Genomic DNA, 55,992 nt, shown 5'->3' on the forward strand with positions numbered 1-55,992 from the left:
CCGATGGGCAGCCTCGACCTTGTACTCGGCCGTGAACGACCGACGCTTACCAGGAGGCATGTGAACATCCTTCCATCAGGACCGTTAGTCCTGCGAATCAGGTGTCCACTATCCGGGGGGAGCCTCAGGCCGGTCTTCTTGGCTGACTATCTGGACGACATCTTCGACATCGTGCCGGGGGTCGCATCCAGGCACTACGTGGTGTTGAGTGGCACGTTCAAGATGCTCACCCTCGCTGGACTCTTCGACGTAAGCCCTATGGCTCCGGTGCCGCGACCCGAACGCTGTGGCGGTGGTCAGCGTGCGCTGTTTCCACACGAGCGCGACCAGTTGTATGAACTGATTTGTGAAAGGGTCACCCGCACACGCTACTTCCGGCTCCTGTTCCTCACTATCCTCGGAACAGGTATACGTCCAGGTGAAGCATTTCCGCTGTGGTGGTCCGACGTCTGCGGTCTGGACGATATTACGGTCGAGAAGGCCGTCCTTCGAGTGGGAGCTACTGCGGTTAAGCCTATGTCCGGTGGACCGGTGTTCAGACAGAACAAGCGGAAGCACGGTAAAGAGGGAGCCGCCTACTACATCACTCTGCCGAGGTGGCTCACCGCGGAACTCCGGGAATACAAGCGTTTGTGCGCGCCCGAATCGGAGGACACACCGGTATTCCTCTCCCGGCTGAAGAGGATGGTCGAGCCGATGGGAGCCGATCAGAATCTCATGCGAGCCAGGGTCGGTTCGGCAGTCGACTGGGTGACTTGGGGCAACCTGCGAGACACCGTGGCAACGCATGTCGTAGGGAGGACTGGAGACCGGCAACGGGCAAGTGCGCAATTGGGACATTCGGAGGGGGCCAGTGTGGCCGCCTCGCACTACATCGATCAGGCCGGTTACGTGCATGTTGTGGTGGACAACTCCGAGGTGCTGGAGGAGCTCGCGCCGTCCAAAGTTGGAGCAAAACTGGAGTTTGGAGGTTCTGTGAACCCATCAGAATGAAACATCGGTAGGTCAACGGTATCGTGACCTGCGGCAGTCCGAGGGTTATCGGGTTGCGTATCAATCATATTGGGAGATCCATGAAGTACAGGAAGTTCGCTGTTACCGCGCTTATCGCCGTCGCCGCGACCGGTATTGCCGCCGGTACCGGTTACGCCGCTCCGGCTGCTCCGGCCGACCAGGCGCCGGCTGTCGTGCAGTTGGTTCCGGCGAGCCAGTCGCAGGGGCAGGACCACGGGATTGACTACTCGGTGCAGTTGACCGATGCCAAGAACACTGTTGTCACCCAGGTGACCGGGGGCGCTTTCAGCCTCGATGCCGATGGTAAGGCTGTCACGCTGAAGGATAAGAACGGGCAGGTTGTTGCCCAGATGCCGTTGACCGGCAAGGTGGGGCAGCAGGAGATCGCTATGACCGCGGCGATCGACAATGACGGGCGTCAGCTTTCGCTGACCTCGCCGAAGGCCGACGACGTGTCGGTGAAGTTCATCGGTTCGCAGGAATGGTTCTTCTCCGAGTTGCAGCATGCGGCGCTCGGCGGCGTGATCGGCGCGATTGTCGGTGCGTTCTTCTTCGGTATCGGTCTGCCGTTCGGTGCGGTTATCGGGCTGCTGCTCGCGGGTGGTCAGCCGCTGATCGATTCGGGTATTGCCTACTTCAGCGGGCAGCCCTGAGGATTCTGATCCTCGGCGGGACCCGGGAAGCCCGGGAACTCGCCGACATCGCTTCCGGCGAGCGCGGATACGAGATCGTGTCCTCGCTCGCCGGTCGCGTGCGTGCACCCGTGCTGCCGGTGGGGGCCGTGCGGGTAGGGGGATTCGGGGGAGTGGCCGGGCTGCGGAAGTGGCTGGCCGACAATGGGATCGACGCCGTCGTTGATGCCACGCATCCGTTCGCCGGGGGTATTACCGCCAATGCCGCGCAGGCCGCCGCGGACACCGGACTGCCGGTGCTGCATGTGCGCCGCCCGGGCTGGCGGGAAGAACCGGGGGACCGGTGGATTCGTGTACCGGACCTCGCGGGGGCGGCCGAAGCCGTTACCGGACTGGGGGATCGGGTGTTCCTGACCATCGGACGGCAAGGGGTGGCGGCGTTCGCGGACCTACCGCAGTGGTTTCTGATCCGCGCCATCGACCCGCCCGAGGGCGCTATGCCCGCGCGACATGAATTGCTGTTGGCGCGTGGGCCTTTCGCCCTGGACGACGAGATCGCATTGCTGCGCGCGCACCGGATCGATGCCATGGTGACCAAGGACAGCGGGGGAGCGTTGACCGAGGCCAAGCTCGCCGCCGCGCGCGTCCTTGCTATTCCGGTGGTGGTGATCGAACGCCCGGCGCTGCCCGCGGGCGCACGCCGGGTGGAAACCGTTGCCGCGGCCTGGGATTGGCTGCGGCGGCTCGGGTCAGGAGAGTCGGCTGGTGGGCTCGAGTAGTTCGGGCAGTCGGTCGAACCAGGCCAGTACCGCGCGTTCGTAGCGAATGCCGAAGTCGAGGGTGGCGCGCTCGAAGGGTGACATCTGCTGTTCGTCATGGCTGCCGAGGTATCCGGACAGCCGCTGTTCGTGAACAGCGCGATTGGCCGTGATGATCCGGTCCAGGTGGGTGCGATCCACGAATTCGCCGAACGAGAGCGTGAGTAGCAGTGGCACCCGGATGGTTTCGGCCCCGGGATCGCGAGCGATCCACTCCGCGAAGGCTTCTCGCCCGTCCTCGGTAATGCGGTACGGGGTGCGATCGCGCGCACCCGCCTCGCCCTTCTCGACCAGGCCGTTCTGATGCATGGTCGCCAGTTCGCGGTAGACCTGGCTCTGGGTGATGGTCCAGAAATCGCCGATGCGGTCCTGCGCCTGGGCGACCAGATCCCAGCCGGACATATCGCCCTGGTGCAGGAAGCCCAATAGGGAAGCGGCCGTCGAATTGAGCGGGCGCCGGGTCTTTTCCTCTGCCACTGCACTCCTTCCAGCCTGTATTCCACTATGGAAAATTAGTCGCCGTATCGGCGGGAGGTGAACACCCTCGGTCCTGCGGCCGTGTCGAACACCGTGGTGGTGGAGGCGCCGATAATGAGCAGCGTGCGCATATCCACCTCGTCCGGGTCGAGTTCACCGAGGGTGACCACGCGCACGGTCTCGGTCGGCCCGCCCACATCGCGCCCGATCACCACCGGCGTCGCCGGCTTGCGATGCTCGAGAACGAGCTCGCGCATCGCCTCGACCTGCCATTTGCGCTGCGAGGAGGCCGGGTTGTAGACGGCGAAGGCCATATCGGCGGCGGCCACCGCGGCGATCCGCCCGGCCACCACCTCCCACGGCTTGAGCCGATCCGATAGCGAGATCATGGCGAAGTCATGTCCCAGCGGCGCACCGATCCGGCTCGCCACCGCGCTGGCCGCGGTCACCCCGGGCAGTACCCGCACGGGCACATCGCGCCACTGCGGATCGGCCGACTCCTCGACCACCGCGGCCGCCATGGCGAATACGCCGGGATCGCCGCCGGAGACGACGACGACCTTGTGCCCGTTCTTGGCGAGGTCCAAAGCCATTGCGGCGCGCTCGGATTCGACCTTGTTGTCACTGGAATGCCGTCGCTGCCCCGCCCGCTCCGGCACCCGGTTCACGTAGGTGGCGTACCCGACGATGTCGGTCGCCTCCGCCAGGGCCTGGGACACCTCCGGCGTGGTCCACTCGGCCGCACCGGGCCCGAGCCCGACCACAACGACTTCTCCGCCCGATATCCGCTGGCCGACAGCGGATTCGGCGTTCGGGGGGAGATCCGCGGTGCGCCCGGCGGACTCGGAGGGGATGGGTGAAAGATGCTGCGCCACAGTGGAGTCGGCGTTCGCGGAGGTGCCGACTGCGGTGGCTTCGCCCTCCTGGCCGACGGAGTCCGGTGTGGTCAACGCGATGCGTGTCTCCGGTTTCGGGCCGGGGACGATGGTGATGGCGAAGTACGGGACGCTGGCCTCGTCGACGTCGGCAGCGCGCAGCACCCGCTGGCGGGTGGAGCTGGCACGTTCCACGTAGTACGCGTCGTCCAGGCGCCCGGAGTCCGAAAGTGCCTGGCGCACATTGGGGTACGTGCGGCCGAGCTTCATGATGGCGGCGGCATCGGCCGAGCGCAGGCGCTCGGTGAGCTCCTCGACGGGCATGGTGCCGGGCAGCACGGACAGCACCTGTTCGCCTTCGACCAGGGGTGTGCCCAGGGCGGCGGAGGCGGCGCTGACCGAGGTGACGCCGGGAATGATCTCGGAGTCGAAGCGGTCGGCCAGGCGGCGGTGCATGTGCTGGAAAGAGCTGTAGAAGAACGGATCTCCGGCGGCCAGCAGCGCGACCGAGCGTCCGGCGGTCAGATGTTCGGCCAGGCGCGCGGCGGCGCTCTCGTAGAACTCGTCGATCGCGCCCTGATAGCCACCCGGGTGATCGGTGGTCTCGGTGGTCACCGGGTAGACCAGATGTTCTTCGAGCTGTCCCGCCCGCATATACGGTGCGGCGATGGCGCGCGAGATGCTGCGCCCGTGCTTGGCGCTGTGGAAGGCGATCACATCGGCCGCGCCGATGATCCGCGCGGCCTTGACCGTCACCAATTCCGGATCGCCCGGACCGAGGCCGACACCCCAGAGCTTGCCGCTCATTCTTGTTCGCTCGCAATCGCATTGAGGGCGGCGGCGGTCATGGCGCTACCGCCGCGCCGGCCACGCACGGTCAGGAATTCGATATCCCCATATTCGGCCAGGGCCTGCTTGGATTCGGCGGCTCCGATGAAGCCGACCGGAATACCGATCACCGCAGCGGGTTTCGGTGCACCCGCGTCGATCATGTCGAGCAGGTGGAACAGCGCGGTCGGTGCGTTCCCGATCGCCACCACCGCTCCGCCCATGCGATCACGCAGGAGCTCCAGTGCCGCAACGGATCTGGTATTGCCCATCTCGGCCGCCAGCCCCGGTACTCGCGGATCACCGAGCAGGCACAGCACCTCGTTATCGGCGGGCAGCCGCTTGCGGGTCACCCCGGAGGCCACCATGTTCGCATCGCACAGGATCGGTGCCCCGGCCTGCATGGCCGCGCGCGCCGAGTTCACCACACCATTGCTGAAGTCGACCTCCGCCGCCAGATCCACCTGCCCGCAGGCGTGGATCATCCGCACCACCACCTGCGACACATCCGCCGGGAAGCGGGCCAGATCCGCTTCGGCGCGAATCGTGGCGAACGAGCGCCGATAGATCTCGGCCCCGTCGGTGAGGTAGCTGGTACGCACGTCGGACATGGGCTCCACCCTAGATTTCGCCCCCGCGCCGACGTGGAGCGGGTGGCCCGGGCCACTGCGGTGTGGCCGGATCAAGTGCGCGGCCGTTCGAGTAGCCGGGACATGACAATGCTGCTGCGGGTGCGGCCGACCCGCATGTTCTCGCGAATCCGTTCCACGGTGACCTCGATCTCGGCCATATCGGTGGCCATGACGTGCACGAGCGCGTCCGCCTCGCCGGCGATGGTCCATACGCCGACGACCTGCGGGATCGGTTCCAGGCTCTTGCGGAGTTCGGCGGGGGAGATGTTGTCCCGGTAGTAGACCTCGACATACGCCTCGGTGCGCCAGCCCAGCGCGGCCGGATTGACCATGGCGGTGAATCCGGTGATCTGCCCGCCGACGACCATCTTGTCGACCCGGCGCTTCACCGCGGGTGCGGACAGTCCCACGACCGCGCCGATTTCCTGGAATGACGCGCGTGCCTGTTTGAGCAGGTGGGCCAGAATTCGCCGATCGATCTCATCCACGGGTCCACCTTTCGCCGTGACGCAATGATTCGCCGCCAAAGCTCGAATCTGCGCAACGATTCGCTATTTCAGGCGCAACGGTACGCCACTTAACTTCGTGAACAAGCCGTATACGCACAATTCCAGAAGGAGTCTCGTTGACCTCCGTCGCCACGATCCGCGTTCCGGAACCGGCAGGCGCTCGGCGCCCCACTCCGCGCCGGTTTCTCATGTGCCGCCCCGATCATTTCGACGTGTACTACGCGATCAATCCGTGGATGGATACCTCGGCCCCGGTTGATCGGGCCCTCGCACTGGCGCAATGGGAGAATCTGCGCGCCACCTTCGAACGGCACGGCCACACCGTGGATGTGGTCGATGGCGAGCCCGCGCTGCCGGATATGGTCTTCGCCGCCAATGGTGGCCTGGTGATCGGGGATCGGGCGCTCTCGGCCCGGTTCGCCAATCCCGAACGCGCCGCCGAGGGCCCCGCGTATCACAATTGGCTTGCGGCGCAATGCTTCACCCAGGTGGCCGCCGCTCGTGAAACCAATGAGGGGGAGGGCGATTTCGCCATCGCGCACGATCGCATTCTGGCGGGCACCGGCTTCCGCAGCTCTCGTGCGGCGCACGAGGAGGTGCAGGAGTTCTTCGAATTGCCAGTCATCTCACTGGAATTGATCGATCCCCGCTTCTATCACCTCGATACCGCGCTCATGGTGCTGGACGACACCATCGCCTACTATCCGGCGGCGTTCAGTGGCGAGAGCGCGCGACTGCTGGCGACCATGTATCCGGACGCCGTCATCGCCACCGAGGAGGACGCGAATGTCCTTGGACTCAACGGTGTTTGCGACGGCTACCACGTATTCCTCAGCGACAAGGCCGTCGCCATCGCCGAACAGCTCCGCGCGCGCGGCTACGAACCGGTGGGCATCGACCTGTCCGAACTGCTGAAGGCGGGTGGCAGCGTGAAATGCTGCACCCTGGAACAGCATTCGGTCAAAATGGCATCGGTGCCCGCCATGGACTGATCGCGGGATCGTAGAGCGGGTGCGCCAAGATCAGGAAGCGCAGCAGCATGAGCGCCCCGCTGATCTGCAATATCGCCAAGGGAATCTCGCCGATGAGTGCCGTGCCCACCGACACCCACACGTCACCGGGTTCGGCGGTGACGATATCGAACCAGGCGTCGACCAATAGCAGCATGCCGGTGGCGAAGGCGGGCAGGAGCAGGAACACCCGTTTTCGCCAGCCCAGGTAGGCGGTGGCGCCCATCATGAGCACCAGCAGAACATCGAATCCGATCCAGGTGAGTGACCAGTTGCGCGCGTGATAGTCGGCGGGCAGCGTCATACCGAGGTACACGATCCACGGGATGAGTACGAGCGAACCGCCGACCATGAGCGTCAACCTGATTCGCCGATGGATCTTCACCACCTGGGGTGGTGGCAGTACCCGCTCGGCGGGCTGTAATCGTGCGATGAGTTCGCGGCGGTCCTGATCGGACATCGCCGCGATCTCGTCATCGCTGAGTTTCGAAATGGTCATACCGGCCTCCGTATGCCAACCCTTTGCGCCGATCAACAATCCAGGCTCCCCGAACAATCCATTGTTCGCCGGATCCGGCTCGGCGGTGGGTCAGTCGGCGGGGTTCAGCCGGTAGCCGTCCGTGGTGGCGATGACGTCGGTGACCGCGCCGCGCGGGCGCCCGCACCGGCGGTCGCACCCGGACCAATGCTGTCGGCCCGAGGCCACGATCTCGGCGGCCTCGAGGCCCTCGCGCGCGAATTGCGGTGCGCCCGAAGGCACTACGCGACCGGATTCGACGGCCTCGGCGACATCGCCACGCACATCGGTCAGGGATTTCCCGCAGCCGGGCATCCCGGCGCAGGCGCTCACCAGCAGCCACGGCGAGTTCGCGTCGAAGATCAAACCCATCGGGGCGAGCACCCGCACCACCTGTTCGGCGGCCCACTCGTCCAGGTCGGCAATGACCAGACTGCGCCACGGCGTCACCAGGATCGGCCGCTCGACCGCCGCGATGAACTCCGCGGTGCGCGCGGTCAGCGAACCCAGTCGCACACCCGCGCCGAGGGCGACGCGATCGTCGGCCTGGTTCAGCCAGCCGATCGGAATGTCGTGGCGCACAGCCACTTCCACGGCCTCCCCGGTGGTTTCCAGGCCGGGGCGAGCGGTCACCAGCCGATCGGTGAGCCGGGTGGTCGCCTCCGGAATCTCATGCAGCCGCCACTGCCCGTCACGCAGGTCCAGGAATCCGTGTGCGGCGGCGAGCATCAGATCGACCGCCTCGGTGGCGGGCACCCGTACTCCACTGTCCGCGCCCGCGAGCAGCAGCGCGTAGCTGTCGGCGTCGACGGCGTGCACCCCGATATCCCCGCCGAGTCCGCTCACATCGCCGCGTCCGTCATCGAGGGTGAACAGCACGCGCCCAGGCAATTCCGCGAGCCGCGCATCGCCCCGCAATCCGGTATCGAGCGCGGGCACCAGCGGATGCACATTTGCCCGGCCGCCGACCCGCCCCGCCAGCGGCGAGGCGATGATATTGCGAATCCGCTCATGCGAGGCGCTGGGCAGCAGCCCGGCCGCAGTCAGTTGTTCCTCGAGCGCGGCGGCGTCGCGTACTTGCCGCAACTGCACATTGCCGCGCGAGGTGAGTTCGATATGGCCGTCGGCCAATTCGCGTGCGGCCGTGGCGAGCGCCTGCAACTGCTCCGGGGTGAGCTGTCCGCCGGGTACGCGAATGCGGGCGAGGGGCCCGTCGGCGGCGTCGTGCAGACGCAGCACGCCCGGGCAGGAGTCGGGATCTGTTCGGGTCATGACCACACCAGAGTACGGCGGGCGGCGGTGTCCGGCGCCGGCGCCCGCCGGAGCGGCCGTGGTCAGCCGGCCTGGTGCGGTTCGATCGAGCTGGGTGCGCCGCGGCGGCGGGCGAAGGCGGGCGAGAGTTCCCAGGTGTCCTGCAGAAGATTCGGGGTGTTGTGATGGTCCTGATGATCGCGGCGCACCGTCGTCGCGATGACGGTGAGCCCGAAGAGAATGGTCCCGGCGCAGATGATGCCCGAGAGCATCGCGTACTGGGTGTGACCACTGCCGGCGGCGGTCAAAGCCATAGCCAGCGTCGCGAAGGCAACCAATACGCAAAAGTAACCTGACCAGGCCGTGAATCGATTCCGCCTGACCCATCCCGGAGTATTCGGCATACCGGCAGCGTACGCGCGCGAGCCATAGCGGAACAGCATCGCCGACCAGCCTTTGCCGCACCGTGATGCGGGCGCGATAGCATCGGCGGGCTCGTCGGACGGAGCAGCCGGTGCAATTCCGGTGCGGTCGCGCCACTGTGACAGTCAGACCTCCCCGTCGAGCGCCACACCGTGCTGGGCGCGTCACCCGAGGAAGGCTGAAACCCTGTGATTCTGCTGCTGTCCACCTCCGATACCGATCTGCTGAGCGCGCGCGCCAGTGGCGCCGAGTATCGGCTCGCCAATCCGGCGCGCATCCTGCCCGAGGATCTGCCGGGCCTGCTGGAAGGCGCGGATCTGGTGATCGTGCGCATTCTCGGCGGTAAGCGGGCCTGGGAGGAGGGCCTGGAGACGGTGCGCGCCAGCGGGATTCCCATGGTCGCGCTCGGCGGTGAGATTGCACCCGATGCCGAGCTCATGGAGTGCTCCACCGTGCCGGGCGGTGTCGCCGCGGACGCGCACAACTATCTCGCGGCGGGTGGGTCCGCGAATCTGCTGCAGCTGCACAACTTCCTGTCCGACACCGTGCTGCTCACCGGGCACGGGTTCGAACCGCCGGTGGAGTTGCCCGGCTGGGGTGCGCTGGAACGGGATTCGCGGCCGGTTGCCGAGGGTGCGCCGACGGTCGCCGTCGTCTACTACCGGGCACAGCATCTGGCCGGGAACACCGGCTATATCGATGCGCTGTGCACCGCCATCGAGGACAAGGGCGCGCGGGCGCTGCCGGTGTACTGCGCCTCGCTGCGTACTGCCGAGCCGGAGCTGCTCGCCGAATTGCGCAAGGCCGACGCGCTGATCGTGACCGTGCTCGCGGCGGGCGGCACCAAGCCCGCGACCGCCTCGGCCGGCGGCGATGACGAAGCCTGGGATGTGGGCGCGCTCGCCGACCTGGATGTGCCCATCCTGCAGGGGCTTTGCCTCACCAGCGGACGCGCGCAGTGGGAGGCCAATGACGACGGGCTCTCACCACTGGATGTCGCGACACAGGTGGCGGTGCCGGAGTTCGACGGCCGCATCATCACCGTGCCGTTCTCGTTCAAGGAGTTCGACGCTGACGGGCTCTCCACCTATGTGCCCGATCCCGAGCGCGCCGCACGCGTGGCCGGGATCGCGGTGCGGTACGCGCGACTGCGTCATATTCCCAACTCCGACAAGCATATTGCGATCGTGCTGTCGGCGTACCCGACCAAGCACGCGCGTATCGGTAATGCCGTCGGCCTGGACACCCCGGCCAGCGCTGTTCGACTGCTGAGCGAATTGCGTTCGGCCGGTTACCATCTCGGCGAGCCGGGGGAGATCCCGGGTCTGGAGGAGGGTGACGGCGATGCGCTGATCCACGCGCTCATCGCCGCCGGTGGTCAGGATCCGGACTGGCTGACCGCGGAACAGTTGGAGGGCAACCCGATTCGCATCGGGGCCGACACCTACGGCACCTGGTTCGCGCAGCTGCCGCGGGATCTGCGCGAGGGTGTCGAACAGGCGTGGGGGACCGCGCCGGGCGAACTCTATGTGGATCGCTCCGCCGACCCCAAGGGCGAAATCGTCATTGCCGCACTGCGATTCGGCAATGTGGTGCTGATCGTGCAGCCGCCGCGCGGATTCGGGGAGAACCCGGTCGCCATCTACCACGACCCGGATCTGCCGCCGAGCCATCACTATCTGGCCGCCTACCGTTGGCTGGCCGCCCCGGACGGGTTCGCCGCCGATGCCATGGTGCACCTGGGTAAGCACGGCAATCTGGAGTGGCTGCCGGGTAAGACGCTCGGCATGTCCGCCTCCTGTGGCACCGATGCCGCGCTCGGCGATCTGCCGCTCATCTACCCGTTCCTGGTGAACGATCCGGGCGAGGGCACCCAGGCCAAGCGGCGGGCCCACGCCACCCTGGTCGACCACCTGATTCCGCCCATGGCGCGGGCCGAAACCTACGGCGATATCTCACGTTTGGAGCAGTTGCTCGACGAGCACGCCAATATCTCCACCCTCGATCCGGCCAAACTGCCCGCGATTCGCCAGCAGATCTGGACGCTCATGCGCGCGGCCAAGATGGACCACGACCTCGGGCTGGCCGAACGGCCGGACGAGGATGTCTTCGACGATATGCTGCTGCATGTCGACGGCTGGCTGTGCGAGATCAAGGATGTGCAGATCCGTGACGGTCTGCATATTCTCGGGCAGGCACCGGCAGGGGAGGCCGAGGTCGATCTGGTGCTCGCCATGCTGCGCGCCCGCCAGCTCTGGGGTGGCGAGGTGAATGTCCCCGGTCTGCGGGAAGCCTTGGGGCTCAGCGAAAGTGGGGACGAATCCCGCGAGCGGGTGGACACCTTCGAGACGCGGGCCCGCGAATTGGTCTCGGCCATGCAAGAAGTCGACTGGGATGTGCAGGCCATCGACGCGATTACCGAGGACCTGGTCGGCGCCGACGGTGCGGCCATCGTCGTGGGTCCGGGCGCGGAGCCGGAGTCGAGCCTGTCGGCGGTGCGCCGGGTACTGGGATTCGCTGCGACAGAGGTGGTTCCGCGACTGCGGCAGACCGGAGTCGAGATCGCGCGGATTCTGCACGCGCTGAACGGCGGCTTCATTCCGGCGGGACCGAGTGGGTCGCCGCTGCGCGGACTCATCAACGTACTGCCCACCGGACGCAACTTCTACTCGGTCGATCCCAAGGCCGTACCGTCCCGGTTGGCCTGGGAGACCGGACAGGCCATGGCGGATTCGCTGCTGGCGCGGTACCTCGCCGATCACGGCGAATACCCACGCTCGGTGGGACTTTCGGTGTGGGGCACCTCGGCCATGCGGACCTCCGGTGATGACATCGCCGAGGTGTTCGCGCTGCTCGGCGTGCGGCCGGTATGGGATGAGGCCAGCCGTCGCGTCACCAAACTGGAGGCCATCGACCTCGAGGAACTGGGTCGCCCGCGCATCGATGTGACCGTGCGCATCAGCGGTTTCTTCCGGGACGCGTTCCCGCATGTGCTCGCTCTCCTGGACGACGCGGTGTGCCTGGTGGCCGGACTCGATGAGCCCGCCGAGTCGAATTACGTTCGCGCACATGCCCAGTCGGATCTGGCCGAGCACGGCGACGAGCGCCGCGCCACCACCCGCATCTTCGGCTCCAAGCCGGGCACCTACGGTGCGGGCCTGCTGCAGCTCATCGACTCCAAGAGCTGGCGTACCGATGACGATCTGGCCCAGGTGTACACGGCTTGGGGCGGTTTCGCGTACGGCCGGCAACTCGACGGCGTCCCCGCCGCTGATGACATGCGCACCGCGTATCGCCGAATCGCGGTGGCGGCCAAGAACACTGACACCCGCGAACACGATATCGCCGACTCCGATGACTATTTCCAGTATCACGGCGGAATGGTCGCCGCGGTGCGCGCGCTGACCGGAAAGAATCCCGAAGCCTATATCGGTGACAGCACCCGTCCCGATGCCGTGCGCACCCGCACGCTGTCGGAGGAGACCGCGCGGGTATTCCGTGCGCGCGTGGTGAATCCGCGATGGCTCGAGGCCATGCGCCGGCACGGCTACAAGGGTGCCTTCGAAATGGCCGCGACAGTGGACTATCTGTTCGGTTATGACGCCACCACCAATGTGGTCGCGGACTGGATGTACGAAAAGCTCGCGGAATCCTATGTATTCGACGAAGTGAATCGCAAGTTCATGGAGCAGTCGAATCCGTGGGCGCTGCACGGCATTGCGGAGCGTTTGCTGGAAGCTGCCGAGCGAAAGCTCTGGGAGCGGCCGGAAGACGATACCCTGGACCGACTCCGCCAGGTGTACCTCGAAACCGAAGGCGAACTGGAATAAGGGAATTCCGCATTCAGCGGTATGCCGGGGTGGGACGCACAGGACAACGGCGGACAACCCCGGCACCTGCTCTACCCTCGTGGCAAGTCTGAGGGGACGATAAGAATCGTTCCGGTGTCAGACTCGGGGAGGCGTCCGGAACTCCAATCGCACTGATGCGATTGATAATTGGATGTGAATTCCCCCGATTCGCTGAATGTGCCATCTCGACCATGCGGCGAATCGGCTCTTCGAATACGGGTAATCATCATGAGAATAGCCAAATTCGCCGCAACAACACTCTTCTCCATTGCCGCGCTCTGCGTCGCCACCGTCACCGCACATGGTGAACCGGCGGTGGCGCAACCGGGCATCAGTGGTGTCGATCGAGGGGTCGAGTACACCACCAGCCTGGCGCCGGATCACTCCGCGGTCACCACCACGCTCGCCGGTGGCCGGTTCGAAATGGCCGGTGGCACCGTCAATGTGCTCGGACCGAGCGGTGAGACCATTGCCGCGCTACCGCTGGCCTATGAGGTGGCCGACCGGTCCGTCGAGGTCGTCCCCGAAATCGACGCCGTCGGAACGACATTGACCATGCGGCCGGCGAATGCCGCCGAAATCGCCACGCCCGCCGCCGATCCGGTGGCATTACAGAATGTCGCCAATGCGGGATCGATCGTCGCCGGAGCCCTGATCGGATGTGTGGTCGGCGCCGTCATCGGTATCTGGTTATTCCTGGTCGGCGCGATTATCGGCTGCGGAGTCGGCGGCCTGCTCGGGGCGGTTATCGCCGGGCAACAACCATGAGGTGAGCACGGCTGTGCGCGGGGCAGCACTCGGCCGTGCGTATGGCGACCGCCGGACCGGTTATCCGGCCCGGCGGTCCGACCGTGGTGTGTACGCCCGTGGTCGTAGCCGCGTTTGCGCGCCTGGGTGGATGTGCGCGCCACCCGGCTCGGCCTACCGTTCAATCATGACGTGGAACGATGTGGCTCAGGCCAAATACGCCCTGCTCACCACCTATAAGAAGGACGGCACCCCGGCGAGTACGCCGGTCTGGATCGCCCCCGATGGTGACCGCCTGCTGGTGTGGACGAATCCGAAGACCTGGAAGGTCAAGCGCATTCGCCGCAATCCGGAGGTCACCGTGCAGATCTGCGACAACCGCGGCCGCCCGCGCGCCGAGGAGGTACTGGCGGGTAGCGCGCGGGTTCTCGATGCCGCGGGAACCGAGCACGTCCGCGCCGTGGTCGCCGCCAAATACGGTCTCATCGGCAAGTTCGCCATTCGCGGGCACAAACTGATTCGCGGCGCGGACGCCTCGGTAGGTCTTGCGATCACACCGCGGGTTTAGCCGGCGGCGGTGATCTCGATGCCGACGGTCCCGGTCTTCCCACGCCGCAGCGTGCTGCCGGTGACGATGAGGTGACCCTGTAGCCCGTAGCGCCGCTTGACCAGGCCGCGCACCCGATCGCCGCCCGCATCATCGAGGATGACGGCGGTGCCCTTGACGATCTCGCCGTGCGCCTTCCCGCGCACATCGCACGCCTGCACGGTGACCTCCGGATTGCGGCGAATCCGCTTGACCTTCCAACTGTCCGTCACGGTCCAGATATAGAGGCGGCCATTGTCGAGGGCGGCCCAGAGCGGCGTCCCGACCGGGGTGCCATCCTTCTTGAAAGTGGTCAACAGAACGTACTTGGCGGTCCCCACAGGGCCGAACGGGTTATCCACGCCCGCAGCCTATCCGGTGGTCGCGATGGCGGCAGGGAAGACGCCCGCGCCGAACTAGTCGATTCGCGCGCCGACCATGCGCAGTGCCAGGGCGGCGTAGTCCCGGCCCAGTTGCGGTGGCGTGCGGCGGTAGTCGGGGCGATACCAGCGGGCGGTGTCCACGCACAGGGAGAGCAGGGCGAGGGTGGTGACGCCGGGGTCCGGAACATCGAACTCGCCCGCGGTGACGCCCTCGCCGACCAGGTCGCGGATGAGGCGGTGGATGGCGAGTTGGACGTCGAGGACCTCGGTGTGATGTTCGGGGGTCAGGTCGGTGAGGTGATAGAGGACCACTCGGACCGATGCGCTGTGTTCGGCGTGCCAGGCGGTGAGGTCGCGCACGGTCGCGGCCAAACGGGCCGTGGGGGTGCCTCGGGTGCCGGCGGCCGTTTCGGCGACCTGTTTGGTCAGTTGCATTGCCGAGAGTGAAATGCGGTGCAGCACTTCTTCTTTGGATCCGAAGTGGACGTAGAGTCCGGCGGGGCTGAGACCTGCTCGGGCGGCGATATCGCGGGTGGTGGTGGCGCGGAAGCCGCGCTCGGCGAAGGCGTCGATGGCGGCCAGGAATATCCGGCGCTGTCCTTCGGGGAATCGGTGGCGACTGCGTTCGAAACCGGCGAGCGCGCCGGCCAGCACCGCATTGCCCGAGTCCGCGGTGGCAGGTGGTGCGGTGCGGGCCGACCGGCCTCGGCCCTCGGCCCGGGTGACCGGAGTGGGGCCGGGGGGAGTGTCGTCGTCGGTGCTCATCGAAACAGTATCGCGCAGAGGCGATTTCGTGTGTGCGACCGGGCGGGGGTCAGCACCGGACCTGTTGTCCACGATGCTGATTCGCGCTCGGTCGTCGATCGGCTGGAGACTTGGGCAGAGCGGTTCGATTGGTCTATACCTATCGTCCAATAAATATGTGGTTCCGATCACATTCGGCGCGGGCGCGAGGTTGCTCGTGGGGCGGTTGTGTCGTGAGGGGTCGGCGTTCGGAGTCGGGAGATCATCGGCGAGTGGATCTGTACTACGCGACGTTCTCGGGGTATCGGCACACTCGGCGCGAGCCGACTGGAGATGTCCAATATCGCTGGCCTGCAACGGGGTTGGCGACGCGATCGGCCGGTATCGAATCGACTGGGCGGACCTGTCCCGGCGGCATTTTGCCTGCTGATTCGACTTATGTTGGTGCACAACATGTTTCGGCATCACGCCAGCTCACGGAAGCCTCCATCCCACTCGCCATGGCCGACCTACTCGAACAACATCCCCGACTGCACGGCGGCCCCGCCCTCCTGGTCGGATTCGGCGCGGGCCTCGCCTTCGGCGCCCAGGTCGTCCGACTACCCGATCAGCCGGGGATCGTGCCCTGTGGTGGTTGAGGCAACCTTCTACCAACCTTCCGTGAAGGTTAAGCTCGCGTTGTGGCTGCACCGCTTATGACCATTGGAACCGTCGCGCGCCGGAGCGGGGTGCCGATGTGGCGCCTACGGGCCTGGGACGCGAGTGGCGTGCTTCGGGCTCAGCGCAGCCAGGCGGGCTACCGGCTCTATACGGCTGAACAGATCACGCAGGCAGAGGCTCTCGGACGGGAGGTGGAGTCGGGTGGGCGGCTCGGTGTGGCACTGCCGGTGGGAATGGAGATCGGGTACGACGGCCGGCATGCCGCGACGGCCGAACGACGCGCCTCGCAGGTCGACCGGCGGCTGCATTTGGTTCGGCAGTTGCAGTTCGTCAGTGACCACACCGGTCAACTCGAGGTGCTGGCCGCTGCCGCGGTTCGCCACGCGCTGGAGCTGACGGGAGCCACGGCCGGGTCTATCTGCCTGGCTGATCTGACCCGGCAGGAGTATTCGTTGCTCGCCGGCGAGGGTATCGACCAGTCCTTCCTCGCCGATGGGCCCGCCTGGCGACTGCATGACGGGCTGGCCGGTCAGGTGTTCGGGCTGCGGGAGCCGGTCAATGTCGACGACCTCTTCGAACGGGCGACGTTCCGGCGCGAATCGCTTGTGCGCCACGGTCTTCGGGCATATGTCTGCGTGCCGTTGATCCGCGACAATCGCCGGTTCGGGATTTTCGAGATCTTCTCGCATCAACCCGGCGTGTTCGGTTCGGAGGATATCGCGACTCTGGAGTTGATCGCCGGGGTTATCACGCCGTCGATCGAGATAGCCGAGTTGAAGCGCGGCAGTCGCCTGCTGGAACAAGAGCGCACCAAGTACTTCCGGGCCGTCACCAAGCAGCTCGCCGAATCGACGCGCTTGCTCCGCGCCGATGTGGTGGCGCGGCTTCGTGAGACGGTCGCCTCCCATACGGACGATGCCGGGCCGGATCAACCGACTGGGCTGGCGGGCGCGATCGCGGCGATCGCGAATGATCTCGAGCGGCACGCTCGCGGGGGAATCGACCTGGCTGCCCTGCTCCGGCAAGGCGTCATCGATCAGGTCTCGCGAGCGGGTGGACTCACCGCGAGCCTGGATGCGGCGGGATGGCCTGAGGCGCTCGATGCCGAATTCGGTTCCAGCCTTTACGTGGTCGTTCTCGCGCTGGCCGAGGAGTTCGCGCGTCGTGCTCGCAGGTCGCTGTCGATGAGACTGCGATTGAGTGAGGATTCGGATTACATCGTCGAGATCGATGGCGACTGCGCCGACGAGGACGGCGATCCTCGCCACTGGTCGGTCGAGGCGAACAATCAGCTCCACCGGCTCGGTGGCGTCATGGATCATGCTCGGCGCGGGGATCGAACTCGGCTGACACTGCGCATACCTCGAAGCGAACGCGAGGAACTGCTGGGCCTGCTCACCGGTCGGGAACGGGCAACGCTCGACGTGCTCGGGAACGGCATGCCCAATCGAGACCTCGCCGCGCTCCTGGGGATCACACCCAAGACGCTCCAGAACCATCTGACCTCGATCTACCGCAAATTGAGAGTCTCGAGCCGCGGCGAAGCGGTCGCCCTACTGCACAGCGGTAACCAGGCGGAAATCCAGTAGGAGGGGTCCTAGACGCGCATCGGGAAAAGCGCCCATTTCCGCAGCGCTGGAGCGTTGTTATCGTCGATCCAAACCTGGCCACGCTGAGTCTTACCGACACCGGGAACCGTATCGACGCGGCGTTCTCATTGCGCCACACCACAAAAGGAGCTGTGATGCCGGGTATCGACGTGATCGTGATCGGCGCCGGTTTCGCCGGTCTCGCTGCGGCGCGACGACTCATGGACGACGGTTTCGATGTCCTGGTTCTGGAGGCGCAGGATCGTATCGGCGGGCGGGTATTCACGCTGCGGCGGGACAACGATCCCGCCATAGAACTGGGTGCGGAGTTGCTGCACACGGATGAGAATCCGTTGATCGAGTGGTGCCGGGCAAATGATATCGACACCCATGCGGTCGGCGGCTCCCGCCGGATCGAGGAAGGCTTCGAAAAGGAGCTCGCGGCGACCCTCGACTCGCTCACCGCCCCCACCAGCGCGGAGTCGGTCTCCGACTACCTGCGGAACATCTCGGACGAAGGTGCCCGCCGAGTATTGCTGGAGGCTTTCCAGACCCAGACAGGGCGTGAATCGTTGCGACGCACGAGTGCCCTGGACGCGTGCAATGAACTCCGTCTCGAGCTCGAGCACGGAGAGTTCATGGGCGTCAACAACACTCGCGTGGTCGACGGCAACGATCGGATCGCCGAGGCGCTCGGCGCCGGTCTCGAAATCGTGCGCCGCGCGCCCGTGGAACGAATCTCGTGGACGGCGGAGGGCGTCGAAGTGTCGGTCTCGATCGACGACTCACACGTTACGTATTCCGCTGAGCGTGTGGTGATTACAGTCCCTCTCGGGGTACTGAAGAATAACGATATCCAGTTCGATCCGGCATTGCCCGTCGAGAAGCAGCGGGCGATCCTCGACATCATCTCGCTGGATATCGTGAAGATCTTATATGTGTTCGACGGCAAGGTGTGGAATGCCGATCAGAATGCTGTTCTCCTCGAAAACGCTGCGCTGCAAGCGATCTGGGAATCGACCTACCCTGGACGGTCGGACGATCGGACCGTGATCGCGGGGTGGGCGCTGGGCCACCGAGCGCGACGTCTACTCGCCGTGTCGGCTGACGACGCCATTGCCGGCGGTCTCGCCGCGATCCGGAATGCGTTGCAGGAGCAGAGCATCGAGCCCCGCAGCACCTCCTTCCATTCCTGGACCGCAGACCCGTTCACGCGTGGCGCGTATAGCCATCTGCCCCCGGGCGCACATCCGGAGTCTCGGCGCCGTCTCGCCGAGCCAACCGGCAATGTCCTGTTCTGGGCTGGTGAGGCCACCGCGGCATATCGGCCGCGAACAATGAGTGGGGCATATACGAGTGGCCTTCGGGCCGCAGCCGAGGTGACCGCGTCATTGGCCGCCCCCCGTTCGATACTCCCCGAGAAAGTGACCAACCGATGATCCATGGCACGTTTGTCAACGGACGCCTCATCGCCGGCAGCGGCGAATCGGCCAAGATGACCGATCCCGCCACCGCAGAGATCTACGACGAGATCTCCCAATCCGGGCTCGACCAGGTCGAAGCCGCGGCGGCCGCCGCCGATGCGGCCGGCCGAGGGTGGGCGGCGGCGACGCCGCGCGAGCGCGCGCAGGTGCTGCTGAAATTCGCGGACGCACTCGAAGCGGACACGGCGGAGCTGTCTCGCCTCGAGGTTCAGGAGACCGGTCGCCCGCATCACTTCATGCAGCACATCGAGGTTCCGATGGCGACCGACAATGTGCGGTATTTCGCCGGTATGGCGCGGTCGGATCACGGCACTGCCGCAGGGGAATTCAGCGCGGGCTTCACCTCCATGCTGCGGCGGCGTCCCATCGGCACGGTCGCCGGTATCGCGCCGTGGAATTTTCCGCTGATTATCGGCCTGTGGAAGGTCGTGCCCGCGTTGGCCGCCGGAAACGCGGTGATCCTGAAGCCGGCAATGGAGTCGCCGGGTTCCTCGCTCCGCGCCGCGCAGCTGGCCATCGACGCCGGCCTGCCCGCCGGCCTGTTCAATGTCGTGACCGGCGGTGCGGAAATCGGTGCGGCACTGGTGCGTAACCCCTCGGTCGAGATGGTGAGCGTGACCGGTTCCACCGAGACCGGAAAGTCCGTCATGCGGACGGCAGCGGAGGCGCCCAAGAAGGTGCACCTCGAACTCGGCGGAAAAGGCGCTGCCATCGTTTTCGACGATGCCGATATTTCGGCGATGGCGGCATCGATCGCCTTTGCGGCCTGTTACAACACCGGCCAGGACTGCACCGCCGCCACCCGCGTGTACATTCACCGCTCGATCTTCGAAGACGCAGTCGAGGCGATCCGGGCGAATATGCGTTCGTTCCCCGTGGGTGACCCCTATGACCCTGCCAGCTTGATCGGCCCGCTCATCTCCGAGCGGCATCGTGAACGAGTCGAAGGGTTCGTCTTCCGCGCGCAGACAGCGGGGGCACAGCTCGTCACCGGCGGCAAGCGAATCGCGGGCCCGGGCTTCTACTTCGAACCCACGCTCATTACCGGGGCAGACCAGCAGTCCGAGATCGTGCAGCGGGAGGTCTTCGGCCCCGTCCTGGTCGCGCTGCCCTTCGACGACGAGGATCAGGCGGTCGCGCTGGCGAACGGGACCGACTACGGGTTGGCCTCCTCGGTGTGGACCCTCGATGGTTCCCGCGGGCACCGAATCGCCCAGCACTTGGATGTGGGCGTCACCTGGATCAACGATCATCTCCCGCTCACCAGCGAAATGCCGCACGGCGGCGTGAAACGCTCCGGATTCGGCAAGGACATGGGATCGGAGGCCCTGCTGGAGTACAGCACCGCGCACCATGTAATGACGAGGAACATGCCGTCGACCACCTTCACCGAATCCTCCTGACAATCCCTCGGCCCGCTCGAATCAGTAAGGATGCCAATGCAACCCACCAGTGAGCCGACCGCTGACCAGGTGATGATCTTCACAGGCGCTACTCATTTCGACGGTATTTCCCTGAGCGACAACGGGTCTGGAGTTGTCGTCCGCGGGGACGCCATCGAAGCGATCTGCGGCGGTTCGGAGCTGGCGGCGTACGTGGATGCGGGAGGCGAGGTCGTCGACCTGGCCGGCAAGACCCTGATGCCGGGGTTCGTCGACGCACACGCGCATCCCCTCCTGGGTGGACTCGAACGCCTCCGATGCGATCTGACCGGCGGCCGGACCATCGCCGACTACGGTCGGCTGATCGCGGAATACTCCGCCCGCGAGCCCACTGTGCCGTGGATCCTGGGCGGGGGATGGGGGATGGACGCCTTCCCGGGCGGCCGCCCCACCAGCGCGCACCTCGATGCGGTCGAGTCCGGCAGGCCCGTGTATCTCCCCAACCGTGATCATCACTCGGCGTGGGTCAATACCAAGGCCCTGCAGCTCGCGGGAATCGATGCGCGGACCCCTGATCCGGCCGGCGGCAGGATCGAGCGCGACACCTCAGGGGAACCGACAGGTCTGCTGCATGAGAGCGCGATGCATCTCGTCGAACACCTCACGCCGGTGGCCGATCAGGATGATTACGATGCCGCGTTGCGCGAGGCTCAGCGGTTCATGCACTCGCTCGGTATCACCGGATGGCAGGACGCGATGGTCGAGGTCGTCGCGGGCAAGCCGTCCCCACACCATTCCTACCTGCGGGCACAGCAGGGCGGATGGCTCACCGCGCGGGTCTCTGCCGCCCTCTGGTGGGACAGGAGTATGACCGTGGCGGCGGTCGAGGCCGAAGTCGCGCGAATGGTGGAGCTGCGCGCACAGGCGCGGTCGAGCGGCGATCTCTATCAGGCGGAGATGGTGAAGATCATGCAGGACGGTGTGATGGAGACGTACACCGCCGCGTTGCTCGAGCCGTACCTCGACGCCTGCGGATGCGCCACGCCGAACTCGGGCATGTCCTTCTTCGACGAGGACGTGCTGCGCTCATCGGTGCTGAAGCTGGACGCGGCCGGCTTCGGACTGCACTTTCATGCCTTGGGGGACAGGGCTATTCGAGGGGTGCTCGATGCGATCGAGCTGGCGCAGGCGACCAATGGGCCCAATGATCGAGCGCATCAGCTCGCGCACCTGCAGCTCGTCGACCCGGCCGACATCCCGCGTTTCGAGAAGTTGGGGGCGGTAGCCAACCTCCAGCCCTACTGGGCCAAACGGGCGGCTCAGGTGGATGAGCTCACCACTCCCTTCCTGGGAACCGGGCGTGGAGCACGGCAGTATCCCTTCGGCGACCTGTACCGCAGTGGTGCGCCCCTCGCCATGGGCAGCGACTGGCCGGTCTCGTCCGCGGATCCGCTGGACGGGGTCCACGTGGCCGTGACCAGGCGGGCCGTGGGCTCCGCGGCCGGGCAAGCACCGCTCGGTGTCGATCAGGAACTCGATCTCTCGATTGCCTTGGGCGCGTACACCTTCGGCTCGTCCGCCGCGGCGGGGTTTCCTGCGAGCGGTCGACTTCGTGTCGGTGCCAAGGCGGACCTCGCCGTACTCGATCGAAGGCTCACCGACTTGCCCGTCGATGAAATCAGGAGCGCGCGCGTGGTGAACACCTATGTCGGCGGTGCGCTCGTCTACGCCGAGTCCTAGCTCGAAGATCTCGCGAATGCCATGCGGGCGTTCGCCGCACCGGAGAGTCGTCGCTGTCAGCCGTAAGGTGCGGGTGCCCGGACACCCCAGCGGGCAGATCCGGGCCTGGTCACGATCCGAATTTCGTGCTCGAAGTGCACAAGCTCGCCTACGGCTGGGGCGTCCCCGGCCTCGAATTCTGTTGCATGTGAGTGTGTTTGCGGTTGTATTGGAACGTGTGCATGTAGGCGATGAGGCCGTCCGCCGCGATGTGCATGGCCGAGGCGGAGGGCAGGCCCGCGGAGTCGATGGTGGCCAGGGTGGCGAGTTGCTCGGTGCGAAGCAGATCGGTGATCGCTTGCTGGATTTGCGGCAGGGTCGGTTCCGGCGTGGGCATGTGGTGATTCCTTCGTCGTGCCGGGCTCAGCCTCGGGCGGGGAAGCTCAGGCCGAGATCCGCCAGGACGGCCAGGGCGGCGGCGCGCGCGCCGCCGGTGACGCCCTGACCGGGATGGGTGGAGGGGCCGACGAGGTAGAAGCCCTCGGCCGGTAGGCGATAGCCCATATTCGGGAGCGGGCGGAAACCCATGAATTGGAAGAGCTGGCAGCCGAAGTGGCCGGCATCGCCGTCCACCCAGGCCTCGTTGTACCGAGCCATATCGAGGGGACTGTGCACGACGCGGGAAAGCACCTGGGCGGGGCCGATATTCGTGGTCAGCTCGGCGAACGTCGCGAAGACGCGGTCGAAGATCTCCTCCTTGCGAGTATCCCAATCCCCGTCGGCGAGCTCCATGGGCGCGTAGCCCAGCAGGTAGAGGGTGTGGTGCCCGTCGGGTGCGCGACTGGAGTCCCAGCGGGTGGCGGTGGAGACCGTGGGGATGGTGTGCACCGGCTCACCGTATTTCAGCTGGTCGAAGGTGCGGAGCAGGTCGGGCAGCGGGAGCGTGATCTCCTGGAATCCGGCCTCGGTGACCTCCGGCCCGGCACGGAACTCGGGCAGTTCGCTCAGCACGATATGGCCCGCCACCAGTCGGAAGCTCGCCGCCTTGATCCGGTTGACCTGGCGTTCCCATTCGGGGCCGAAGCGGTGCTCGACCATGACGGGCAGCTGTTTGATATTGAGATCGGCCAATACCGCACGGCGGGCGGCGAATTCGGTGCCGTCGGCGCAGCGCACGCCGGTGACCCGGTCGCCGTCGAAGCGGAATCGCTCGACCTTCATTCCGGTGCGAATGTTGCCGCCGCGTGCGGCCAGCGCCGCGGCGAGCGCATCGGACAGCGATTGCGATCCGCCCACGGCCAGACCCATACCGTAACGGTGAATGAACGGCACCATCAGCAGCAGGAACGCGCCGGTACCGCCCTCGTCCGGTGCGATCAACAGCTCCGATACCCAACGCACCAGGGCGGCTTTGACTTTCGGGTGCTCGAACCATTCGTTGCAGACATCGAGGTAGCTCATCATGAGCACCCGCATTGTCTCCCTGCCGATTTCGGACTGCTCCAGCTGCGCGAAGAGCGCGCCCAGCGGCGCCGGCGGGACGAACAGCGAGGGGAGTAGCTGATCCAGCAGCGGACTGGCGAATTCGTAGAAGCGCAAGTAGTTCTCGGCATCCGCCGGGGAGATCCGCGCAATGGTCTCGGCGGTCTTGTGCACATCGGAGTAGAAGGCGATGAAGTCGCCATCGGGGAAGACCACCGACATGCTCGGGTCGGGGAACACATAGCTGAGCCCGTGCTCGGAGAGCAGGCCGAGTTCGTCATCGCGAATCATGGGATTGCCCTGAATGAAGATATGCGCCGCCGCGTGCAGGTCGTGCTGGTGACCGGGCAGGGTCACCTGCTCGCTGACCACGCCGCCGCCGATCTCCGACTTCGCTTCCAGCACAAGCACATCCAGGCCCGCCGCGGCTAGATAGGCCGCCGCCGTGAGCCCATTGTGGCCCGCACCCACCACGATCACATCGTGCTCATCCATGCTGTCCTCCGAGTCCGTAACCGCCGTCGATATCCCAGACCGAACCGGTGACGAACCCGCCACTGCCCGAGTCCAACAGGGTGAGCACCGGCCCGGCCACCTCCTCGGCGGTCGCGATGCGTTTGATGAGATTGGTGGCCAGCACCCCCTCTTCGAGCCCGGGGATCGCCGCGGCGCCCGCCCGGAACCCGGGCGTCTCGGTAATGCCGGCGCACACCCCGTTGACCCGAATGCCCATGGGCCCCAGCTCACTTGCCCAGGTCGGCACCAGATAGTGCAGTGCGGCCTTGGTCGCGCCGTAGATACCGGTGCCCGGTCCGGGCTTACGGCCGATCGACGAGGAGATCACCACGATCGCCGAGGACGGCTGTTTCGCCAGCGCCGGCACGGCCGCGGCGACGGTGGCGATCGTCCCGCGCAGATTGACACCGATAATGCGATCCACCTCGGCCATGGGCTGGGCGAAAACCACTCCGGGGATGAGGATTCCGGCATTGCACACCACCAGATCCAGGCTGTCGCCGGTCTGCAGCGCGTGATCGACCGCGCGGCGCGCCGTCTCCGGGTCGCTGATGTCACCGCTGACCCAGGACGCGGCGGAGCCGAGCCGCGCGACGGCGGACTCCAGCGCCGCTTCCCGCCGCGCGGTCAGCACCACCCGGGCCCCCGCGGCGACCAAGGCGGCCGCGATGGCATAACCGATTCCCTCGCTCGATCCGGTGATCAAAGCGGTCTTACCGTCGAATCGCATGACGCTCCCGTGCGGCGCTGATGTTCATTGGTCCTTCTTCGGATCGAGAGTCGGAGTACGGCGCCCCGGACGCGGGGCCGGTCCTGCGCCACCGCACGACGCGGCCGTTATCGGGGGAAGTACGGATGGTCAGCAGATCATCGGCCAGCTCCGCCACCCGAACCTGTTCCACCCCAACCCAATCGGGGCGGGAACAGACGAGAATCAGGTGGCGCAGGATGCCGCCGTCGATACGCCAGCGGCCGCTGTACCCCATATAGTCGGCCGAGCCCGCACCGGGCACGGCGGCCATCATGCCGACCGCGAGGTGGCCGCAGTCGGTGTAGAGCAGGAATCCGTCCGGTTCCGCGCCGAGCGGGCCGGTCATCGGCCGGCCGTCGGCATCGGTGTCGTGGAAGGATTCCAGCCGCCACGCACCTACCAGGTCATCGGGGCGCGGCATATCTCACCGCCAGCCACGCGGGTTGCGGAACACGGTGTGCGCCCGTGTACCCGAAACCCGCGGCGGCGCCGCGGCGGCATCGGGCGCACTGTCGAACAACACCAATGCCAGTGCCGCGATGAGTTCGTCGCTCAGTTCGGTATGCAGATCGAAAAACGCTGTGGGATCGGACATTTCGACTCCTGATTACTGGGGTGGGTTGCCGTGTTTGCGCGCGGGCAGGTCGGCATGTTTGGCACGCAGCATGGTCAGCGCTCGGATCAGCACCATGCGGGTGTCGGCCGGATCGATCACGTCGTCGATCAATTCGCGTTCGACGCCGTAGTACGGATGCATCAGCTCGCGCGCATACCGCCCGACCAGCTCGGCCCGCATGGCGGCGGGGTCCGCGGCCGCGGCGATCTGCTTGCGGTACACCACATTCGCCGCACCCTCCGCACCCATGACCGCGATCTCATTGGTCGGCCAGGCCAGTGCCAGATCCGCGCCGACGCTGCGGGAATCCATCACGATGTACGCCCCGCCGTAGGCCTTGCGCAGCACGATCGAGATACGGGGCACGGTGGCATTGCAGTAGGCGTACAACAGTTTCGCGCCGTGCCGGATGATCCCGCCGTGCTCCTGGCCGACGCCGGGCAGGAATCCCGGCACATCCAGCAGTGTGATCAGCGGAATATTCATCGCGTCGCACATCTGCACGAAGCGCGCCGCCTTCTCGCTGGCGCTGATGTCGAGCGTGCCCGCCAGCGTATTGGGCTGATTGGCGACGAAACCCACTGTGTGCCCGTCCATTCGGGCCAGGGCGATGACGACATTGCCGGCCCATCGCTCCTGCACCTCCAAATAGGCTCCGTCATCGGCGATTTCGGCAATGACCTCGCGCATGTCGTAGGGCACGGTGCCGACCTGGGGCACCAGATCGGTGAGCACGGGGCAGCGCCGATCGGCCGGATCACCGGTGGGAACGACCGGCGGCAACTCGCGATTGTGCTGCGGCAGAAAGGACAACAAATACCGCACATCGGCCAGGCAGGACGCCTCGTCCTCGTACACGAAGTGCGCGACCCCGGACCGCTCGGCGTGAATATCGGCCCCGCCCAGCTCCTCCAAGGTCACCGACTCACCGGTGACGGCGGCGACCACCTCCGGCCCGGTGATGAACATCTGCGAGATGCCGCGCACCATGAGCACGAAATCGGTCAGCGCGGGCGCATAGGCCGCACCGCCCGCACACGGCCCCAGCATGACGCTGATCTGTGGAATCACCCCGGACGCAGCGGTATTGCGCCGGAAGATGCCGCCGTAACCGGCCAGCGCCGTCACACCCTCCTGGATGCGGGCGCCCGCACCGTCGTTCAGCGAGACCAGCGGCGCACCGGCCGAGATCGCCAAATCCATGAGTTTGTGGATCTTCTCGGCGTGCGCCTCACCCAGCGCGCCACCGAAGATGCGGAAGTCGTGTGCGTAGACGAACACGGTCCGCCCGTCCACCGTCCCCCATCCGGTGACCACGCCGTCGGTGTAGGGGCGCTGCTCGAGTCCGAATTCGACGGCCCGATGCCGCCGCAGCGCCTCTATCTCGGTGAATGAATCCGGGTCGAGCAGCAGCGAAATACGTTCGCGCGCGGTGAGTTTGCCTTTGGCATGCTGGCGCGCGGTGGCCGCGGGATCGGGCCCGGCCTCGGCGAGCTCCTTGCGCAGGCGTAGCTCGTCGATGGGATCGAAGGCCGTCTCCGGCGAGCGCGGCAGCGTCGATTCTTCGGTCATGGCGGTGTCCTCTCCCGGGATCAGGCGGCAGCGCGGTCGAGCAGACAGGTTTCGAAGAACGAGAGCGCACTGACGTGGTACGCGCGCGCCGCCCAGCCGAGGCTGATGTTGTGGCCCGCATGGGGTACCCGGGCCACGCCGATGCTCGGCGCGGATTCGAACAGCGCGGGCAGCTCGTCGAGAGTGGCGGGGTCGATGCGCCACCACCGTTCCTGCTCGGCGAAGCTCAGTCGCACCGGTATGCGGATCCGCGCGGCCACCTCGGCGAAGGTCTCCGGCCAGTGCACGGTCTCGCTCAGCTCCAAGGGCGGCGGCGAGTCCACGGCGGCGCCGGTCCGGGTGAAGGTCCGCGGCGGATACAGCTGCAGGTCGCCCCAATTCCTTTGCCACAGTTTGGCGTCCGCCGCCATGGGTGCGAACCGGTGTCCGCACCCTGACACCTCCACCCCGCAGAACTGTGCGTCGCCCGCGAGGACGAGCGCGAGTTTGCCGCCGAAGGAGTGCCCGAGCAGGAACAGGCCCGCGCCGATGTCATTACCCGCGGTGAAGTCGGCCAGGGCGGCGCGCACCGTCTCGGCCTGGTCGGCGAGCGATTGCCCGTCCGGCAGCGCGTCGGCGGACGCACCGTATCCGGGTCGGTCCAAAGCCAGTACGGCGTAACCCATTCGGGTGGCGGCGGTCAGCAGTGAGACATCGGGGTGGGCCTGCCCGTGGAAATAGGCCGAGGACATGCCGGCCCCGTGCAGCGCGACAATGGTGGCGCGCGGCAGGTCCAGGGTGGGCGTGCTGAACAGGGCGGACATGGCAATACCGTTGGCGTCCAGCACTATTCGGTGAGCTCCCGGCGCGACGATGCGCAACGCGTCGGCCGGGCTCATGATCTCGCCTCCGCGAACTGTTTGGCATGGCGCAGGGTGGCCAGGCTGTTGGTGCTCAACGCCCGGCGCACATACGCCTTGGCGGTGTCGATATCGGCGTCAGGCCCGAGCACCGCGGCGATATTGTCGGTATTGATCACGACACTGTGCTGTGAGGACACCGACACCCCGTGCGTGCTCGGCCGCACCGTCCAGTACCCGGTGTGCAGTGTCATCAACGCGGGCATGGTGAGCTGCTTGTAAGCGATCTTGTGGTGCGGGAACATGATTCGGTACGACATGGTCCGGTGTTGCGACCCGTCGACGGCGACGGTATCCATGGCCAGCGACTGCATACCCGGCCCCGGCTCGGTCAACTCGACCCCCGCGACGTGTGGCAACCGCTCCGGCCACAGCTGTGCCTCGCTGATGAATCCGAAGACATCCTCGGCCGTACCCGCCACCTCGACAGTGTCCTCGAACTCGAAAGCCGCATCCGCGCCCGCGGCACCGAGTTCGATACTGCGTTTCAGCGCCGCGAGTTCGGTCTGTGAATTGCGGTCGACCACATCGTCGATCCAGCTCAGATCCGCTGCGGTGACCGCCCGGTAGTCGTGCAGCAGGCGGACATGGGAGCGGTCGCCGGCCAGCGGGTCGACAATCCAGGTGCCGCCCATGGCCGCGATCGGCGCGCTGCTGACCTCCTGGCGGAATTCGATGCGCCGTTGTCCGGGATCGAGCACCCGCCGTGATACCCAGTGCTTGACCCCGGCACCGGCAGTCGCCCAGATTCTGATGCGCTGTTCGAGCTCGTTATTGTCCAGGTAGTCGGCGAAGATGGTGGGCGGGAACAATTGCGGCCAGTTCTCCACCTCGGCGAGCAGGCGGTAGACGGTGTCCGCGGGCGCGGCCACCTCGATGGTGTGCTCGGTCTGCCCGGTGACGGATTCGGTTGTCCGCGCGGTGGTTTCGGCCATGATGCAATCCCTTCAGAAGTTCCCGAGTCCGCCGCAGACGTTCAATGCCTGCGCGGTGATGGATGCGGCGGTGTCCGAGGCCAGATAGCCGACCAGCCCGGCCACCTCCTGCGGTGTGCAGTAGCGCCCGAGCGGGATCTTGGCGGTGAACTTCGCCATGACCGCTTCCTCGGTGGTCTGCTGCAGGGTGGCGTAGTTCCGCCGGACCTGTTGTGCCATCGGCGTTTCCACGTACCCGGGGCATACCGCGTTGACGGTGATGCCGGTCGGGGCGAGTTCATTGCCGAGCGATTTGGTGAAGCCCACGACGCCGTGTTTGGACGCGGAGTACGGCGCGCCGAGCACCACACCCTGCTTGCCCGCCGTCGAGGCGATATTGATGATGCGCCCGCGCCCGCGATGGCGCATACCGCCGGTGTTGAGTACTTCCCGGGTCATTCGGAAGACGCTGTTGAGATTGGTATCGATGACGTTGTCCCAGACCTCGTCACCGAGATCGGCGGTGACGCCGCCACCGCTGATGCCCGCATTGTTGACCAGCACATCGACCGGCCCGAAACACGCGGCCGCGGCGGTGACGAACTCGCGCACCGAATCACCGGACCGCACATCGACCGCGCAACCGTCCACCTCGAGGCCCGCCTCGCGGAGTTGCTTCACGGTGGTGGCGACATTCTCGGCGGTCCGGGCCCCGACATAGACGCGGTGACCGGAGGCCCCGAGCAACTGGGCCACGGCCAGGCCGATACCGCTGGTCGCGCCGGTGACCAGGGCGTGGGATTGCGACATGGTGACTCCTGCTATCGGGTGGGGAGCGGAATGAGGGTGTTCACCGCGGCCAGGAAGGTGCGCGGGGTGTCGGCGTCGATGACGGTCGAATCCTCCAGCGTCACACCGAATTCCCGTTCGACCCGGCTGGCAGTCTCGAGCATGGCCAGGGAGTCGTAGCCGAGATCCTCGAAGGTGAGGTCGAGAATGTCGGACGCCAGGTCCACATCCTCGGGAGCGCCGGAACCCTCCCGCAGGATGCGGGTGAGATCGTCGATGGTGAATGTCATGGCTTGTCCTTTCCTTCGGGGGCGGTGAGAACGACGGCGGAGTTGAACCCGCCCTGGCCACGGGCCAGTACGAGCGCGGTGCGCACCGTTGCGCGCCGCGCCCCGCCGACCACCAGATCCAGTGGTGAGTCGGAGTTCGGGATGACATTGACGGTCGGCGGGATCTCACCGTCCGCCATGGCGAGCAGCGCGGTGGCCACATCGAGCGGGCCCGCACCCGAATACAGCCGTCCGGTCATGGTTTTCGGTGCGGTCACCGGGACCGCGCGGTGGCCGAAGACCTCGGCGATGGCCTCGGTCTCGATGCGGTCGAGCTCCGGGAGACCGGCGGCATCGGCGAAGACCACATCGATATCGGCGGCCGCCAGACGCGCGTCGGCCAACGCCATCTCGATGGCCGCGGCCAGCGCGGGCTCCCGGCCGGTGTGCGGCGCGGGATCGAAAGTCGATGCGTAACCGGCGATCTCGCCGTAACTGTGCGCGCCTCGAGCACGGGCCGTCGCCGCGGACTCCATAATCAGGATCGCGCCGCCCTCGCCCGGCACATGTCCGGTGGCGCGCGGGTCGAACGGCAGGTACGCGCATTCGGGATCGCTACCCGCGTGCACTCGGCCGCTGGTCCACAGTGCCGCCCAGCCCCACGGGCACAGCGAGGCATCCATGCCACCGGACACCATCAGCGGGATGCCCTTGCGAATCTGCCTGCGGGCGTGCGCGATCGCGTCGAGGCCGCCGGCCTGATCGCTGACCACGACACCGCTGGGGCCCTTCATGCCGTGGCGGATGGAGATCTGCCCGCTGTTGACCGCGTAGAACCAAGCGAAGGACTGATACGCGGTGACGTACTGACTGCCCCGGCTCCACAGACTGCACAGCTCGCGCTGGGCGAATTCGAAACCACCCGAACTGGCGGCGGTCAGCACACCCATATCGAATTCGGCGATCGCCGCGGTATCGATACCGGCATCGGCCAGTGCCCACTCCGCCGCGACCAGTGCGAGCCGGGTGACCTGATCGGTCTGGGGCAGAATACGATTGGGGAGATGCTCCGATGCCTCGAAGCCGGGAACCTCACCCGCCAGGGTGGCCGGATACCCGGACGGGTCGAATCGGGTGATACGGCCGATACCACTGTGCCCGGCGCGGACCGCATCCCAATAGGCCTGCTTACCAAGACCATTCGGTGCGGTGATGCCGATTCCGGTGACCACCGCCCGGGTCGTGTCGAGTTCGGCGTCCGTCGTGGCGCGAGCCGCCGCGTGGTGCCGCACGCCGTTGATTCCATTGATCACCGCGCCGGTCATGCCGCCGCCCCCGTCCCCGTGGTCAGCACCATGGCGCTCTGGAAGCCGCCGAATCCGCTACCGACGGTCAGCACCGTGTCGGTGCGGTGCTCACGGGCGGTGAGCGGCACATAGTCCAGATCGCACTCCGGGTCCGGGGTATGCAGATTCGCGGTCGGCGGAACCACATTGGCGCCCAGGGCCAGCACCGAGGCCGCGATCTCGATGGATCCGATGGCGCCCAGCGAATGCCCGACCATGGATTTGATCGAACTCACCGGTACCTGATGCGCGTGCGCACCCAGGCTCCGCTTGAACGCCGCGGTCTCGTGCCGGTCGTTCTGCTTGGTGCCCGAGCCGTGCGCGTTGATGTAGTCCACGGCCTCGCCGGGCAGCCCGGCCTCACCCAGCGCGACCCGGATGGCCTCGGCCATTTCCGCACCGTCCGAACGCAATCCGGTCATATGGTAGGCGTTGGCGCGGGTGGCATAACCGGCGATTTCGGCGTAGATGTGCGCGCCGCGCCGCCGGGCCGCGGCCATCTCCTCCAGCACGAACATGGCCGTTCCCTCACCCAGTACGAAGCCGTTGCGAGTGGCATCGAAAGGCCGCGAAGCCGATTCGGGTGCGTCGTGGCGCGGCGTCGTCGCCTTGATGGCGTCGAAGCAGGCCATCGTAATGGGGGAGATGGGTGCGTCCGCGGCGCCGGTGACCATGACATCGGCCGAGCCGTCGGCAATGAGTTGCATGGCATAGCCGACCGAGTCCAGCCCTGAGGTGCAGCCCGAGGACACCACCGTGACCGGTCCCTGCGCGCCGACCGTCAACGCCACCTCGGCGGCGAACGAACTGGGCATCAGATGCCGGTAGAGATGGCGGTCCGCGTAGTCCTGATCGACCAGGTCCAAACGCCCGCCATTGCTGATGACCCGGTAGTCCTGTTCGAGTCGCATGGTCGCCCCGACCGCACTACCCAGCGCCACCCCGATCCGATACGGGTCCAGGGCAGCGAATTCCAGGCCGCTGTCGGCGACCGCGCCGCGCGCGCCGACCATGGCGAATTGCCCTGTGCGATCGAGTCTTTGGATCTCCTGCGGGGTGAGCCCGTGCCGCTCCGGATCGAAGTCGACCTCGGCGGCCACCCGGGAACGGAACTGATCCGGGTCGAAGAAGCTGATCCGCCGGGTGGCGGTGCGGCCGGAGGTGAGCAGGTCCCAGAACTGTTTGGCCCCGACTCCGCCGGGGGCGATCACCTCCATTCCGGTGATGACAACGCGCCGGCTGTTCATGCTTTCTCCCAGTGGTAGAACCGGTGTGCCACGGCATCGGCGGGCTTGCGCCAGGTGGCCGCGTCGTACTTCTCGATCAATGGGTCGAGGTCGTCGCAGATCTGGATGAAGCGCGGATCGGCTTGCTTCCACGCCTGCGCGATCACCGCGCCACCGTCGGGGGTCTCGAAGTCCTGCAGATGGAAATAGACGCCTTCGTAGGCGAACAATTGCCGCCGCCGGGTACCCATGCGGTGCGGTACATCGGTGGTATCGAACTCCGCGAACAGGTCTGCGACCTGCGGGCGGCGGGCGGGGGAGAGCCGGTTCACCACCAGCGTGCTGTACATGCTCGGCTGCACCGGGCCGGGCAGCCAGTGGTAATAGCGCTGGGCCACCGGGCGGAACGGCGCGGCGGCATCGCCGTATCCGCTCACATAGGCGGCCAGGTCCGGGCCGGTGTGCTCGTCATGCGCGGGGGCGTCACTGTCGACGACCTGGATCAGCAGCTCGTCGTGATAGTGGAAGAGTTGGCGCCGAACGGTTTTCGACTCCGCGGGAGTGTCCGCGGCATCGAAATCCGCGAATTCGGCGGCGACCTGCTCCCGCGCCTCGGCGGTCATCGTGGCGACCGTGACAGTCGTGTGCATACCTTCTGGTCCCTCGGTTCTGGATTCGGAGGTTCAGTTCTGAATTCGGCAGAGCACGGCGCCGGTGCCGATACTCCGGCCGATCTCGGTGATCAGCCCGACCACGGTGCCCGCCTTGTGAGCGGTGATCGGCTGTTCCATCTTCATCGCCTCGATCACGGCGATGAGCTGGCCGGATGCGACCGAATCGCCCTCTGTGGCAGCGACTTTCACGAGCGTGCCGGACATCGGCGCGGTCAAGGTGTCACCGGTGTGCTTGGCGGACGAGCCGGTGCGAACTCCACGCGGTGCGGGTCGCGGACCGGGTTTGCCGCCGCGTGCGGGCAGCGTCACCTCGACCCGCTTACCCCGCACCTCGACCACCACCGTCTCGCGTGGAGCCGGGGAATCCTGTGTCACAACGTCTTCCACGTGCGGGGCGATCGTGTTGCGGAACTCGGTCTCGATCCAGCGGGTGTGCACCCGGAAGGGATCGTCGGTGAAGTCCGGATCGACGACGACGGCGCGGTGCAGCGGCAGCGTCGTCGGCAGGCCCTCGATCTCGAATTCGCTCAGCGCGCGCGCCGCCCGCTGTAGCGCCTGCGCCCGATCCGCGCCGGTGACAATGAGTTTCGCCAGTAGCGAGTCCCACTGCGCGCCCACCACGCTGCCGGCCTCGACACCCGAGTCCAGGCGCACGCCGGGCCCACTCGGCGGCCGATACCGCACGACGACGCCGGGGCCGGGCAGAAAGTTTCGGCCCGCGTCCTCGCAATTGACGCGGAACTCGATGGAGTGCCCGCGCGGGGCCGGATCGGGATAGTCGAGCAGACCGCCGTCGGCCAGGCGCAGCTGCTCGCGCACCAGGTCGATGCCGGTGATCTCCTCGGTGACAGGGTGTTCCACCTGCAGCCGGGTATTGACCTCGAGGAACGACAGCGTGCCATCCGCCCCGACCAGGAACTCGCAGGTGCCCGCGCCCCGGTAGCCCGCCGCGCGCAGGATGGCCTTGGAGGCATTGATCAGCGCGGTGTGCTGGGCGGTGCTGAGGAAAGGCGCGGGAGCCTCCTCGACCAGCTTCTGATGCCGGCGCTGCAGCGAGCAGTCCCTGGTCGATACCACCACCACATTCCCGGCCGCATCGGCCAGGCACTGGGTCTCCACGTGCCGGGGCTGATCCAGATACCGCTCCACGAAGCACTCGCCGCGCCCGAACGCGGCGTGCGCCTCCCGCACCGCGGATTCGAAGCATTCGGGGATCTCGGCAAGGGTGCGTGCGACTTTCAGGCCGCGACCGCCACCGCCGAAGGCCGCTTTGACGGCCACCGGCAGCCCGTGCTTCCTGGCGAATATGATGACTTCGTCCGGATCGGTGACCGGCCCGGGGCTGCCGGCGACAATCGGTGCGCCGGCCGCCGCGGCGATGCGGCGGGCGGTCACCTTGTCACCGAGGTCGCGAATGACCTGCGGCGGCGGGCCGATCCAGATCAGTCCCGCCGCCAGCACCGCCGCGGCGAAATCGGCGTTCTCGGAGAGGAATCCGTATCCCGGATGCACCGCATCGGCCCGCGCTGCCCGGGCGGCGGCGAGCACGGCGTCGATATTCAGGTAGCTTGTCGCGGCCGTATCGCCCCCGAGGGCATAGGCCTCGTCGGCGGCGCGCACGTGGACTGCGTCACGGTCCGGGGTCGCGTACACCGCGACCGAGGTGATGCCGGCGTCGCGGCACGCCCGCGCTATTCGCACCGCGATCTCACCGCGGTTGGCGATCAACACTTTTCGCACGGTGTCTCCTGAAAGTCGTTGGGATGCAATGACAATCGTGGGCAAGCAAGATCGACAGCCGGTGAACGGCAGTTCCGAGAACCTTCAGAAGCTGTACCTCCGATCGCCTCGAGGTTCTGGAATCGGCCGGATTCCTCCGGTGAACTTCAAGTTCTCTCGCGCCCGGTTGCCGGTCCCCTGGACGGCCCCTACCATGCCGTTCCGGCCTGTCACCGGCACGGATCCCCGCAGCGCTCGCACTTATATGGCTTGCCATGTATCGTCGATTTCAGTCCTCACCACGACCGATGAAAGGTAGGCATGGAGCCGCTCGCGACGCCGCCGATAGACCGGCGCACCTCACTCGGATACCTGATCAACCATCTCGCCCGGCTCATGGAGCACGCGCTGCGCGATCGGATCGCCGAATACGGGGTGGTGTCAGGGCAATTCGCGCAACTGCTCGCCCTGTACGAGCAGGACGGCGTCCCGCAGCACGAGCTCTGCGAAAAAGTCCGGATCGATCAATCGACGATGGCCCACACGCTCAAGCGGATGGAGCGTGACGGGCTGATCCAGCGCACCGCCGATCCCGCCGACGGGCGACGGGCGCTGATCCACCTCACCGAGCGTGCGCAGCGACTGCGGGCCGCCCTGGTCTCGGTCGCGCACGAGGTGAACGACATTGCCGCCGCGGGGTTTTCGGGACCGCGGGAAGAAGACTTCCTCCGTATGGCTCGACAGGCGATCGGAAATCTCGAAGCAGATCGGGCCCACCTGAACGGCAAAGAGAGGTAAACCATGCTCTCCCGCATCCATCCCATCGCGGGCGCAGTCGGACTGACCACCATTCTCACCTTCTGGATCTCGACCGTCGTGACGGAGATCTTCGGATCGAAGCACGCGATCATCACGCTGAAGCAGACCATTCCGTGGGGTCTGCCGATTCTGGTGCTGGCCCTGGCCCTCACCGGGGCGAGCGGCTTTCGACTCGCCGGCGGCTCGACCCTGCCGGTAATTCTCGTCAAGAAACGCCGGATGCCGTTCATCGCGGCCAATGGACTACTCGTACTGATTCCCTGCGCGATCACCCTGGATGTGCTCGCCGGCCACGATCACTTCGGGGTCGCGTTCTATTGCGTCCAAGCGGTGGAGCTCGTCGCGGGGGCGATCAATATCGCGCTGATGTCATTGAATGTTCGCGATGGTCTCCGGCTCACCGGCCGGTTCGGCATGACCACTTCGGATCCAACCGTTGCCGTCGGCAGCGGAGAATCTCAGGGATGACGCATTATGAACATGATTTTCGAGAACGAACTACGGCACGAACTCGCTATGCTGCGCGCGGAAGTACGCGAATTGCGGGATCACCGCGATATCGCAGCCCTTTTCGATACATTCTTCTTCTTCGAGGACCGCAAGTCCATGAATGACGAATGGGCGGCATCGGTCTTCACCGACGATGTGCTGCTCGAATTGCCACCCGAGGACTATCGGGGTATCGCGGGGCTCGCCGCGCATATGACGGAAGTCGTGGCATTGTTCGGTCCGACCCATCACACGACCACCGATTGTCATGCCGATGTGCACGGTGATCACGCCGTGGTGCGGGTCAATCTCACCGCGACGCACCAGCATGTATCGGACGGCGCCGTGCCGCTCATCGTCTGGGGGTACCTCGAGGCGGACGCTCGGCGTACCGCGGCGGGCTGGCGTTTGAGCCGAATGAATTTCGCCAAGGTAATGCGCACCGGCGAGGCGCCGGCCGGCTACGCCTTCGATGAGAATCTGAACGTCATCACGGTCGGCGACTGATGCGAACGGCCGCCGACTCGATGAGTCGGCAGCCTTCGTCATGCCGAGATCTCCGCGATCGGCATGAGCTTGAATCCGATACCGCGGACCGCCACGATCCAGTCGCTCGAACCCAATTTCGCGCGCAGGCTGCTCACATGGGTGTCCACGGTGTGGTGCGACCACGATCCGTCCCACACCTCACGCAGAATCTGATGCCGCGGCACCACCACCCCGGGCCGCCGCGCCAGCAGGCACAACAGGTCGAATTCCTTCTTGGTCAGCACAATTGGCCTGCCATGCACGTCGATCTCGCGGGCCGCTTCGTCGATACGCAGCGATCCGCACCGGGTGACGGACGCCGACTCGACCGGGAGTTCCGGGCACGCCCGCCGCATGACCGAATCGATTCTCGCGACGAGTTCGCTGATGCCGAACGGCCGAGCGAGATAGTCGTCGGCGCCCGAACTCAGACCGAGTACGCAGTCGAGTTCGGAGGTCCGGTCGGTGACCAGAATGATCGGCACGGCATGTCGGGCGCGAATCGATCGGCACACCGCGAAACCGTCGAAATCCGGCAGATCCGGATCGAGCAGCAAGAGATCGGCACGATCGGAGAGTTTCATGGCCATCGTTCCGGTATCGACCGTTGCCACCTGATGACCGTATCTCGGCAACTCCTGGACCAGGCCACCACAGCCTTCGGTCCTCGCCACGATCAGTATTCGCCAGGACCTTTCGAAAACCGAGAAATGAATATCGGGGAAACTCGCCTCGAGTTCGACCTGCCGCAGCTCATTGCTTTCCATGTTCGGAATGCCCCCACGTCCTGGACACAGAGTGTCACGCTGACGACCACGCTACTGCGGGCGGCCGGGTGTTCGATTCTCTTCGAGGTTAGGCGATGCGGTGCATGTGCTCAAACCGGGGCGGGGAATTCGGAGAAGTAGTGAAATATCTAACAAATTGAACCCCCGATACGCGAGGAATTCCGAAAAGAAAAGAGGCCGTTCGGTTTATTTACGAATTCGGCCTGACCAATTTCCGGACCATACTATGCGACTTGCTAATGAAAGGCATTCTCATGGCATCCAGCGGCAACCCCGCGCGGGGCGATATCGCCACCCGTCAATTGCGCGGCCTGAGCGATCTGCTCCTCGACCGATTCTTCGCCACGGGCCACATCTCCGAAACCGAGCGGATTGCGGCCCGGGTCAACCGGATACGAATCGCCGGCCCGGCGGTACACAATCTGAACTGGATTCCCGGCCAGCACGTGCGGATCGCGACCGGCGATATCGATGCCGGCGGAGTCCTGGCGCGAGTCGGTGAGCTGCGCACCTATTCGGTGTGGCACTTCGACCCCGAGCGCGGCGAGTTGGATGTGTGCGTGCTCGATCACGGCGACGGGCCGGGAGCTCAGTGGGGGCGCAAAGCCGCTGTCGGCCGGCGGGTTCGGTTCCGCGGCCCCGAGGGCTCCTTCGCCCTGCGTGCCGACGCGCCCTACCACCTGTTCGCCGGGGAGGAGACCGCGTCGGTCGCCTTCGGTGCCATGCTCGGCGCGGTCCCCGCGGATATCGCCGTGCACGGTGCGATCGAAACGGCCACGGCCGAGGATCGGCTGCCCGTGCCGCGATCCGCCGAACTGGCCCGGCCGCTGCGCGGCGCCGCTTCCGCCGCTCGCTCGGAAGTTCTGCTCGATGCGGTCCGCGCCCTCGATCTGCCCTCCGCACCGGGCATTGCCTACCTGGCCGGCGAGGCCCGCACAATCCAACAGGTCATGAAACACCTTGTCCAAGAACGTGAGTGGCCTCGCCGATCAATTCAGGTCAAGCCCTTCTGGGCCCCGGGCCGACGCGGTATGGAGTAGGCACCGGATCACTTCCCCGGGAGCGGGGAATTGATGGTGGTGAAGTACTGCGCGGCGGCGGCGAGAGCGACCGGGCCGGTGACCAGGAGAGCGCCCGCCAGGGTGCCGATGGCGGCCATGGCGGCGGCGCCCGCGATGCAGCCGACGGCGGCGGCGGGCAGGAAGGAGAAGATGCCGCCGATAATGCCGGTGGCCAGGGTCGCGCCGCCACCTGCGGCGACGCCGCCGAGGATGCAGCCGATGGCGCCGCCGCCGATGCCGCCGATCGTGGTGCCGATGGCCGCGCCCGCGGTGATGGTGCTGGTCAGGCGGCCCCAGGCGGCCACCTCGCGCTCGTAGGGGGTGCGCCAAGGGGCGGAGTCCTCGAAGGGCAGGGCGACCGGCTTGTACTCCGCGTGTGCGGTGTCGAATAGTGGGGTGAGGGTGGCGGTGCGGCCGGCGATGTCGGCGGTCACGGGAAAGACGAAATCGTCTACGCGGAAGGACAATTCGGTGCCCGCGAGGACGGTGCCGTCGGCGGCCTCGATCTTCAGCGCGCCGTTCTCGACGACCAGTGAGCCCGAATCGGTGGAGATGACCGCGGCATTGTCGAGGGTCTTGGCGGTGTAGTTCACCGGGGCGACAGGGGCAGGGGCTGCGGTGGCCGTTCCGCAGCCGATGACGGCGGTGCCGATCAGCAGTGCGGAGGTGGCGGCGATCTTCCTCATCTTGTCCTTCAGGTGCCGAACCGGGCGACATCTCCGAACCGTGGAGAGTGTCGCCAGTCACTTGAAATCACTAAGCGGTCGCTTAGTGATCGGAACGTTAGCTGCATCACACGTGATCGGTCAAGTTGGCTCTGAAATGCGGTTATGGTCGCAGGTAAAGCGCCTGATTGAGACACTGAGGCCGCCATGTCTCCGACATGACGGCCTCGTTTTCTCGCTGCGGCAAGCCGGTGAGGTTGGTCTCAGCCGACCCGGGTGAGCACCTGCGGACCCGCCTCGGTAATCGCCACGGTGTGCTCGGAGTGGGCGGTGCGCGAGCCGTCGGCCGAGCGAATCGTCCAGCCGTCCGGATCGGTGACGATGCGATCGGTGGTGCGCGCGAACCACGGTTCGATGGCGATGGCCAGGCCCGGGCGCAGCACGTAGCCGCGACCGGCGCGGCCGTGATTGGGGATATGCGGGTCCTCGTGCATGGTGCGGCCCAGGCCGTGCCCGCCGAATTCGGTGTTCACCGGATAGCCGTAGGCGTGCGCGACCCCGGCGATGGCGGCGGAGATATCACCGATCCGATTCCCCGGCAGCGCAACGGATATCGCGGCCTGCAGGGCCTCTTCGGTGGCGCGCACCAGGCGGGTGTCCGCCTCGTCGGCCGTGCCGACGATGACGGTGGTGGCCGAGTCGGCGACCCAGCCGTCGATGCCGACCGCGAGGTCCATGGTCAGGACATCGCCGTCACGCAAGGCGTAGTCGAATGGAAGACCGTGCAGCACAGCGTCATTCACCGAAAGGCAGACGGTATTGCGGAACGGCCCGCGGCCGAACGAGGGGGAGTAGTCCCAGTAGCACGAGTCCGCACCGCGTTGGCGAATACGTTCGCGCACATGGGCTTCCAGCTCCAGCAGGTTCACTCCGAGCTGTGCCCGATCGCGTAGTTCGGTGAGTACCTGCGCGACGAATTCTCCGGTCACCCGCATGCGGGCGATCTCCGCCGCGGACTTGAGTTCCACCATGTCCAACCTCCGTATCGGTATTTTAATACCGACCATAGCGGCTTGCGGTATTTTTATACCAACCGTAGGGTGGCGGTCATGGTTCGACTTCCATTGACTCCGGCCCAGGTCGAGGCCGGTCGGCGACTCGGGTCCGCGCTGCGCGCCGCCCGCGCCGGACGCGATCTCATCGAGGTGGCCGTGGACGCCGGCATCTCACCCGAGACGCTCCGCAAGATCGAATCCGGGCGTATGCCCACCCCGGCGTTCGGGACCGTGGTCGCGCTCAGCCGCGCACTCGGCATCACCCTCGAAGAGCTGGCCGAGCACTGGCAGCCCGCCGTCACCGAATCCGCGCGCCGCACCGCCTCCTGACTGAAACGTCTGAAACCCGTTCAGTCGGTGGTCAATTCGACCGGGACGGCGATCACATCGACCATCGCGCCATTGCGCAGCACCGTCACCGGGAGTGAGCGGCCGATGGCCTCGTCGAAGAGGTGACGCTGAATGCCCTGGGCGTCACGGACTTCCCGGCGCGCAACGGTCAGCACGAGGTCACCGCGGCGCAGTCCGGCGTGCTCGGCCGGACCGCCGCGCACCACATCCACAATCCGCAATCCGGCATCCTGCCCGGTGCGGGCGGCCACGGCCGCGGGCAATGGCGCGGGCACACCCACTATGCCGAGGTAGGCGCGGCGCACCCGGCCCTCGTGCAGCAGGGTGGTGATAATGCGCCGGGTGGTGATGTTGATCGGAATCGCCAAGCCCAGCCCGATTCCCGCCACGGCGGTATTGATCCCGACCACCCGCCCCGTCGAATCCGCCAGCGCCCCACCGGAATTCCCCGGATTCAACGCCGCATCGGTTTGGATCACGTCCTCGATGACCCGCGCCGTGCGGCTATTGCCGACCGGCACCGATCGGCCCAGTGCGCTGACCACGCCCGCCGTCACCGATCCGGCCAGCCCCAGCGGGCTGCCGATCGCGACCACCAATTGTCCGACGACCAGGTGATCGGCATCGCCCATCGTCACCGCGGCGGGCGCACCGCCGCGCGCCCGCAGCACCGCCAGATCCGAGAGCGGATCCACCCCGATCACATCGAATCTCGACTCCACGCCGTCCGCGAAGACGACCACGCCGTTCTGGGCCGCACCGACCACATGCGCATTGGTGAGCAGGAAGCCGTCATCGGTGAAGGCGACCGCGGACCCGCCGCCGCGCCGGGTCTGCACGCTCGCCACATGCGGTGTCACCGCCCGCGCCACCCCGATCACGGCGCGCGAATACGCGTCCAGTGCGGATTCCGGTGCGGAGGAGTCGTTTTCGGCCGCCGCCGTACCGGACTCGAGACTCTCGCCGGATTGTTGCCGAGCGTCCCCGTCCGGGCTCTCGATCGGCGAGAGGGCTGATTCGTCGGCCATGGAGACCACCACCCGATTACATGATTACGTTGCCTGCTCCCAGCATGCCTGGGCAACGGCGCGGTGGCACTCTTTTCGCTCGGGGCGCAATGCGATCGGGTCGGGCGCGCACGCCGGAACCGGGGTCAGTACTCGCCCTTGATGACGAAGTAGGAGCCGCGGATGGTCCCGGCCAACTTCGACTTCTGCCGGGCGAACTTGAACGAGGAAAGCTCCTCCGGGACTTCCATCCCGTCGGAGAGTTTGAACCCGACCGCCCGCTTCTTGCCGTCGTCGACGGTATACATCACATTGATCGACAGACCATCCTCGTAGAACACGTACGCCATGCGAATGTCCTCGACCTGGAAGCCCGTAGCCTCGAGCGGGCGAGCGGCAATCACAATCCCACGCTCGTCCTCGAGAATCCGGCTGACCCAGTCGACGGTCTCCTTCGCCTTGTCGGCGGGCTCCACCGTGAAAACATGGTCGTACTTGTTCTTGAAGTACCGGGCCTCGTTCGCCCGCAGTCCCGCCAGGGCATCCGAGACCGGCGACGATTCCAAGCCGACGGTGGAGACAGTCTTGAAGTCCACGACATAGGTCACAGCGAACTCCTCAGCAAGTCAGTCGTTAGCGTTCCATACCAACCGAACACTACAACGCGACACTTCACTTTCCGCGACACCGAGCAGCCGATGTCGACCCGGATCCATCCGGCGGACCGTCATGAAACTTCTCCTTACGATTCGGTACAGCCCATTCTGGCCGGATCGATCGGTTCAGGCGCCCCTGACACCCGGCCCGCCGCCGGATCAGCTCCCGCGTCACTACAGGCGCATCGGACGAGAGGATCAGGGAGTGCGAAATGCCTTGGCGTGGTGGGTTTATGTCAGCGGGCGAGGAAGTTTTTCAGGGTGGAGGTGAAGAGGCGGGGCTTTACCTGGCGGGTTTGGCCGGGGAGTTCGGCGTAGTAGGCGGTTGGGATCGCGTGGGCGAGTGCGGTGTTGCCGTTGCGCATCCATTGGGGGCTTTTGGAGCCGGCGAAGACGGTGGTGGGGGCGGTGATGTAGGTGTAGCGGTCCGAGGGGATGGGGTTGCCGTCCAGGGCATCGGCGAGGAAGTGGTTGTCGTAGGGGAGGGTGTGGGCGGTTTTCTTCAGTTTGGTCCAGCCGGGCATGAGGGGGAACAGGGCCGCTACGGGGGCTGGTACGCCTACGCCGGTGTGCATGAAGTATTTGATTGCGGCGCCGCGCTTTTCGGCGGTGATCAGGTCGCGCAGGTGTTGGTGGTAGTCGGCGGGGACCGGTTTGCGTGCGTCGTCGGTGATGAGGGGGAATTCGTAGAGGCCCAGCTTGTCGACGTCCAGGCCGCGCCGCACGGCCTCCAGGACGAGTGGTACGCCGGTGGAGAAGGCGCAGATGCTCACGGGGGCACCGGCTTCGGCGGCGACCGAGGCGAGGTCCTCGATTTCGCATTGCGGATCGTAGGGCTGGGTGTCGCCGCTCTCCCCACGCCCGCGGCGATCGTAGGTGTAGACGGTGTAACTGTCCGAGAGTTCCTTTGCCACCGGGGTGCTGGGCCCCACGGCTCGGTGGCAGAACGCGCCGTCGACCAGCAGGACGGCGGGGCCGTCGCCGATCTTGTCGTAGGCGATGACGGTGCCGTCCTTGGAGATCACGGTCGAGGTGGTCATGGTGGGTCGGTCCTTCGGGTGCAGGCGGTCGGTAGCCGAAGGAATCATCGCGTGGCGGAGCGGATTCGGCGGTGTTCTGGCGTGTTGCGGGTGGTGTGCCCGCGCGTCGTTCGCGTGTCGCGCGGGCCGGAGGAGGGACTAGGTGGCCTGGCTCACCGAGGACATGTGGAAGTCCGGGATTCGCAAGGCGGGCATGGAGGTTCGGGTGAACCAGTCCTTCCACTCGCGCGGCAGGGTGATCTCGCTGCGGCCCGCCTCGCTCACCCGGCGCAGGAGATCCAGGGGGGATTCGTTGAAGCGGAAGTTGTTGACGGCGGCGGTGACTCGACCGTTCTCCACCAGGTACACCCCATCGCGGGTGAGTCCCGTCAGCAGCAGGGTTGCCGGATCCACCTCACGGATATACCAGAGGCAGGTCAGCAGCAGTCCGCGTTCGGTGCGCGCGATCATCTCCTCCAGGGACGCGTCCGAACCGCCTGTCATGAGCAGGTTTTCGCCGGGAACCGCGACGGTGGCATCGAATTCGTCAGCCGTCGCGCGGGGGTACACCAGCGATTCGATCACGCCGTCGCGCACCCAATCGGCGCGCTGCGCGGTGAGACCGTTGTCGAACACCGACAGCGACTCCGAGGACGCGGGGGTGGCCACGAACGGCCGATACTCCAGCCCGGCCGCACTCGGATCCGAGTACAGGGTGAGCGGAATATCGGTGAGCCGCTCCCCGATTCGCGTTCCGCCCGCCCGCGAGAAGGCGGTGTGCCCCTCGTGCGCGCCGCGGCCCTCCATCGACCACGCCATATAAATCATGAGATCCGCGACCGCCGATGGCGGCAGCAGCGTCTCATAGCGCCCGGCGGGCAGGTCCACCCGCCGCTTGCTCCAATCCAGTCGCCGGGACAGTTCGGCGAGCAGCCCGGGTACATCGACATCCTGGAAGTCGGTGGTACCCGCGCCGACCCACGCGCTCGCCAGCTCCGCGCCGGTGCCGCGTTTACCGTTGATCTCCACCGATCCGGTCGGCTGCACCCAGCGCCGCCGGATTCCGGTGGAGGTGCCCAGCCAGGTCGAGTGCATCTGATGATGCGCGAACCCGTACAGCTGATCGGCGCCGTCGAAGCCGGGCGCGAGATCGCGTGCCAGCTCGGCGAATACGGCGATATCGGTGGTTCCGGGCTCGCCGTCCCAATCCAGCATGGCGTCCAGGGTGGTCTTGTCCACGGTCTGGGGATCCAGCAGCGGCATGGCATCGCGCGCCGGTTCGGCGGTGCGCGCGGCCTCCTCGCTGGCGCGCACCACATATTCGATCTCGGCCGGATCCACACTCGTGGAGCTCACGCTGCCGACGCGCGCGGCACCGGACGCATCCCGGAACACCGACACCACCGCCCAGTCCCGCGCGACCGAGGAACCATTGGTGGTCATGGAGTTTCCGGCCCAGCGCAGGGACGCCTCATGCGCGTCGGTGACGATCACCATGGCCTCATCGGCGCGCGAGGACCGCAGCGCGCGTTCGACGACCTCGGGGGCGGGGAGCACACTCACCGTGTCGGTCCTTTCCTACTGTCCGGCTTCGGCGCGGGTATTGAGAATATTGATGCCGCGCACCAGAACCGACGGGCAACCGTGCGAGACCGCCGCCACCTGACCGGGCTGCGCCTTACCGCAATTGAACGCACCACCCAGCACCCAGGTGGATGGTCCGCCGACCGCCTCCATCGAACCCCAGAAGTCGGTGGTGGTGGCCTGGTAGGCGACATCGCGCAACTGCCCGGCGAGTTCGCCATTGCGAATCCGGAAGAACCGCTGCCCGGTGAATTGGAAGTTGTAGCGCTGCATATCGATCGACCAGGACTTGTCGCCGACGATATAGATACCGTTCTCGACCCGGGAGATGAGTTCGGCGGTGCTGGTGTCACGTGTCGGATCGGGTTGCAGGGACACATTCGCCATGCGCTGGATCGGAACATGGTGTGCCGAATCGGCATACGAGCAACCGTTCGAGCGCTCGAGGCCCAGCCGCGGCGCGAAGACACGATCGAGTTGATAGCCGACCAGGGTGCCGTCGCGCACCAGGTCCCACTGCTGCCCGGCCACGCCCTCATCGTCCCAGCCGACGCTGGCCAGCCCGTGCTCCTGGGTGCGGTCACCGGTGACATGCATGATCGGCGTGCCGTAGCGCAGCGTGCCCAGTTTGTCCGGGGTGGCGAAGGAGGTTCCGGCATAGGCGGATTCGTAGCCGATCGCCCGGTCGTATTCGGTGGCGTGGCCGATGGATTCGTGAATGGTCAACCACAGATTGGTGGGATCGATGACCAGATCGGTGGGTCCGGCGGTGACGGTCGGGGCCTTGACCTTCTCGGCGAGCCACTCCGGGATCCGCGCGAGTTCGCCGTTCCAGTCCCAGGTTCCGTCCGCGCCGGTGACGTACTCCCAGCCGCGACCGGCCGGGGCGGCGAGGGTGCGCATGGTCTCGAACACGCCCGCCGACGGATCGACGGTAATGGCCTCGAACTGCGGATACAGCCGCACCCGCTGCTGGGTGATGCGCGAGCCGAACGAATCGGCGTAGAAGGTCTGCTCCTTGACCTGCAGCACATCGGCCGTCACGTGATCCACGCCGTCGGAGGCTTTGAGCCGCTCCGAATAGTCCAGCAGCAGTGCGACTTTCTCCGGTGTCGGCACGGCGAAGGGGTCGATGTCATAGGCCGACACGTACTCGACGCCGGCATAGCGCGGCTCCGCGGCGAGCTCGACACGCTCGCGATTCAACCCGCGCAGAGTGCTGGCGACTCGCACCGCACGCCGTGCCACTTCCACCGCCGACTCCGGCGTCAAATCGGCATGCGATGCGAAACCCCAGGTGCCATCGACGATCACGCGCACCGCGAAGCCCAGATCGGTACTGTCGCGCACGGATTCGACGCGCCCGTCCCGCAATCGAATGGACTGCTGCGCGAGGCGATGCACCCGCAGATCCGCGTACTCGGCCCCCGCCGCGCGCGCCGCCGACAGCGCGGCATCCGACAGCGCACTCAGGGGCAGTGCGCGGAACTCCTCGTCCACGACCTTGGTTGCGATGCTCACCCGCACCACGCTAGAGGGTCGCGCACCGCAGGTTCAACATTGGGTTTCGCAAGGAATCCTGGCTCTTCAGGGCTCGGGATGAATTGCGGACCGGACGCTAGTCCGGTCGTTTCTGATTCTCGATGTACTCCTTGACCACCGCGAGCGGTGGCCCACCGCACGAACCTGCGAAGTATGAGGGGGACCAGAAGTGGTTTCCCCACATGTACTTTCGGATGTGGTCGGGGAACTCCTGCCGTAACCGGCGCGCGGAGACCCCTTTGAGGCTGCCCGCGAGGGTAGACAACTTGACCTGCGGGGGATAGTGCACGAGCAGGTGTACGTGATCGGTTTCGCCGTTGAACTCGCGTAGGTCCGCCTTGAAGTCCGTACACACACTCCGCATCACCTCCTCGCAGCGGGCGAGAATCTCGTCGGTGAACGGCCCGCGCCGATATTTCGGGACAAAGACCAAATGCGCATGAAGGTCGTAAACAACGCTTCTTCCTCTGCGTAAGTTCGGTTCTGAAACCCATCGAGGTGACATAGACAGATGCTATCGTGGAGGGGTGAAGCTGGTTGTGCCAGTCAAGTTGCTCCCCACCCTGGGGCAGACTGAGGCACTCGCAGAGACTCTCCGCGCGGCGAACACAGCGGCGACCTGGCTCGCACGGTAAGCGCAGGACGCTACGAAACGCGGTCGTGCTGACCTGCAACGCGAGCATTACCAACGGATAAAAGCCATGGACATGTCGGCACAACCTGCGCTGCATGTGATCCGCAAGGTCGCCGACGCCTACAAGACCAGGGCAGCGAACCTGAAAGCCGGAAACTACGGGCCGAAAGACTCCCGCAGGCGAGAGCGGGTCGAAGCCACCCCGATCAGCTTCCGACCGACCGCGGCGCAGCCCTACGACGACCGTTGCCTGTCATGGCAATACGGCCAGCGGACCGTCTCCATCTGGACCACCAGCGGGCGGTTGAGGAACGTCCGTTACACCGGTTCCGTGGATCATTTGAAGACTGTCGAGCTGTACCGGCAAGGCGAATCTGATCTCGTGTTCCGGGACGGGATGTGGTTCCTGTACGCGACGTGCGAGATCCCTGCACCTGATATCACCGATCCGGGAGGCTGGATCGGAGTGGACCTCGGCCTCACGAACCTTGCCACCACCAACACCGGGTATCGGGCAGCGGCGCGCGGTCTGCGACGCCACCGCGAACAGCAGCGTGCGCTGCGCGCGAAGCTCCAGGCGAAGGGGACGAAAGCCGCGAAGCGTGTCCTGAAACGGCGGCGGCGCAAGGAAGCCCGCCGAGCAACCGATGTGAACCACTGTATTTCGAAACGCATTGTGGTCGAGGCGCAACGCACCGGGCACGGTATCGGGTTGGAATCACTGACTGGTATTCGTGAGCGGGTACGGCTACGCAAGCCCCAACGGGCCGCGCTGCACAGCTGGGGGTTCGCTCAGCTCGGCGGGTTTATCAAGTACAAGGCCCGGCGCATGGGTGTGGTGGTGGTGTTCGTGGACGCCGCTTACACCTCGCAGACCTGCCGAAGATGCGGGTACGTGGACCGGAAGAACCGGCCCACCCAAGACCGATTCTGTTGTCGTTCGTGCGGTTTCGTTGAACACGCGGACGTGAACGCTTCCCATAACATCGCCGCCCGTGCGGCGAAGGAGTGGGAACGCGGGGCCGAGTCAACGGCCTCTACGCTCTCGTAGCGTTGGACGTAGCCCGCCACCCGACCGCCAGTCGGGTTGTGGAGTTGCCAGCCCGGCTCTTTGCGGCCAGGTAGTTGACGAACGCGCTGCGGCACAATGAAATTCACACCCCGCAAACTGGCACACGCTGCAATAATGCGCGAAGTGCCAAGAAGCACACCGCGAAACGCGCGCGACAAGCCCAGTACATACCGGGTTTTCCTCGCGTAATGCCGTAGGGTCTGCCCGCGTGCCGCCATCAGCGCTCCGCGACCGCAAACGAGAACGCACCCGCCGTGCCCTCTACGAGGCCGCCGTCGAATTGTTCGAGAGCCGAGGTTATGAGGCGACCACCGTCGCCGATATCGCCGCCGCCGCCGAGGTCGGCACTCGAACATTCTTCAACTACTTCGCCAGCAAAGAGGAACTCCTCTTCCCCGAACCCGATGATCGGGTGACCTCGGCCGCGCGGGCCATCGCCAACCGCCGCCCGGACGAGCGCCCCGTCGAGGTCCTACTACGTGCTTTACGCGCGGCCGGGGACAATCCCGGCGATCACCTCGGTGACACCCTGCCCGCGCGCATCGCGGTGATCCGCGCCCAGGTTTCGCGCACCGTGCCCGCGGTGAGCGGACGCGCCGCGTACGCCCAGCTCGCCGCGCAACAGGACATCGCCAAACATCTGTGCACCGCGTTCCCGGAGGAACTCGACGAGGTCGGTGCCGCCGCCCTCGTCGGCGCGGTGATCGGCGCGGTCTCGGGTGCGCTCACCGTGCTGTTCCAAACCGGTGCCATCGGCGATCCCGAACTGCTGCAACGCAGAATCCAGGAAACCACGTCAAAGGTGCTGGCCCCCTGGCTGACCGCGCCGGCACCGGCCTCGGTGGCGAGCGCGGACCCCGATGCGAGCCATTCGCACGCCATGGCGGCTGCCCCGCGCGCCGAGGAGTCGCGCGGCTCGGAACCGGCCCGCCGCACCGATATTCCGGTCCGGCACCTGGGCGCTGCGGTACTGCGGCGCAGCCCCGAGCCGAGCCATCAGATTCCGACCGGTGCGTGTGTGAACGCGGAATCCCAGGCGACCGCGGGCGCGGAGAACGGCGAATCGGGCTGGCGAAGCAGCACTTCGGAGGCCGACCCGGAGTCGAGCTCCGACCTACGTGTGCGTGAGGACGCGCTGGCCTAGCCGCCGCCTCGGCTGACCGCACACCGGTTGGCGATCAGGCGAACTGCTGCCAGCCGAGGCGAATCACCATGGCCACCACCACAACCAGCAACACGATCCGTACAAAACCCGCGCCCTTGGCCAGGGCCATGCGCGAACCCACAATGGATCCGGCCACATTCGCGACCGCCATGGACAAACCGAGTGCCCACAGCACATGTCCGGTGGATGCCAGGAAGATCAGTGATCCGAGATTCGACCCGCAGTTGATCACCTTCGCCATGGCCGCCGCGCGCACGAATTCGGTGCCGAGCATCGTGGCGAAGGTGATGATCAGAAATGTCCCGGTGCCCGGGCCGAGCACGCCGTCATAGAGCCCGATCAACCCGGCGGCCAGGCCCACCACCAGCAATGTCTTGCGCCGAGTCGGCGGATGCGTGGCCATGGTGACACCCACCGACGGCCGCAGCGTCACGAAGATCGCCACCCCGATCAACACCACCATGACGATCGGAATGAAGTACTTCCGATCGATCAACGCCACCAGCGCCGACCCGCACGCCGCCGCGATCGCGGCGATCACCGCCCCCGGAATCAGCAACTTCCACCGCATCGGCACCCTGCGCGCGAAGGTGATCACCGCCGCCGTCGTCCCCGAGAACGCCGCAATCTTGTTGGTCCCCAACGCCGTCTGCGGTGCCAGCCCCGGTAACACCACGAATAGTGTCGGCAATACGATCAACCCACCGCCACCGACTACGGCATCCACCCACCCCGCGGCGGTAGCCGCAGTCAGCAAGACCGACCAGTCTCCAACATCCATCCCGCGACCCAAGCAGACCGGTCACCCGCGAGCAAACCTCGTCCAGGGGAGTCGACCCGGCGGTCTTCGGAGTCAATAGCGGTCCGGGAACTTGATGAGCGCCTCGCCGTTCGGGTTCGAGAGTTCTTCGAGGATGGCTTTCGCGGCCAGGAGCCGGACGCACGGAGGCGTGTGGTCGCGGTGCAGGATCGTCGATTCGAAGGCGGCGCCCGGGGTCATGGGGGTCGCGCTGATCGAGCAGTCCTGGAGTTCGGATTTGTCGCCGGTCCATGCTTTGTAGGCGGTTTCCAGTTCGGGTGTCAGGAAGCTGAGTTCCCCCATTTCCTCGGGGTACCCGCGGGAGTTGGTGGTATCCATGGAAAGTCGCCCCTTCACATGTATCGGACGGCGGGCCGTATGCACCCGGCCTCGATGAGGGTGAGCTTTGCTTGCGCCTTTCTCGCGCAGTTCTGCACCAGGCACTCCAGGTGTAACTGTATTTCGCGATGTGCCTGCCGAATATCCATTTCGGGTATGGCGGTGTGCTCGGCGACAGCGAATATGTGTGTCATCGAACAACTCCCGGGTTTCGTCGCGGCCCTCGGTTCGCACGGCCCCGGTGCCGCCCCGCTGGACATCCGCTCGCGCGCGGGACCTCGCAGTACCCGCCGCTGAGCAGCGCGAGCCGGTACATGTCCGGAGCTCTATTGTGGCGGTGGATATCCCAGCCGGTCCACGCAATCGCGAAAATGGACAAAAGGAACATTGTCAGTAGCGTCCAACTCTCCCAATTCATTTCGGTGTCCCTCGCTCGAGTGGTCGGGTTGTGTACCGAGCGACCGGTTTCGAATCTCCTTGCGCCGCTTGGTGCTATCTGTAAGTAGACACCGAAATGCGTTGAAATAAACAGTTCACAGCAGACAATCGATGAAATACAATGGCTGTCCAGCATGAACATGTTCACGGTCAACTGGACAGGATAGCGAGGCTAAGAAATGAGTGGCTCGACAAGCTCTCGCAGAACATTCGGAAGGCTCATGCGAGATCATCGGGAGGGAGCGGGAAAGACCAAACTCGCTGCTGGGCTACATCTGGACGTTTCGCATCAAAAGATCATGCGTCTGGAGTCCGGACAGACGGTCAGGATCAGCACGCCCCAGATTCAGGCGCTGCTCGACTTCTACGCCGTGCCGCCGGGAGAGCAGGAGCGCGCACTCAAGAGCTGGGCAAGCGCCAAAGCTGAGACCAAGGACGGCAAGGGTTTCTGGCAGGCGTATGCGGATCAGTACGAGCCGCACATGCCGCACTACCTGAGCCTCGAGGCGAACGCCGGTCGGGTTACAACACACCAACTTGTGCTGGTTCCCGGACTGTTGCAGACCTCCGACTACAAGCGAGCAATCGTGCGGATCGACGATCCGGAGCTGTCGATCGTGGACACCGAACGTCGGGTAGAACTGACCACCCGCCGGCAAGCGCGTCTGGATGACGACTCGTTCCGGATCGACGCATACATTTCGGAGGCGGTGCTCCGGAACCAACCGGGTAGCCCGGATGTCATGTCCCAGCAACTGTATTGGCTCGCCGAGGTAGGGGCGCGGCCCGGCATAAATATTCGGGTGATTCCGTTCGGGGTGGGTCCGCATCGGGGGCTGACGATCCTGTCGTTCACGCTGCTGGAGTTCCCGCGGCTGGACAGCGGTCTGATCGAACCGCCCGTGGTGTACCTCGAAGGTGCCTTCGGCGCGCTGTACCACGAACAGTCCGATGTGCTCGACCTCTATCGTCAAGCGATCGACGCCCTGGGCGCTGTAGCGTTGACCGAAGACGACACCAGAGACGTGTTGTTGAGAGTTGCGAAGGAGTACTCGGCGTGAACAGTCATCCGCCCGAACGAGTTTGGTTCAAATCCAGCCGCAGTGAAGGCTCGAAGCAGTGCGTGGAAGTCTTCCTCGGTGATGGGCTTGTCGGGGTTCGCGACTCCAAAGACGACGGCACGGGGCCGGAGCTGTGGTTCCCGGACGACGTCTGGACGAGCTTCCTCGAGAGCGGCATCTGGAAGGCATAACCCTCCGGGGCACGACCGCATCGGAATTGCGGTGCGGGCGTGACTCTAGGGTGGGGGGATGCGTCGGTTCAGTCTGTGGCTGCGGGGGAAGCCGTTCATCGCCGATTCGATTCTGGCGCTGGGGCTGCTGACGATCGACGTGCTCGCGGTGGGCGAGAGCCGGCACAAGGTCACGTATCTGGTGCTGGGCGTGGTGCTGGTGTTGCCGATCATCTTCCGGCGGACCTATCCGCGCGGTGCGGCGATTGTGCTGTTGCTGCTCTCGATGGGGACGAGCGTGGTGCACGGCCTGGTCGGTGATTCGGCCGTGCACCCGGCGCTGCTCGGGCTCGGGGTCATGCTGTACACGCTGGTCGCGTATGTGGGCCGCCGCGAAGGACTTTGGTTCGTGGGCGCAATGGTGCTCGACACCGTCCTGTCGTACAGCATGATCGGGAAACCGTCGGTGACCGATATCCCGTTCAATGCGCTGTTCTACGCACTGTGCTGGACCTTTGCCGAATTCGTCGGCGCCCGCCACGCCTACGACAATGAGGTCGCCGCCCGGCTGGCCGTCGCCGACTACGACCGCGAGCGCCGCGCCCACGATGCCGTGGCCGCCGAACGCACCCGTATCGCTCGCGAACTGCACGATGTGGTCGCGCACGCGGTGAGCGTCATGATCGTGCAGGCCGACGGTGCCCGCTACGCGCTACCCCGGGACCCGGACATCGCCGCGAAAGCTCTCGGGATCATCGCGGGCACCGGCCGGGACGCACTGCGCGAACTGCGCCGCACGGTGGAGTTGCTGCGACTCGAGCATGCGCCGGAACAACTTCCGCAGCACGGCACCGCCGGTATCGCGAAAGTGGTGCAGATGATGCGTGATACGGGATTGCACGTCACCCTCGAACTCAGTGGCGAGCTCGATACCCTCAGTCCCGAGGCCAGTCTCGGTATTCACCGCATCGTGCAGGAATCGCTGACCAACACCCTCCGGCACGCCGGACCGGACCCGCGCGCCCAGGTTCGCATCTGCCGCGGCGAGACCGATGTGCGCCTCGACATCGTCGATTCGGGTGGCGCGCCGGCACCGGGCAATCGGATCGAGGGCAGCGGTCTGGGGCTGGTGGGTATGCGCGAACGCGTCGCGGTACTCGGCGGCACCCTCACCACCGGCCGCACCGGCACCGGCGGCTGGGCGGTACACGCGAGCATTCCGCTGGACCGCACCGCCGGTGAGTGAGTTTGCCGGGCAGCTAGATTGGTGCCCGTGCCGATCACCGTTCTCGTAGTCGACGACCAGGAACTCATGCGCGCGGGGCTGAAGATGGTGCTCGGCGCCCACCCGGACATCGAGGTGGTGGGGGAGGCCGACAATGGCGCGACGGCGATCATCCGCGCCGCCGAACTGCGCCCGGATGTGGTGCTCATGGATGTGCGCATGCCGGTCACCGACGGCGTCACCGCGACCGCCCGCATTATCGAATCCGGTTGCGGCAGCAGTGTTCTGGTCATGACCACTTTCGACCTCGACGAGCACGCCCTGGGTGCGCTGCGCGCCGGAGCCAGTGGCTTCCTGCTCAAGGACACCCCGCCCGAAGACCTCATCTCCGCCATCCGCAGCGTCGCCGCCGGAGACGCCGTCGTCTCCCCGAAGGTCACCAAACGCCTCCTGGATCGTCTCATCGCCGACGATCCGGCCGCCGGACGCGATCCGGCCATCCTCGATGTCCTGACCGCTCGTGAACGCGAAGTCCTCGAAAACATTGCCGGGGGCCGCTCCAACGCCGAGATCGCCGCCGTCCTCTTCCTCTCCGAGGCCACGGTGAAAACCCATGTCGGCCGCGTCCTGACCAAACTCGGCCTCCGCGACCGGGTCCAAGCGGTGGTCCTCGCCTACGAAACCGGTCTGGTCCGCCCCGGCAGCGCCTGATTCGGGACGGTATTCGATCGCTGAAAGAATTGTCCGATGCCGGCACTGATATTTGCCGAATAATTCATTTCCGAGATCGCCCGCCGGTACTTTCCGGTCATCTCATCGTCGTATAGCCGAAAACGCCGGCGGGCACTCAACGCAATGCGCTGAGGGCCCTGGGCGGACTCGCCGGTGTGCGCGGATGGCGCCCCGCGGTGATTTCGACTTTCACCTCACCGGAAAGTCGCGATCAGATGGTGAACGGAATTCCCGGCCCGGCACCGGGGTTGTTCGCGGAGGCATTCATGTACAGGGTGCCGGCGTCCGCGCTGTCGTTGAATTCGACAGTGATGTCATGATTACCGGCCGCCAAGCCGCCGACGGCGAAATGGGCGGTCCCGCTGCCCTTTCCATCGGTGGCGAACGCCGCACCGGCGGCCACGGGGGGCTTCCCGTCGAGCTTGTAGTAGATATTGAACGGCTTGCTGGGCAGGTTGGTCGCCTCGAGGTGCACGACCACATGGACCGTGGGGCCGTTGACCCAGACGAACACGGGGCTATTGATGACATCGTTCGATTGGTTGTGCGGGTAGGCGACCCAGGGCTGCATGAGCTGCGAGGTGACGGGAGGTACCATAGCCATTTATTTCTCTTTTCACTCATTGGCAAGCAATTACGAGGATAGCCGCATATATATGTAATTACTTCGGGTATCGACCCATCGGATACAAGAGCAACATTTATACACACGCACTCTTCACATCGGAGGAAGAATTCCGAATGCCGACCGGTCGCATTTGCGTCCCGCGCACCCCTGGGGTGTGACCCACGCCGCATCGGGGAGAAGAATCGGGAACTCGGGCGTTGTACCGGTAGATCGCCGAAAGGATCGTCCGATGCCCGCACTGCTGTTCGCCACGTACTTCATCGCCGAGATCGCCACACTGGTGCTGTTCGGGCACCTCATCGGCGTATTTCCCACGATCCTGCTGCTCATAGCCGGGTCGGCCGCCGGCCTGATACTGGTCCGCTCGCAGGGCCGCCGCGTCTTCGAGGGCTTCCGGCGCGCGTCGCGGGGTGAGCTCGAGCCCAGTACCGCGGTCGCGGATGGCGCGCTGGTCGGCGTCGGCGCGGTGCTCATGTTCGTGCCGGGTCTGCTCACCTCGATGCTCGGTCTGCTGGCGCTGGTGCCGTTCACGCGATTCCTGCTCCGCCCGATCGTGGCCGCTTTCGCCGCGCGCAGGCTGGCCCGGGTGGCCACCGCGGTCGGCTCGTACGGGTACCGCAATGTGGTGATCGATCCCGATGGTGAGGTCATCGACGCCAGCGTGGTCACCGAGTACTACGACGACGGTCAGGGCGATGCCCGCCGCATGATCGACCCACGCTGACCCTCGCATAGGCTGATCGCGCCGGCACGGCATTCCCGCTCCGAACAGTCGAAGGGCCGATACCTCATGTCCAGCCAGACCACGGTGCGCAATGGCGCGGTCACTCTGCCGGTCACCCGCTCCGGGGCCGGCCCCGCACTCGTCTTCATCAATGGCGCGGGCGCGACACAGGCCGCGTGGAAGCAGGTCGTCGCCGAACTGCACGGATTCGAGACCATCACCTTCGATCCGCGCGGGCACGGAAAGGCTTCCACCGCAACGTCTTACAAGGTCGCGGACTTCGAATCCGATATGCGGGCGGTACTGACCTCGCTCGCGGTGCGGCGGCCGATCCTGATCGGCTGGTCTCTCGGCGCGGATCTCGCGCTCGAGTACGCGGCCACGCATCCGGGCGAGGTCGCGGGACTGGTCCTGCTCGACGGCGCGGCACCGATTCAGCAGTCACTGATCGAGGATCCGAAGAAGATCCGGGAATCGTTCAACAGCCTCGGCACCAAATTCGCCATGCTCCTGGTACGCATGACCGCACACGGTTAC

General features: G+C 66.0%; 60 protein-coding genes (1 of these 60 only partly in view). 25 read left to right on the plus strand and 35 right to left on the minus strand.

The genetic code is table 11. From position 1 onward, the window contains the following. From GFY24_RS22040 to GFY24_RS22045, 3 genes are all read left to right on the plus strand, one after another. The coding region (locus GFY24_RS22040) for a site-specific integrase (RefSeq protein WP_153806990.1) at positions 1-993 on the plus strand (993 nt) is incomplete at its 5' end. 80 nt (positions 994-1,073) lie between these two features. Then, complete coding sequence (locus GFY24_RS42165) at positions 1,074-1,667, plus strand: hypothetical protein (protein WP_228566552.1); 594 nt, start codon at positions 1,074-1,076, stop codon at positions 1,665-1,667. Next, positions 1,664-2,425, plus strand: a complete 762-nt coding sequence (locus GFY24_RS22045; RefSeq protein WP_228566564.1) for a cobalt-precorrin-6A reductase — start codon at positions 1,664-1,666, stop codon at positions 2,423-2,425. The genes GFY24_RS42165 and GFY24_RS22045 overlap by 4 nt, the downstream gene beginning before the upstream one ends. Here the strand turns inward: GFY24_RS22045 and GFY24_RS22050 are convergent. The 4 genes from GFY24_RS22050 to GFY24_RS22065 form a co-directional block, all read right to left on the minus strand. After that, complete coding sequence (locus tag GFY24_RS22050; RefSeq protein ID WP_309231171.1) at positions 2,396-2,941, minus strand: PadR family transcriptional regulator; 546 nt, start codon at positions 2,939-2,941, stop codon at positions 2,396-2,398. The two genes, GFY24_RS22045 and GFY24_RS22050, sit on opposite strands and share 30 nt — an antisense overlap. 35 nt (positions 2,942-2,976) lie before the next feature. Continuing rightward, positions 2,977-4,623 (minus strand): precorrin-3B C(17)-methyltransferase, encoded by a 1,647-nt coding sequence (gene cobJ, locus GFY24_RS22055; protein WP_153806992.1) that lies wholly within the window; start codon positions 4,621-4,623, stop codon positions 2,977-2,979. Beyond that, positions 4,620-5,255 carry a precorrin-8X methylmutase gene (locus GFY24_RS22060; RefSeq protein ID WP_153806993.1) on the minus strand — a complete coding sequence of 212 codons (636 nt, stop codon included), beginning with the start codon at positions 5,253-5,255 and terminating at the stop codon, positions 4,620-4,622. The genes cobJ and GFY24_RS22060 overlap by 4 nt, the downstream gene beginning before the upstream one ends. Before the next feature lie 71 nt (positions 5,256-5,326). Then, positions 5,327-5,764 carry an Lrp/AsnC family transcriptional regulator gene (locus GFY24_RS22065; protein ID WP_309231172.1) on the minus strand — a complete coding sequence of 146 codons (438 nt, stop codon included), beginning with the start codon at positions 5,762-5,764 and terminating at the stop codon, positions 5,327-5,329. Positions 5,765-5,901: 137 nt separating this feature from the next. Here GFY24_RS22065 and ddaH point away from each other — a divergent pair, with 137 nt between their 5' ends. After that, positions 5,902-6,777 (plus strand): dimethylargininase, encoded by an 876-nt coding sequence (gene ddaH, locus GFY24_RS22070; RefSeq protein WP_228566553.1) that lies wholly within the window; start codon positions 5,902-5,904, stop codon positions 6,775-6,777. Here the strand turns inward: ddaH and GFY24_RS22075 are convergent. The 3 genes from GFY24_RS22075 to GFY24_RS22085 form a co-directional block, all read right to left on the minus strand. After that, positions 6,746-7,294, minus strand: a complete 549-nt coding sequence (locus GFY24_RS22075) for a hypothetical protein (protein ID WP_153806995.1) — start codon at positions 7,292-7,294, stop codon at positions 6,746-6,748. The two genes, ddaH and GFY24_RS22075, sit on opposite strands and share 32 nt — an antisense overlap. Before the next feature lie 90 nt (positions 7,295-7,384). Next, positions 7,385-8,584, minus strand: coding sequence for a precorrin-3B synthase (gene cobG / locus GFY24_RS22080; RefSeq protein ID WP_153806996.1), 1,200 nt, complete (start codon positions 8,582-8,584; stop codon positions 7,385-7,387). A gap of 62 nt (positions 8,585-8,646) precedes the next feature. Continuing rightward, positions 8,647-8,901, minus strand: a complete 255-nt coding sequence (locus GFY24_RS22085) for a hypothetical protein (RefSeq protein WP_153806997.1) — start codon at positions 8,899-8,901, stop codon at positions 8,647-8,649. 273 nt (positions 8,902-9,174) lie between these two features. On the opposite strand from GFY24_RS22085, the gene cobN reads away from it, so the two are divergent. From cobN to GFY24_RS22100, 3 genes are all read left to right on the plus strand, one after another. After that, positions 9,175-12,816, plus strand: coding sequence for a cobaltochelatase subunit CobN (cobN, locus tag GFY24_RS22090; protein WP_309231173.1), 3,642 nt, complete (start codon positions 9,175-9,177; stop codon positions 12,814-12,816). A gap of 249 nt (positions 12,817-13,065) precedes the next feature. Then, positions 13,066-13,605, plus strand: coding sequence for a hypothetical protein (locus GFY24_RS22095; RefSeq protein ID WP_153806998.1), 540 nt, complete (start codon positions 13,066-13,068; stop codon positions 13,603-13,605). A gap of 166 nt (positions 13,606-13,771) precedes the next feature. Then, positions 13,772-14,152, plus strand: coding sequence for a PPOX class F420-dependent oxidoreductase (locus tag GFY24_RS22100; RefSeq protein WP_153806999.1), 381 nt, complete (start codon positions 13,772-13,774; stop codon positions 14,150-14,152). On the opposite strand, the gene GFY24_RS22105 is transcribed toward GFY24_RS22100, so the two are convergent. Beyond that, positions 14,149-14,532, minus strand: coding sequence for a PPOX class F420-dependent oxidoreductase (locus GFY24_RS22105; RefSeq protein WP_309231174.1), 384 nt, complete (start codon positions 14,530-14,532; stop codon positions 14,149-14,151). The two genes, GFY24_RS22100 and GFY24_RS22105, sit on opposite strands and share 4 nt — an antisense overlap. Positions 14,533-14,586: 54 nt before the next feature. Then, positions 14,587-15,318, minus strand: coding sequence for a TetR/AcrR family transcriptional regulator (locus GFY24_RS41190; protein ID WP_194852975.1), 732 nt, complete (start codon positions 15,316-15,318; stop codon positions 14,587-14,589). 155 nt (positions 15,319-15,473) lie between these two features. Between GFY24_RS41190 and GFY24_RS22115 the strand changes: the two genes are divergently transcribed. The 5 genes from GFY24_RS22115 (at position 15,474) to GFY24_RS22135 (ending at position 22,152) form a co-directional block, all read left to right on the plus strand. Continuing rightward, positions 15,474-15,935: a 3-oxoacyl-[acyl-carrier-protein] synthase III C-terminal domain-containing protein gene (locus GFY24_RS22115; protein WP_153807150.1), complete on the plus strand. Its 462-nt coding sequence runs from the start codon at positions 15,474-15,476 to the stop codon at positions 15,933-15,935. A 42-nt stretch (positions 15,936-15,977) separates the two neighbouring features. Beyond that, positions 15,978-17,546 carry a GAF domain-containing protein gene (locus tag GFY24_RS22120; protein WP_153807001.1) on the plus strand — a complete coding sequence of 523 codons (1,569 nt, stop codon included), beginning with the start codon at positions 15,978-15,980 and terminating at the stop codon, positions 17,544-17,546. A gap of 155 nt (positions 17,547-17,701) precedes the next feature. Beyond that, positions 17,702-18,985: an NAD(P)/FAD-dependent oxidoreductase gene (locus GFY24_RS22125; protein WP_153807002.1), complete on the plus strand. Its 1,284-nt coding sequence runs from the start codon at positions 17,702-17,704 to the stop codon at positions 18,983-18,985. Beyond that, a complete protein-coding gene (locus tag GFY24_RS22130) occupies positions 18,982-20,433 on the plus strand; it encodes an aminobutyraldehyde dehydrogenase (protein WP_153807003.1) in 1,452 nt (483 codons plus the stop codon). The genes GFY24_RS22125 and GFY24_RS22130 overlap by 4 nt, the downstream gene beginning before the upstream one ends. 36 nt (positions 20,434-20,469) lie before the next feature. Further along, positions 20,470-22,152 (plus strand): amidohydrolase, encoded by a 1,683-nt coding sequence (locus GFY24_RS22135; RefSeq protein WP_228566554.1) that lies wholly within the window; start codon positions 20,470-20,472, stop codon positions 22,150-22,152. A 148-nt stretch (positions 22,153-22,300) separates the two neighbouring features. Here the strand turns inward: GFY24_RS22135 and GFY24_RS22140 are convergent, their stop codons facing one another. From GFY24_RS22140 to GFY24_RS22205, 14 genes are read right to left on the minus strand one after another with little or no spacing between them, the layout of a single operon-like run. Continuing rightward, complete coding sequence (locus tag GFY24_RS22140) at positions 22,301-22,528, minus strand: pyridoxamine 5'-phosphate oxidase family protein (RefSeq protein ID WP_153807004.1); 228 nt, start codon at positions 22,526-22,528, stop codon at positions 22,301-22,303. Between the two features lie 26 nt (positions 22,529-22,554). Then, positions 22,555-24,108, minus strand: a complete 1,554-nt coding sequence (locus GFY24_RS22145) for an NAD(P)/FAD-dependent oxidoreductase (RefSeq protein WP_153807005.1) — start codon at positions 24,106-24,108, stop codon at positions 22,555-22,557. Next, complete coding sequence (locus tag GFY24_RS22150; protein WP_153807006.1) at positions 24,101-24,859, minus strand: SDR family NAD(P)-dependent oxidoreductase; 759 nt, start codon at positions 24,857-24,859, stop codon at positions 24,101-24,103. The genes GFY24_RS22145 and GFY24_RS22150 overlap by 8 nt, the downstream gene beginning before the upstream one ends. Further along, a complete protein-coding gene (locus GFY24_RS22155) occupies positions 24,843-25,301 on the minus strand; it encodes a lipocalin-like domain-containing protein (protein ID WP_153807007.1) in 459 nt (152 codons plus the stop codon). The genes GFY24_RS22150 and GFY24_RS22155 overlap by 17 nt, the downstream gene beginning before the upstream one ends. Before the next feature lie 3 nt (positions 25,302-25,304). Further along, entirely contained in the window at positions 25,305-25,475 is a 171-nt protein-coding gene (locus GFY24_RS22160) for a hypothetical protein (protein WP_153807008.1), read from the minus strand. Positions 25,476-25,487: 12 nt separating this feature from the next. After that, positions 25,488-27,068 carry an acyl-CoA carboxylase subunit beta gene (locus GFY24_RS22165; RefSeq protein WP_153807009.1) on the minus strand — a complete coding sequence of 527 codons (1,581 nt, stop codon included), beginning with the start codon at positions 27,066-27,068 and terminating at the stop codon, positions 25,488-25,490. Between the two features lie 20 nt (positions 27,069-27,088). Further along, positions 27,089-27,946: an alpha/beta hydrolase gene (locus GFY24_RS22170; RefSeq protein ID WP_153807010.1), complete on the minus strand. Its 858-nt coding sequence runs from the start codon at positions 27,944-27,946 to the stop codon at positions 27,089-27,091. After that, positions 27,943-28,902: an aromatase/cyclase gene (locus GFY24_RS22175; protein ID WP_153807011.1), complete on the minus strand. Its 960-nt coding sequence runs from the start codon at positions 28,900-28,902 to the stop codon at positions 27,943-27,945. The genes GFY24_RS22170 and GFY24_RS22175 overlap by 4 nt, the downstream gene beginning before the upstream one ends. A 12-nt stretch (positions 28,903-28,914) precedes the next feature. Next, on the minus strand, positions 28,915-29,691 hold the full coding sequence (gene fabG / locus GFY24_RS22180) for a 3-oxoacyl-ACP reductase FabG (RefSeq protein ID WP_153807012.1): 777 nt from the start codon (positions 29,689-29,691) through the stop codon (positions 28,915-28,917). An 11-nt stretch (positions 29,692-29,702) separates the two neighbouring features. After that, on the minus strand, positions 29,703-29,960 hold the full coding sequence (locus tag GFY24_RS22185) for an acyl carrier protein (protein WP_153807013.1): 258 nt from the start codon (positions 29,958-29,960) through the stop codon (positions 29,703-29,705). Beyond that, a complete protein-coding gene (locus GFY24_RS22190; RefSeq protein ID WP_153807014.1) occupies positions 29,957-31,264 on the minus strand; it encodes a ketosynthase chain-length factor in 1,308 nt (435 codons plus the stop codon). Before GFY24_RS22190 ends, GFY24_RS22185 begins: the two co-directional genes overlap by 4 nt. After that, the gene (locus GFY24_RS22195) at positions 31,261-32,532 is read right to left on the minus strand and encodes a beta-ketoacyl synthase (RefSeq protein WP_153807015.1); all 1,272 of its coding nucleotides are present in this window, start codon (positions 32,530-32,532) and stop codon (positions 31,261-31,263) included. The genes GFY24_RS22190 and GFY24_RS22195 overlap by 4 nt, the downstream gene beginning before the upstream one ends. Continuing rightward, a complete protein-coding gene (locus GFY24_RS22200; RefSeq protein ID WP_153807016.1) occupies positions 32,529-33,161 on the minus strand; it encodes a TcmI family type II polyketide cyclase in 633 nt (210 codons plus the stop codon). The genes GFY24_RS22195 and GFY24_RS22200 overlap by 4 nt, the downstream gene beginning before the upstream one ends. Positions 33,162-33,194: 33 nt before the next feature. After that, complete coding sequence (locus tag GFY24_RS22205; RefSeq protein ID WP_309231175.1) at positions 33,195-34,925, minus strand: biotin carboxylase N-terminal domain-containing protein; 1,731 nt, start codon at positions 34,923-34,925, stop codon at positions 33,195-33,197. Between the two features lie 300 nt (positions 34,926-35,225). Here GFY24_RS22205 and GFY24_RS22210 point away from each other — a divergent pair, with 300 nt between their 5' ends. From GFY24_RS22210 to GFY24_RS22220, 3 genes are read left to right on the plus strand one after another with little or no spacing between them, the layout of a single operon-like run. After that, a complete protein-coding gene (locus GFY24_RS22210) occupies positions 35,226-35,702 on the plus strand; it encodes a MarR family winged helix-turn-helix transcriptional regulator (RefSeq protein ID WP_153807018.1) in 477 nt (158 codons plus the stop codon). 3 nt (positions 35,703-35,705) lie between these two features. Then, positions 35,706-36,191 (plus strand): hypothetical protein, encoded by a 486-nt coding sequence (locus tag GFY24_RS22215; RefSeq protein WP_153807019.1) that lies wholly within the window; start codon positions 35,706-35,708, stop codon positions 36,189-36,191. Positions 36,192-36,197: 6 nt separating this feature from the next. Continuing rightward, on the plus strand, positions 36,198-36,719 hold the full coding sequence (locus GFY24_RS22220) for a nuclear transport factor 2 family protein (RefSeq protein WP_153807020.1): 522 nt from the start codon (positions 36,198-36,200) through the stop codon (positions 36,717-36,719). Between the two features lie 38 nt (positions 36,720-36,757). Here GFY24_RS22220 and GFY24_RS22225 read toward each other — a convergent pair whose 3' ends face one another. Continuing rightward, a complete protein-coding gene (locus GFY24_RS22225; protein ID WP_153807021.1) occupies positions 36,758-37,507 on the minus strand; it encodes a response regulator transcription factor in 750 nt (249 codons plus the stop codon). 275 nt (positions 37,508-37,782) lie between these two features. On the opposite strand from GFY24_RS22225, the gene GFY24_RS22230 reads away from it, so the two are divergent. Continuing rightward, positions 37,783-38,568: a siderophore-interacting protein gene (locus tag GFY24_RS22230; RefSeq protein ID WP_153807022.1), complete on the plus strand. Its 786-nt coding sequence runs from the start codon at positions 37,783-37,785 to the stop codon at positions 38,566-38,568. An 8-nt stretch (positions 38,569-38,576) separates the two neighbouring features. Here GFY24_RS22230 and GFY24_RS22235 read toward each other — a convergent pair whose 3' ends face one another. Both GFY24_RS22235 and map read right to left on the minus strand, forming a co-directional pair. Then, a complete protein-coding gene (locus tag GFY24_RS22235) occupies positions 38,577-39,275 on the minus strand; it encodes a hypothetical protein (protein ID WP_153807023.1) in 699 nt (232 codons plus the stop codon). Between the two features lie 242 nt (positions 39,276-39,517). After that, on the minus strand, positions 39,518-40,285 hold the full coding sequence (map, locus tag GFY24_RS22240) for a type I methionyl aminopeptidase (RefSeq protein WP_153807024.1): 768 nt from the start codon (positions 40,283-40,285) through the stop codon (positions 39,518-39,520). Positions 40,286-40,363: 78 nt separating this feature from the next. Here map and GFY24_RS22245 point away from each other — a divergent pair, with 78 nt between their 5' ends. After that, the gene (locus tag GFY24_RS22245; protein WP_153807025.1) at positions 40,364-40,639 is read left to right on the plus strand and encodes a helix-turn-helix transcriptional regulator; all 276 of its coding nucleotides are present in this window, start codon (positions 40,364-40,366) and stop codon (positions 40,637-40,639) included. A 20-nt stretch (positions 40,640-40,659) separates the two neighbouring features. On the opposite strand, the gene GFY24_RS22250 is transcribed toward GFY24_RS22245, so the two are convergent. From GFY24_RS22250 to tnpA, 6 genes are all read right to left on the minus strand, one after another. Further along, positions 40,660-41,688, minus strand: coding sequence for a S1C family serine protease (locus GFY24_RS22250; protein WP_153807026.1), 1,029 nt, complete (start codon positions 41,686-41,688; stop codon positions 40,660-40,662). A 125-nt stretch (positions 41,689-41,813) separates the two neighbouring features. Further along, positions 41,814-42,275 (minus strand): phage tail protein, encoded by a 462-nt coding sequence (locus GFY24_RS22255; RefSeq protein WP_309231176.1) that lies wholly within the window; start codon positions 42,273-42,275, stop codon positions 41,814-41,816. Positions 42,276-42,559: 284 nt separating this feature from the next. Then, on the minus strand, positions 42,560-43,363 hold the full coding sequence (locus tag GFY24_RS22260) for an alpha/beta fold hydrolase (RefSeq protein ID WP_153807027.1): 804 nt from the start codon (positions 43,361-43,363) through the stop codon (positions 42,560-42,562). A 138-nt stretch (positions 43,364-43,501) separates the two neighbouring features. Next, the gene (locus GFY24_RS22265) at positions 43,502-44,899 is read right to left on the minus strand and encodes a TldD/PmbA family protein (RefSeq protein WP_309231212.1); all 1,398 of its coding nucleotides are present in this window, start codon (positions 44,897-44,899) and stop codon (positions 43,502-43,504) included. A 21-nt stretch (positions 44,900-44,920) separates the two neighbouring features. Then, a complete protein-coding gene (locus GFY24_RS22270; RefSeq protein ID WP_375336079.1) occupies positions 44,921-46,447 on the minus strand; it encodes a TldD/PmbA family protein in 1,527 nt (508 codons plus the stop codon). Positions 46,448-46,544: 97 nt separating this feature from the next. Next, positions 46,545-46,973, minus strand: coding sequence for an IS200/IS605 family transposase (gene tnpA, locus GFY24_RS22275; RefSeq protein WP_153807028.1), 429 nt, complete (start codon positions 46,971-46,973; stop codon positions 46,545-46,547). A 196-nt stretch (positions 46,974-47,169) separates the two neighbouring features. On the opposite strand from tnpA, the gene GFY24_RS22280 reads away from it, so the two are divergent. Continuing rightward, positions 47,170-48,153, plus strand: coding sequence for a transposase (locus GFY24_RS22280; RefSeq protein ID WP_228566555.1), 984 nt, complete (start codon positions 47,170-47,172; stop codon positions 48,151-48,153). 229 nt (positions 48,154-48,382) lie between these two features. Then, positions 48,383-49,318, plus strand: a complete 936-nt coding sequence (locus tag GFY24_RS42170) for a helix-turn-helix domain-containing protein (protein ID WP_309231178.1) — start codon at positions 48,383-48,385, stop codon at positions 49,316-49,318. A gap of 34 nt (positions 49,319-49,352) precedes the next feature. Here the strand turns inward: GFY24_RS42170 and GFY24_RS22290 are convergent, their stop codons facing one another. Continuing rightward, positions 49,353-50,120 (minus strand): TSUP family transporter, encoded by a 768-nt coding sequence (locus GFY24_RS22290; RefSeq protein WP_153807029.1) that lies wholly within the window; start codon positions 50,118-50,120, stop codon positions 49,353-49,355. A 72-nt stretch (positions 50,121-50,192) separates the two neighbouring features. Then, positions 50,193-50,477: a hypothetical protein gene (locus GFY24_RS22295; RefSeq protein WP_153807030.1), complete on the minus strand. Its 285-nt coding sequence runs from the start codon at positions 50,475-50,477 to the stop codon at positions 50,193-50,195. 659 nt (positions 50,478-51,136) lie between these two features. Between GFY24_RS22295 and GFY24_RS42175 the strand changes: the two genes are divergently transcribed. From GFY24_RS42175 to GFY24_RS22315, 4 genes are read left to right on the plus strand one after another with little or no spacing between them, the layout of a single operon-like run. Further along, the gene (locus GFY24_RS42175) at positions 51,137-51,976 is read left to right on the plus strand and encodes a helix-turn-helix transcriptional regulator (RefSeq protein WP_228566556.1); all 840 of its coding nucleotides are present in this window, start codon (positions 51,137-51,139) and stop codon (positions 51,974-51,976) included. Next, positions 51,973-52,167 (plus strand): DUF397 domain-containing protein, encoded by a 195-nt coding sequence (locus GFY24_RS42180; protein WP_309231179.1) that lies wholly within the window; start codon positions 51,973-51,975, stop codon positions 52,165-52,167. Before GFY24_RS42175 ends, GFY24_RS42180 begins: the two co-directional genes overlap by 4 nt. Positions 52,168-52,225: 58 nt before the next feature. Next, complete coding sequence (locus GFY24_RS22310; RefSeq protein WP_153807032.1) at positions 52,226-53,392, plus strand: sensor histidine kinase; 1,167 nt, start codon at positions 52,226-52,228, stop codon at positions 53,390-53,392. A gap of 27 nt (positions 53,393-53,419) precedes the next feature. Further along, complete coding sequence (locus GFY24_RS22315; protein ID WP_309231180.1) at positions 53,420-54,082, plus strand: response regulator transcription factor; 663 nt, start codon at positions 53,420-53,422, stop codon at positions 54,080-54,082. Between the two features lie 232 nt (positions 54,083-54,314). Here the strand turns inward: GFY24_RS22315 and GFY24_RS22320 are convergent, their stop codons facing one another. Continuing rightward, the gene (locus GFY24_RS22320; RefSeq protein WP_153807033.1) at positions 54,315-54,707 is read right to left on the minus strand and encodes a hypothetical protein; all 393 of its coding nucleotides are present in this window, start codon (positions 54,705-54,707) and stop codon (positions 54,315-54,317) included. A gap of 253 nt (positions 54,708-54,960) precedes the next feature. Here GFY24_RS22320 and GFY24_RS22325 point away from each other — a divergent pair, with 253 nt between their 5' ends. Together GFY24_RS22325 and GFY24_RS22330 are read left to right on the plus strand one after the other, a co-directional pair. Next, a complete protein-coding gene (locus GFY24_RS22325; RefSeq protein ID WP_153807034.1) occupies positions 54,961-55,455 on the plus strand; it encodes an FxsA family protein in 495 nt (164 codons plus the stop codon). Positions 55,456-55,521: 66 nt separating this feature from the next. Further along, a protein-coding gene (locus GFY24_RS22330; RefSeq protein WP_153807035.1) for an alpha/beta fold hydrolase crosses the window boundary here: on the plus strand, positions 55,522-55,992 show its 5' portion. 312 nt of this gene lie beyond the right edge of the window; the window shows 471 of its 783 coding nt (coding positions 1-471); its start codon is at positions 55,522-55,524; its stop codon lies off the right edge, out of view.

It is taken from the genome of Nocardia sp. SYP-A9097 (genome assembly GCF_009649815.1).
Classification (GTDB): domain Bacteria; phylum Actinomycetota; class Actinomycetes; order Mycobacteriales; family Mycobacteriaceae; genus Nocardia.

What these genes read in the sequence shown, in the direction of transcription:
- GFY24_RS42165 (WP_228566552.1), top strand. Translation starts at nt 1,074, where the DNA reads ATGAAGTACAGGAAGTTCGCTGTTACCGCGCTTATCGCCGTCGCCGCG.
- cobJ (WP_153806992.1), bottom strand. Translation starts at nt 4,623, where the DNA reads ATGAGCGGCAAGCTCTGGGGTGTCGGCCTCGGTCCGGGCGATCCGGAA.
- GFY24_RS22060 (WP_153806993.1), bottom strand. Translation starts at nt 5,255, where the DNA reads ATGTCCGACGTGCGTACCAGCTACCTCACCGACGGGGCCGAGATCTAT.
- GFY24_RS22075 (WP_153806995.1), bottom strand. Translation starts at nt 7,294, where the DNA reads ATGACCATTTCGAAACTCAGCGATGACGAGATCGCGGCGATGTCCGAT.
- cobG (WP_153806996.1), bottom strand. Translation starts at nt 8,584, where the DNA reads ATGACCCGAACAGATCCCGACTCCTGCCCGGGCGTGCTGCGTCTGCAC.
- GFY24_RS22095 (WP_153806998.1), top strand. Translation starts at nt 13,066, where the DNA reads ATGAGAATAGCCAAATTCGCCGCAACAACACTCTTCTCCATTGCCGCG.
- GFY24_RS22100 (WP_153806999.1), top strand. Translation starts at nt 13,772, where the DNA reads ATGACGTGGAACGATGTGGCTCAGGCCAAATACGCCCTGCTCACCACC.
- GFY24_RS41190 (WP_194852975.1), bottom strand. Translation starts at nt 15,318, where the DNA reads ATGAGCACCGACGACGACACTCCCCCCGGCCCCACTCCGGTCACCCGG.
- GFY24_RS22115 (WP_153807150.1), top strand. Translation starts at nt 15,474, where the DNA reads ATGTGGTTCCGATCACATTCGGCGCGGGCGCGAGGTTGCTCGTGGGGC.
- GFY24_RS22125 (WP_153807002.1), top strand. Translation starts at nt 17,702, where the DNA reads ATGCCGGGTATCGACGTGATCGTGATCGGCGCCGGTTTCGCCGGTCTC.
- GFY24_RS22130 (WP_153807003.1), top strand. Translation starts at nt 18,982, where the DNA reads ATGATCCATGGCACGTTTGTCAACGGACGCCTCATCGCCGGCAGCGGC.
- GFY24_RS22135 (WP_228566554.1), top strand. Translation starts at nt 20,470, where the DNA reads ATGCAACCCACCAGTGAGCCGACCGCTGACCAGGTGATGATCTTCACA.
- GFY24_RS22140 (WP_153807004.1), bottom strand. Translation starts at nt 22,528, where the DNA reads ATGCCCACGCCGGAACCGACCCTGCCGCAAATCCAGCAAGCGATCACC.
- GFY24_RS22145 (WP_153807005.1), bottom strand. Translation starts at nt 24,108, where the DNA reads ATGGATGAGCACGATGTGATCGTGGTGGGTGCGGGCCACAATGGGCTC.
- GFY24_RS22150 (WP_153807006.1), bottom strand. Translation starts at nt 24,859, where the DNA reads ATGCGATTCGACGGTAAGACCGCTTTGATCACCGGATCGAGCGAGGGA.
- GFY24_RS22155 (WP_153807007.1), bottom strand. Translation starts at nt 25,301, where the DNA reads ATGCCGCGCCCCGATGACCTGGTAGGTGCGTGGCGGCTGGAATCCTTC.
- GFY24_RS22160 (WP_153807008.1), bottom strand. Translation starts at nt 25,475, where the DNA reads ATGTCCGATCCCACAGCGTTTTTCGATCTGCATACCGAACTGAGCGAC.
- GFY24_RS22165 (WP_153807009.1), bottom strand. Translation starts at nt 27,068, where the DNA reads ATGACCGAAGAATCGACGCTGCCGCGCTCGCCGGAGACGGCCTTCGAT.
- GFY24_RS22170 (WP_153807010.1), bottom strand. Translation starts at nt 27,946, where the DNA reads ATGAGCCCGGCCGACGCGTTGCGCATCGTCGCGCCGGGAGCTCACCGA.
- GFY24_RS22175 (WP_153807011.1), bottom strand. Translation starts at nt 28,902, where the DNA reads ATGGCCGAAACCACCGCGCGGACAACCGAATCCGTCACCGGGCAGACC.
- fabG (WP_153807012.1), bottom strand. Translation starts at nt 29,691, where the DNA reads ATGTCGCAATCCCACGCCCTGGTCACCGGCGCGACCAGCGGTATCGGC.
- GFY24_RS22185 (WP_153807013.1), bottom strand. Translation starts at nt 29,960, where the DNA reads ATGACATTCACCATCGACGATCTCACCCGCATCCTGCGGGAGGGTTCC.
- GFY24_RS22190 (WP_153807014.1), bottom strand. Translation starts at nt 31,264, where the DNA reads ATGACCGGCGCGGTGATCAATGGAATCAACGGCGTGCGGCACCACGCG.
- GFY24_RS22195 (WP_153807015.1), bottom strand. Translation starts at nt 32,532, where the DNA reads ATGAACAGCCGGCGCGTTGTCATCACCGGAATGGAGGTGATCGCCCCC.
- GFY24_RS22200 (WP_153807016.1), bottom strand. Translation starts at nt 33,161, where the DNA reads ATGCACACGACTGTCACGGTCGCCACGATGACCGCCGAGGCGCGGGAG.
- GFY24_RS22210 (WP_153807018.1), top strand. Translation starts at nt 35,226, where the DNA reads ATGGAGCCGCTCGCGACGCCGCCGATAGACCGGCGCACCTCACTCGGA.
- GFY24_RS22215 (WP_153807019.1), top strand. Translation starts at nt 35,706, where the DNA reads ATGCTCTCCCGCATCCATCCCATCGCGGGCGCAGTCGGACTGACCACC.
- GFY24_RS22220 (WP_153807020.1), top strand. Translation starts at nt 36,198, where the DNA reads ATGAACATGATTTTCGAGAACGAACTACGGCACGAACTCGCTATGCTG.
- GFY24_RS22225 (WP_153807021.1), bottom strand. Translation starts at nt 37,507, where the DNA reads ATGGAAAGCAATGAGCTGCGGCAGGTCGAACTCGAGGCGAGTTTCCCC.
- GFY24_RS22230 (WP_153807022.1), top strand. Translation starts at nt 37,783, where the DNA reads ATGGCATCCAGCGGCAACCCCGCGCGGGGCGATATCGCCACCCGTCAA.
- GFY24_RS22235 (WP_153807023.1), bottom strand. Translation starts at nt 39,275, where the DNA reads ATGAGGAAGATCGCCGCCACCTCCGCACTGCTGATCGGCACCGCCGTC.
- map (WP_153807024.1), bottom strand. Translation starts at nt 40,285, where the DNA reads ATGGTGGAACTCAAGTCCGCGGCGGAGATCGCCCGCATGCGGGTGACC.
- GFY24_RS22245 (WP_153807025.1), top strand. Translation starts at nt 40,364, where the DNA reads ATGGTTCGACTTCCATTGACTCCGGCCCAGGTCGAGGCCGGTCGGCGA.
- GFY24_RS22250 (WP_153807026.1), bottom strand. Translation starts at nt 41,688, where the DNA reads ATGGCCGACGAATCAGCCCTCTCGCCGATCGAGAGCCCGGACGGGGAC.
- GFY24_RS22260 (WP_153807027.1), bottom strand. Translation starts at nt 43,363, where the DNA reads ATGACCACCTCGACCGTGATCTCCAAGGACGGCACCGTCATCGCCTAC.
- tnpA (WP_153807028.1), bottom strand. Translation starts at nt 46,973, where the DNA reads ATGTCACCTCGATGGGTTTCAGAACCGAACTTACGCAGAGGAAGAAGC.
- GFY24_RS22280 (WP_228566555.1), top strand. Translation starts at nt 47,170, where the DNA reads ATGGACATGTCGGCACAACCTGCGCTGCATGTGATCCGCAAGGTCGCC.
- GFY24_RS22290 (WP_153807029.1), bottom strand. Translation starts at nt 50,120, where the DNA reads ATGGATGTTGGAGACTGGTCGGTCTTGCTGACTGCGGCTACCGCCGCG.
- GFY24_RS22295 (WP_153807030.1), bottom strand. Translation starts at nt 50,477, where the DNA reads ATGGATACCACCAACTCCCGCGGGTACCCCGAGGAAATGGGGGAACTC.
- GFY24_RS42175 (WP_228566556.1), top strand. Translation starts at nt 51,137, where the DNA reads ATGCGAGATCATCGGGAGGGAGCGGGAAAGACCAAACTCGCTGCTGGG.
- GFY24_RS22310 (WP_153807032.1), top strand. Translation starts at nt 52,226, where the DNA reads ATGCGTCGGTTCAGTCTGTGGCTGCGGGGGAAGCCGTTCATCGCCGAT.
- GFY24_RS22320 (WP_153807033.1), bottom strand. Translation starts at nt 54,707, where the DNA reads ATGGCTATGGTACCTCCCGTCACCTCGCAGCTCATGCAGCCCTGGGTC.
- GFY24_RS22325 (WP_153807034.1), top strand. Translation starts at nt 54,961, where the DNA reads ATGCCCGCACTGCTGTTCGCCACGTACTTCATCGCCGAGATCGCCACA.